This is a genomic window from Brevibacterium sp. K11IcPPYGO002, from assembly GCF_050920635.1.
Lineage (GTDB): Bacteria > Actinomycetota > Actinomycetes > Actinomycetales > Brevibacteriaceae > Brevibacterium.
Genome location: NZ_CP131929.1, coordinates 2929131 through 2984925, shown reverse-complemented (window position 1 = coordinate 2984925; position 55795 = coordinate 2929131). Strand labels below are relative to the sequence as shown.

The 55795-nt window shown below is 61.0% G+C and carries 57 protein-coding genes and 2 pseudogenes (2 of these 59 only partly in view); 23 read left to right on the top strand and 36 right to left on the bottom strand.

Annotated features, from left to right (window positions below):
• From QYM46_RS13725 to QYM46_RS13715, 3 genes and pseudogenes are all read left to right on the top strand, one after another.
• Positions 1-245, top strand: partial view of an ABC transporter ATP-binding protein gene (locus QYM46_RS13725; RefSeq protein ID WP_432789375.1) — the end only. It extends 871 nt beyond the left edge of the window; only the last 245 of its 1116 coding nucleotides appear in the window; its start codon lies beyond the left edge, outside the window; its stop codon occupies positions 243-245.
• 344 nt (positions 246-589) lie between these two features.
• Positions 590-1455: pseudogene (locus QYM46_RS13720) on the top strand (IS5 family transposase).
• 341 nt (positions 1456-1796) lie between these two features.
• Positions 1797-2762, top strand: coding sequence for a bile acid:sodium symporter family protein (locus QYM46_RS13715; RefSeq protein ID WP_432789374.1), 966 nt, complete (start codon positions 1797-1799; stop codon positions 2760-2762).
• A gap of 138 nt (positions 2763-2900) precedes the next feature.
• Here QYM46_RS13715 and QYM46_RS13710 read toward each other — a convergent pair whose 3' ends face one another.
• The gene (locus tag QYM46_RS13710) at positions 2901-3746 is read right to left on the bottom strand and encodes a helix-turn-helix transcriptional regulator (RefSeq protein WP_432789373.1); all 846 of its coding nucleotides are present in this window, start codon (positions 3744-3746) and stop codon (positions 2901-2903) included.
• Between the two features lie 153 nt (positions 3747-3899).
• Between QYM46_RS13710 and ilvD the strand changes: the two genes are divergently transcribed.
• On the top strand, positions 3900-5636 hold the full coding sequence (gene ilvD, locus QYM46_RS13705) for a dihydroxy-acid dehydratase (protein WP_432789372.1): 1737 nt from the start codon (positions 3900-3902) through the stop codon (positions 5634-5636).
• Between the two features lie 342 nt (positions 5637-5978).
• Here the strand turns inward: ilvD and QYM46_RS13700 are convergent, their stop codons facing one another.
• The 5 genes from QYM46_RS13700 to QYM46_RS13680 form a co-directional block, all read right to left on the bottom strand.
• Positions 5979-6209 (bottom strand): VRR-NUC domain-containing protein, encoded by a 231-nt coding sequence (locus QYM46_RS13700; RefSeq protein WP_432791741.1) that lies wholly within the window; start codon positions 6207-6209, stop codon positions 5979-5981.
• A gap of 112 nt (positions 6210-6321) precedes the next feature.
• The gene (locus QYM46_RS13695; RefSeq protein ID WP_432789371.1) at positions 6322-6915 is read right to left on the bottom strand and encodes a hypothetical protein; all 594 of its coding nucleotides are present in this window, start codon (positions 6913-6915) and stop codon (positions 6322-6324) included.
• Complete coding sequence (locus QYM46_RS13690; protein WP_432789370.1) at positions 6915-7058, bottom strand: hypothetical protein; 144 nt, start codon at positions 7056-7058, stop codon at positions 6915-6917. The genes QYM46_RS13695 and QYM46_RS13690 overlap by 1 nt, the downstream gene beginning before the upstream one ends.
• Entirely contained in the window at positions 7058-7603 is a 546-nt protein-coding gene (locus QYM46_RS13685) for a hypothetical protein (RefSeq protein WP_432789369.1), read from the bottom strand. Before QYM46_RS13685 ends, QYM46_RS13690 begins: the two co-directional genes overlap by 1 nt.
• 28 nt (positions 7604-7631) lie before the next feature.
• A complete protein-coding gene (locus QYM46_RS13680) occupies positions 7632-8462 on the bottom strand; it encodes a hypothetical protein (protein WP_432789368.1) in 831 nt (276 codons plus the stop codon).
• 316 nt (positions 8463-8778) lie between these two features.
• On the opposite strand from QYM46_RS13680, the gene QYM46_RS13675 reads away from it, so the two are divergent.
• From QYM46_RS13675 to QYM46_RS13665, 3 genes are all read left to right on the top strand, one after another.
• Complete coding sequence (locus tag QYM46_RS13675; RefSeq protein WP_432789367.1) at positions 8779-9105, top strand: hypothetical protein; 327 nt, start codon at positions 8779-8781, stop codon at positions 9103-9105.
• 133 nt (positions 9106-9238) lie between these two features.
• Complete coding sequence (locus tag QYM46_RS13670) at positions 9239-9538, top strand: hypothetical protein (RefSeq protein WP_432789366.1); 300 nt, start codon at positions 9239-9241, stop codon at positions 9536-9538.
• Positions 9522-10589 (top strand): TraM recognition domain-containing protein, encoded by a 1068-nt coding sequence (locus QYM46_RS13665; protein ID WP_432789365.1) that lies wholly within the window; start codon positions 9522-9524, stop codon positions 10587-10589. The genes QYM46_RS13670 and QYM46_RS13665 overlap by 17 nt, the downstream gene beginning before the upstream one ends.
• Before the next feature lie 71 nt (positions 10590-10660).
• Here the strand turns inward: QYM46_RS13665 and QYM46_RS13660 are convergent, their stop codons facing one another.
• The 8 genes from QYM46_RS13660 to QYM46_RS13625 form a co-directional block, all read right to left on the bottom strand.
• Complete coding sequence (locus QYM46_RS13660; RefSeq protein ID WP_432789364.1) at positions 10661-11200, bottom strand: hypothetical protein; 540 nt, start codon at positions 11198-11200, stop codon at positions 10661-10663.
• A gap of 29 nt (positions 11201-11229) precedes the next feature.
• Entirely contained in the window at positions 11230-11514 is a 285-nt protein-coding gene (locus QYM46_RS13655) for a hypothetical protein (protein ID WP_432789363.1), read from the bottom strand.
• A complete protein-coding gene (locus QYM46_RS13650) occupies positions 11514-13613 on the bottom strand; it encodes a hypothetical protein (protein WP_432789362.1) in 2100 nt (699 codons plus the stop codon). Before QYM46_RS13650 ends, QYM46_RS13655 begins: the two co-directional genes overlap by 1 nt.
• Positions 13610-14170, bottom strand: a complete 561-nt coding sequence (locus QYM46_RS13645) for a hypothetical protein (protein ID WP_432789361.1) — start codon at positions 14168-14170, stop codon at positions 13610-13612. Before QYM46_RS13645 ends, QYM46_RS13650 begins: the two co-directional genes overlap by 4 nt.
• 547 nt (positions 14171-14717) lie before the next feature.
• A complete protein-coding gene (locus tag QYM46_RS13640; RefSeq protein WP_432789360.1) occupies positions 14718-15179 on the bottom strand; it encodes a hypothetical protein in 462 nt (153 codons plus the stop codon).
• Between the two features lie 121 nt (positions 15180-15300).
• The gene (locus QYM46_RS13635; protein ID WP_432789359.1) at positions 15301-15645 is read right to left on the bottom strand and encodes a hypothetical protein; all 345 of its coding nucleotides are present in this window, start codon (positions 15643-15645) and stop codon (positions 15301-15303) included.
• 250 nt (positions 15646-15895) lie between these two features.
• Complete coding sequence (locus QYM46_RS13630; RefSeq protein ID WP_432789358.1) at positions 15896-16141, bottom strand: hypothetical protein; 246 nt, start codon at positions 16139-16141, stop codon at positions 15896-15898.
• Positions 16141-18366 (bottom strand): DNA primase family protein, encoded by a 2226-nt coding sequence (locus QYM46_RS13625; RefSeq protein WP_432789357.1) that lies wholly within the window; start codon positions 18364-18366, stop codon positions 16141-16143. The genes QYM46_RS13630 and QYM46_RS13625 overlap by 1 nt, the downstream gene beginning before the upstream one ends.
• A 137-nt stretch (positions 18367-18503) precedes the next feature.
• Here QYM46_RS13625 and QYM46_RS13620 point away from each other — a divergent pair, with 137 nt between their 5' ends.
• From QYM46_RS13620 to QYM46_RS13605, 4 genes are read left to right on the top strand one after another with little or no spacing between them, the layout of a single operon-like run.
• Positions 18504-18938 carry a MerR family transcriptional regulator gene (locus QYM46_RS13620; RefSeq protein ID WP_432789356.1) on the top strand — a complete coding sequence of 145 codons (435 nt, stop codon included), beginning with the start codon at positions 18504-18506 and terminating at the stop codon, positions 18936-18938.
• A 33-nt stretch (positions 18939-18971) separates the two neighbouring features.
• Positions 18972-19334: a Cd(II)/Pb(II)-sensing metalloregulatory transcriptional regulator CmtR gene (cmtR, locus tag QYM46_RS13615; protein WP_432789355.1), complete on the top strand. Its 363-nt coding sequence runs from the start codon at positions 18972-18974 to the stop codon at positions 19332-19334.
• A complete protein-coding gene (locus QYM46_RS13610; RefSeq protein WP_432789354.1) occupies positions 19331-21433 on the top strand; it encodes a heavy metal translocating P-type ATPase in 2103 nt (700 codons plus the stop codon). The genes cmtR and QYM46_RS13610 overlap by 4 nt, the downstream gene beginning before the upstream one ends.
• On the top strand, positions 21430-21744 hold the full coding sequence (locus QYM46_RS13605; RefSeq protein ID WP_432789353.1) for a hypothetical protein: 315 nt from the start codon (positions 21430-21432) through the stop codon (positions 21742-21744). Before QYM46_RS13610 ends, QYM46_RS13605 begins: the two co-directional genes overlap by 4 nt.
• A 191-nt stretch (positions 21745-21935) precedes the next feature.
• On the opposite strand, the gene QYM46_RS13600 is transcribed toward QYM46_RS13605, so the two are convergent.
• On the bottom strand, positions 21936-22625 hold the full coding sequence (locus tag QYM46_RS13600; protein WP_432789352.1) for a TetR/AcrR family transcriptional regulator: 690 nt from the start codon (positions 22623-22625) through the stop codon (positions 21936-21938).
• Positions 22626-22689: 64 nt separating this feature from the next.
• On the opposite strand from QYM46_RS13600, the gene QYM46_RS13595 reads away from it, so the two are divergent.
• The 3 genes from QYM46_RS13595 (at position 22690) to QYM46_RS13585 (ending at position 25027) form a co-directional block, all read left to right on the top strand.
• Entirely contained in the window at positions 22690-23445 is a 756-nt protein-coding gene (locus QYM46_RS13595; RefSeq protein ID WP_432789351.1) for an SDR family oxidoreductase, read from the top strand.
• 13 nt (positions 23446-23458) lie between these two features.
• Positions 23459-23788, top strand: a complete 330-nt coding sequence (locus tag QYM46_RS13590) for a nuclear transport factor 2 family protein (RefSeq protein WP_432789350.1) — start codon at positions 23459-23461, stop codon at positions 23786-23788.
• Between the two features lie 96 nt (positions 23789-23884).
• Positions 23885-25027 (top strand): low temperature requirement protein A, encoded by a 1143-nt coding sequence (locus QYM46_RS13585; RefSeq protein WP_432789349.1) that lies wholly within the window; start codon positions 23885-23887, stop codon positions 25025-25027.
• A 146-nt stretch (positions 25028-25173) separates the two neighbouring features.
• Here the strand turns inward: QYM46_RS13585 and QYM46_RS13580 are convergent, their stop codons facing one another.
• The 4 genes from QYM46_RS13580 to QYM46_RS13565 are packed head-to-tail and all read right to left on the bottom strand — an operon-like array spanning position 25174 to position 29594.
• Positions 25174-26319: an NAD(P)/FAD-dependent oxidoreductase gene (locus QYM46_RS13580; RefSeq protein WP_432789348.1), complete on the bottom strand. Its 1146-nt coding sequence runs from the start codon at positions 26317-26319 to the stop codon at positions 25174-25176.
• Positions 26316-27749 (bottom strand): sodium:solute symporter family protein, encoded by a 1434-nt coding sequence (locus tag QYM46_RS13575; RefSeq protein WP_432789347.1) that lies wholly within the window; start codon positions 27747-27749, stop codon positions 26316-26318. The genes QYM46_RS13580 and QYM46_RS13575 overlap by 4 nt, the downstream gene beginning before the upstream one ends.
• Positions 27746-28840: an N-methyl-L-tryptophan oxidase gene (gene solA, locus QYM46_RS13570; protein ID WP_432789346.1), complete on the bottom strand. Its 1095-nt coding sequence runs from the start codon at positions 28838-28840 to the stop codon at positions 27746-27748. The genes QYM46_RS13575 and solA overlap by 4 nt, the downstream gene beginning before the upstream one ends.
• 43 nt (positions 28841-28883) lie before the next feature.
• Complete coding sequence (locus tag QYM46_RS13565) at positions 28884-29594, bottom strand: GntR family transcriptional regulator (protein ID WP_432789345.1); 711 nt, start codon at positions 29592-29594, stop codon at positions 28884-28886.
• A gap of 405 nt (positions 29595-29999) precedes the next feature.
• Here QYM46_RS13565 and argH point away from each other — a divergent pair, with 405 nt between their 5' ends.
• The 3 genes from argH (at position 30000) to QYM46_RS13550 (ending at position 33790) form a co-directional block, all read left to right on the top strand.
• Complete coding sequence (gene argH, locus QYM46_RS13560) at positions 30000-31517, top strand: argininosuccinate lyase (protein ID WP_432789344.1); 1518 nt, start codon at positions 30000-30002, stop codon at positions 31515-31517.
• Positions 31495-32223, top strand: a complete 729-nt coding sequence (locus QYM46_RS13555) for a GntR family transcriptional regulator (protein ID WP_432789343.1) — start codon at positions 31495-31497, stop codon at positions 32221-32223. The genes argH and QYM46_RS13555 overlap by 23 nt, the downstream gene beginning before the upstream one ends.
• 130 nt (positions 32224-32353) lie before the next feature.
• Positions 32354-33790 (top strand): sodium:solute symporter family protein, encoded by a 1437-nt coding sequence (locus tag QYM46_RS13550; RefSeq protein WP_432789342.1) that lies wholly within the window; start codon positions 32354-32356, stop codon positions 33788-33790.
• 638 nt (positions 33791-34428) lie between these two features.
• Here the strand turns inward: QYM46_RS13550 and QYM46_RS13545 are convergent.
• Positions 34429-35817, bottom strand: coding sequence for an APC family permease (locus tag QYM46_RS13545; RefSeq protein ID WP_432789341.1), 1389 nt, complete (start codon positions 35815-35817; stop codon positions 34429-34431).
• Positions 35818-35871: 54 nt separating this feature from the next.
• A complete protein-coding gene (locus QYM46_RS13540; protein WP_432789340.1) occupies positions 35872-37554 on the bottom strand; it encodes an amidohydrolase in 1683 nt (560 codons plus the stop codon).
• A 195-nt stretch (positions 37555-37749) separates the two neighbouring features.
• Between QYM46_RS13540 and QYM46_RS13535 the strand changes: the two genes are divergently transcribed.
• Complete coding sequence (locus QYM46_RS13535) at positions 37750-38265, top strand: TetR/AcrR family transcriptional regulator (RefSeq protein ID WP_432789339.1); 516 nt, start codon at positions 37750-37752, stop codon at positions 38263-38265.
• A 93-nt stretch (positions 38266-38358) separates the two neighbouring features.
• Here QYM46_RS13535 and QYM46_RS13530 read toward each other — a convergent pair whose 3' ends face one another.
• The 6 genes from QYM46_RS13530 to dctP are packed head-to-tail and all read right to left on the bottom strand — an operon-like array spanning position 38359 to position 43569.
• The gene (locus tag QYM46_RS13530) at positions 38359-39081 is read right to left on the bottom strand and encodes an IclR family transcriptional regulator (protein ID WP_432789338.1); all 723 of its coding nucleotides are present in this window, start codon (positions 39079-39081) and stop codon (positions 38359-38361) included.
• Positions 39082-39128: 47 nt separating this feature from the next.
• Entirely contained in the window at positions 39129-39503 is a 375-nt protein-coding gene (locus QYM46_RS13525; protein ID WP_432789337.1) for a cupin domain-containing protein, read from the bottom strand.
• Positions 39500-40687 (bottom strand): CaiB/BaiF CoA transferase family protein, encoded by a 1188-nt coding sequence (locus tag QYM46_RS13520; RefSeq protein ID WP_432789336.1) that lies wholly within the window; start codon positions 40685-40687, stop codon positions 39500-39502. Before QYM46_RS13520 ends, QYM46_RS13525 begins: the two co-directional genes overlap by 4 nt.
• Entirely contained in the window at positions 40684-41976 is a 1293-nt protein-coding gene (locus tag QYM46_RS13515; protein ID WP_432789335.1) for a TRAP transporter large permease, read from the bottom strand. The genes QYM46_RS13520 and QYM46_RS13515 overlap by 4 nt, the downstream gene beginning before the upstream one ends.
• Positions 41976-42509, bottom strand: a complete 534-nt coding sequence (locus tag QYM46_RS13510; RefSeq protein WP_432789334.1) for a TRAP transporter small permease — start codon at positions 42507-42509, stop codon at positions 41976-41978. Before QYM46_RS13510 ends, QYM46_RS13515 begins: the two co-directional genes overlap by 1 nt.
• Positions 42484-43569, bottom strand: coding sequence for a TRAP transporter substrate-binding protein DctP (dctP, locus tag QYM46_RS13505; RefSeq protein ID WP_432789333.1), 1086 nt, complete (start codon positions 43567-43569; stop codon positions 42484-42486). The genes QYM46_RS13510 and dctP overlap by 26 nt, the downstream gene beginning before the upstream one ends.
• Positions 43570-43812: 243 nt before the next feature.
• Between dctP and QYM46_RS13500 the strand changes: the two genes are divergently transcribed.
• The 4 genes from QYM46_RS13500 (at position 43813) to QYM46_RS13485 (ending at position 47494) form a co-directional block, all read left to right on the top strand.
• Positions 43813-44526 carry a FadR/GntR family transcriptional regulator gene (locus QYM46_RS13500; RefSeq protein ID WP_432789332.1) on the top strand — a complete coding sequence of 238 codons (714 nt, stop codon included), beginning with the start codon at positions 43813-43815 and terminating at the stop codon, positions 44524-44526.
• 28 nt (positions 44527-44554) lie between these two features.
• Positions 44555-44932 (top strand): cupin domain-containing protein, encoded by a 378-nt coding sequence (locus tag QYM46_RS13495; RefSeq protein ID WP_432789331.1) that lies wholly within the window; start codon positions 44555-44557, stop codon positions 44930-44932.
• Positions 44933-45159: 227 nt separating this feature from the next.
• A complete protein-coding gene (locus tag QYM46_RS13490; RefSeq protein WP_432789330.1) occupies positions 45160-46572 on the top strand; it encodes an MFS transporter in 1413 nt (470 codons plus the stop codon).
• A gap of 25 nt (positions 46573-46597) precedes the next feature.
• Positions 46598-47494 carry a polysaccharide deacetylase family protein gene (locus QYM46_RS13485; RefSeq protein WP_432789329.1) on the top strand — a complete coding sequence of 299 codons (897 nt, stop codon included), beginning with the start codon at positions 46598-46600 and terminating at the stop codon, positions 47492-47494.
• A 393-nt stretch (positions 47495-47887) separates the two neighbouring features.
• Here QYM46_RS13485 and QYM46_RS13480 read toward each other — a convergent pair whose 3' ends face one another.
• The 3 genes from QYM46_RS13480 to QYM46_RS13470 are packed head-to-tail and all read right to left on the bottom strand — an operon-like array spanning position 47888 to position 51394.
• The gene (locus QYM46_RS13480; RefSeq protein WP_432789328.1) at positions 47888-48712 is read right to left on the bottom strand and encodes an enoyl-CoA hydratase/isomerase family protein; all 825 of its coding nucleotides are present in this window, start codon (positions 48710-48712) and stop codon (positions 47888-47890) included.
• Positions 48709-49944 (bottom strand): CaiB/BaiF CoA transferase family protein, encoded by a 1236-nt coding sequence (locus tag QYM46_RS13475; protein ID WP_432789327.1) that lies wholly within the window; start codon positions 49942-49944, stop codon positions 48709-48711. Before QYM46_RS13475 ends, QYM46_RS13480 begins: the two co-directional genes overlap by 4 nt.
• Before the next feature lie 46 nt (positions 49945-49990).
• Positions 49991-51394: an SLC13 family permease gene (locus tag QYM46_RS13470; RefSeq protein WP_432789326.1), complete on the bottom strand. Its 1404-nt coding sequence runs from the start codon at positions 51392-51394 to the stop codon at positions 49991-49993.
• Positions 51395-51496: 102 nt separating this feature from the next.
• On the opposite strand from QYM46_RS13470, the gene QYM46_RS13465 reads away from it, so the two are divergent.
• Positions 51497-52255 (top strand): IclR family transcriptional regulator, encoded by a 759-nt coding sequence (locus QYM46_RS13465; RefSeq protein WP_432789325.1) that lies wholly within the window; start codon positions 51497-51499, stop codon positions 52253-52255.
• Positions 52256-52531: 276 nt separating this feature from the next.
• On the opposite strand, the pseudogene QYM46_RS13460 reads toward QYM46_RS13465, so the two are convergent.
• The 6 genes and pseudogenes from QYM46_RS13460 to QYM46_RS13435 all read right to left on the bottom strand — a co-directional run.
• Positions 52532-53260: pseudogene (locus QYM46_RS13460) on the bottom strand (CpaF family protein); the annotation flags it as partial.
• Between the two features lie 249 nt (positions 53261-53509).
• On the bottom strand, positions 53510-53845 hold the full coding sequence (locus tag QYM46_RS13455; RefSeq protein ID WP_432789324.1) for a hypothetical protein: 336 nt from the start codon (positions 53843-53845) through the stop codon (positions 53510-53512).
• Entirely contained in the window at positions 53842-54153 is a 312-nt protein-coding gene (locus QYM46_RS13450; protein ID WP_432789323.1) for a hypothetical protein, read from the bottom strand. Before QYM46_RS13450 ends, QYM46_RS13455 begins: the two co-directional genes overlap by 4 nt.
• A complete protein-coding gene (locus tag QYM46_RS13445; RefSeq protein ID WP_432789322.1) occupies positions 54153-54989 on the bottom strand; it encodes a phage major capsid protein in 837 nt (278 codons plus the stop codon). The genes QYM46_RS13450 and QYM46_RS13445 overlap by 1 nt, the downstream gene beginning before the upstream one ends.
• Before the next feature lie 120 nt (positions 54990-55109).
• On the bottom strand, positions 55110-55268 hold the full coding sequence (locus QYM46_RS13440; RefSeq protein WP_432789321.1) for a hypothetical protein: 159 nt from the start codon (positions 55266-55268) through the stop codon (positions 55110-55112).
• A 459-nt stretch (positions 55269-55727) separates the two neighbouring features.
• Positions 55728-55795: the 3' portion of a hypothetical protein gene (locus QYM46_RS13435; protein WP_432789320.1), read on the bottom strand. Its footprint extends 376 nt past the window's final position; the window shows 68 of its 444 coding nt (coding positions 377-444); its start codon lies off the right edge, out of view — the gene reads right to left on this strand; it ends in the stop codon at positions 55728-55730.

Genomic DNA, 55795 nt, shown 5'->3' with positions numbered 1-55795 from the left:
CACCAGGCATCAGTGTAAAGACTCGACTTATCGAGGAACTCGGAGCGGACGGCTATCTCCACGGCACTGTCGATTTGCCGGAGGGCGAACACGCTTTAATCGTGCGAGTCGACGGACGCAAACACCCCGTCGCCGAAGACTCCATCGTCGTACTTCCGCGACGTGAAACAACGCACCTTTTCGATGCAACAACTGGGGCCCGAATCGGCACGCCAGACGAGGTAGATCCAAGATCCGATACATGACAGCGACGTCGCTGAGCCGGATATATTGCTTAAAAAGAGTCGCGGCGAAGGCTTGACCTTTGCTGAAGCTCTTGAGGTGCTGACAGTCGATGAGGGCTACATCGATGAAACAGATGACAGGGACGAGGAGTTTCGACAGATGTTGCAGCTTGCGAAAGAACACGTTCGCCAATCTCGACGTGATTGACGTGGTAACCTCGCTGCTTGGAATCCCGTGCTATATGTGTCGTATGTCCGAGAGTTCCGAGACTTATTCCAGATTCCTCATAGCGCGTGTCCTGTAAGTGTTCGTGTCGGCGGCGTGGCTGCTATTCATCGGTCTTGATTTCTGCTCATCTGGGCACATGGTTGGACGCGGAGAACTCACCGACAAAGCATGGGAGGCCATCTCCCCACTGCTACCGGCCAATGGCAAGGGCCGCAGGTGGCGCGATCACCGACAGGTGATCAATGGGATCCTGGGGGAACTGCGCACCGGAGCACCGTGGCGAGATGTGCCCGACAGGTACGGACCGCGGAAGACCTGCCACGAACGGTTCAGGACCTGGACCATGGACGGCACCTGGGCAACGATCCTCGACGAAGCCGTCGTCAAGGACGACGCCACCGGCGACCTCGAGTGGGTGGTCTCGGTGGACTCGACCTCCGTTCGGGCGCACCAGCATGCAGCTGGTGCCCGCAAAAAGGGGGCTGCACTGATCCGGTCGAGGACCTTGCAGTGGCCGGAGAATGCCTCGGCCGATCCCGCGCAGGACTGACCTCGAAGATCCACCTGGCAGTCGATGGAGCGGGCATACCGCTGAGCATCATCCTCACCGAGGGCCGAGTCGGAGTCAAACCTCAGCTGCTGCCGCTGCTGGAGCAGATCAGTGTTCGCCGCCCCGGCCCCGGCCGGCCACGCCCCATCCCGGAAGCAGTGCTGGCCGATAAAGCGTATTCGCACCCGTCAACCAGGGCCGCAATGCGGGCGAAGAAGGTGCGGTTCACCTGTCCGGAGAGATCTGATCAGATCGGCCGTCGCCAGGCGAAAGGACCCGCCGGATTACGCTCGCCTGCTTTTGATAGGGAAGAATGCGAACGCCGGAACTTTGTTGAGCGGTGCTTCAACGGGTTCAAATAGTTTCGTGACTTGGCGACTCGTTATGCCAAACATGCCGCCTACTACACCAGTGAGATCATCATCGCCAGCTTCGTCCTCCGCCTCAGATGACACTTACAGTACACGTCCTTAGCCGGACTGCGCCCGGTCGGCCGCGTCGAGAAGACTAATTTTCGAGACGAGGAAATCTACTCAGCCCGAAAGGTCAATTCAGTGCCGTTTCTGGCGAACTGCGGACCAGAAAGTGACATCGGCGTGGACGGCGAGTTCGAGCCTACTCTTGTGCAGGCTCGCCGTATCAAGCGGACGACTTCGCTTCTGACCTCGCAGAGCAAGCTACTGTGACCTCCACAAGGTGGTAGTGCAAGTACCAGAACTACCACGCTCTTCCCAGTCTGGGGCTCCTGATCGAGACTGGGATAACTTTAAACCAACGAGGAAGGTCAGTTTCAATGGAGAAGTTGAGTCGTTTCACTGGGGCATGGTTTCCACTGATTGTTTTGATAGCGGCAGCTATCGCGCTATTGACGCCCGACACCTTCTCGTATTGGGGCCCGGCTGTGCCGTGGATGTTGGCCATGATCATGCTCGGCATGGGCATGACACTCACGCTCGCTGATTTCAAAAACATTGGTCGCCGCCCGCTCGCCCTAATGTTTGGTGTTGTCGCGCAATACACGATCATGCCGCTTATCGGATACCTGCTGGCGGTCCTGTTGTCACTTCCTCCCGAGCTTGCAGTGGGAATGGTGCTCGTAGGAGCGGCCCCAGGCGGAACTGCCTCAAATGTGATGGTCTACCTTGCCAGAGGCGATACAGCGCTTTCTGTCGCAATGACAACTGTGTCTACGTTGCTTGCGCCGCTTCTGACTCCTCTCCTGGTTCTATGGCTGGGCGGGACATTTCTACCAGTGTCGGGTGGCGATCTATTTATATCGATACTTCAGATAGTTCTTGTGCCAATTACTGTGGGCATCCTACTTCGAGTATTTTTTCCCAGGATGGTGAATGCGATTGTTCCAATTTTGCCGTTCGTATCAGTACTGGGGATCACTGCAGTTGTCGTTACAGTGGTAGGAGGATCGGCAGACACCTTGCTAGCTGTTGGATTGTTGCTAGTCGTAGCTGTGGTTTTGCACAATCTGGCCGGGCTCACGTGTGGATACATCATTGCGAAGCTGTGTAGGCAGCCGGTATCCGGCTGTCGAGCGATCAGCATTGAGGTTGGAATGCAGAACTCTGGTCTAGCAGCCGCACTAGCGACTGCGCACTTTTCCCCAGCTGCGGCTCTGCCAGCGGCAATATTCTCGGTGTGGCACAACATCTCCGGGTCTCTGGTCGCGGGCTTCTGGTCCCGACGCGAGCCAGCGGACCACGTTGCTAACAAGGGCGAGCTTACGCGGAACGTGGGACGATGACCTTTTATAGTCCTCACGTCCCCATACAAGGCCGAATTCATCTAGTATCTTCGTACGTCCGAGATCTATGACGTCAGGGACGGATATGAACATGCGCCCGTTACATGCAAATGCATGTAACGGGCGCATGCGACTAGATCAGATGGTGGCCGTTTGTAGCCGAGCAGCGCTCTCGCTATCGCCCGGAGTGTAGACAACAATTAGTATGTGAGGGTGTTCGGGAGCGGACAACCGGTGCTGATGGAGATACAAGTTTCCGCAAGTTGGATGGTTGAAGCGGCGGGGACGGGCACTGAAGAGCTCAAGATCTTTACTTTTCCACCCCGAACGGAAATCGCTGCTGTTCTCGAATAGATCGTCGACCATATACGCGACTTCTGGTTGTCCGAAGTGTGGTGCAGCTTCCGCACGAAATTGAGCTAGGAATCGGTGGCTATCGGTGTCCCAGTCGGGCATCAGACGGCGAACAGAGTCTTCCGTGAAGATCATCGAGATGAGGTTTCGTTCTTCTGCTGGTACCTGCGCTACTCGTGGGAATAGTGACTCATAGGCGCTGTTCCATCCGGCGAAAAACCAGTCGGTGTAGATTGCGTAGGCAGGGTTTGGATTGATGGAATCCATCAACTGCTGAACTGATTCGGGCAGCGTTTCCAGGTTTCTGTCGCGGCTTGGTTGAGGAGCGCCAGAATAACCGGCTAAATGAAGGACGTAACTACGTTCTTGTTCATTCAATTGCAATGCGGTGGAAATGGAAAGAAGTACCGCCCTCGATGGCTGGATTGTTCGTGCTTGCTCCAGCCAGGTGTACCACGTCATGCTCACCGAGGCGTGATACGACACTTCCTCGCGGGATAATCCGACTGTGCGACCACGAGGACCAAGTGGCAAGTCCAGTATGTCACGAGGAAGCCCCTTTCGTTTTTGTTTGAGAAAGGCTGCTAATGCAGATCGGCGTTTCGCAGATTCGTCTGCGTTCTCGTTCATAGCGATTGATCCCCTCGGGTGGTGCCGCAAGTACTAGTAGCGCTACAGCGTTGTAGGCATAAGCCATGTATAGCAAAGTTTGTACCCAGCCTTTGAAACGATAGCGCGGGCCCAATGCCAAGAGAATACACGAAGCAATACACGAGGAGCTCCATGTCATCTAATACTCGCACCAACTCAGAAACGAAGCGGTCGACTTTGAAGCCCCGTTCACGTGATGTCACTGATGGAATTGAGAAGGCAGCCGCGAGGGGATTGCTTCGTGGGGTTGGGCTTAACGAAGCCGATTTTGACAAACCTCAAATTGGTATTGGTTCGAGTTGGAATGAAATCACACCGTGTAACCTCTCGTTGCAGAGGCTTGCCGCCGCCGCCAAAGAGGGCGTCCGCGAATCTAGCGGAGTCGCGCTTGAGTTTGGCACGATCTCTGTTTCGGACGGAATTTCCATGGGTCATAACGGAATGCACTATTCGCTGGTCTCGCGCGAGGTCATCGCTGATTCTGTTGAAACCGTGGTCGAAGCCGAGAGGCTCGATGGGACAGTGCTCTTCGCCGGGTGTGACAAATCACTTCCGGGAATGATGATGGCAGCCGCGCGTCTGGGCCTGGCATCAGTCTTCGTCTATGCCGGCACATCTCTACCTGGTCTGGCTAGAATGTTGGATGGCACGAATCGTGAGGTCACGATCATTGATGCCTTCGAGGCGATCGGTGCTTGCCAGGCAGGAAAGATCGAGCGGGGAGACGTCGATGCGATCGAACGATCCTATTGCCCGGGTGAAGGAGCCTGCGCTGGCATGTATACCGCGAACACGATGGCCAGCATGGGGGAGGCGTTAGGTCTTTCTTTGCCAGGTAGCGCTTCGCCGCCGGCAGTGGACAAGCGCAGAACCGTTGTGGCACGAGACTCCGGCACAGCTGTCATGGAGATGATTCGGAGCGGTATGACCGTGCGAGACGTGCTTACCCGTGAGGCATTTGAGAACGCGATAGCTGTTTTGATGTCGTTAGGCGGGTCGACTAACGCTGTGCTTCACCTTCTGGCCATAGCAAATGAAGCTAACGTGTCTCTGACTTTGAACGATTTTGGGGCAATTTCTGATCGCACGCCGCTGCTATCAGACGTAAAACCCTTCGGTCGCCACGTCATGCGTGACGTCGACCGCGTTGGCGGTATCCCTGTGGTCATGCGGGCGCTTCTCGATGCCGATCTGCTCCATGGGGATTGCCTAACAGTGACTGGACGCACGGTCGCCGAGAACCTCGAAGACATTGACCCTCCTTCACCCGATGGCAAAGTCCTATACAGTACCGGGCAGCCGTACCGTGCAACTGGCGGACTTACAATTCTGCGCGGGACCTTGGCACCGGATGGAGCAGTCGCAAAGGCTGCGGGTTTCTCCTATGAGAAATTCGATGGGACTGCGCGAGTCTTCGAGGGTGAACGCGAATGTCTCGATGCCATTGCCACTGGCGAGATTACAGCCAATACAGCAGTCATCGTTCGAGGTGAGGGGCCGAAAGGCGGACCAGGCATGAGAGAGATGCTTGCAGTCACGGGGGCGATAAAGGGAGCGGGACTAGGCGCGACCACGTTACTGATCACTGATGGTCGCTTTTCGGGAGGAACAACGGGAAATTGTGTGGCTCACGTGGCTCCAGAAGCGGCGTCCGGTGGTCCGATTGATCTTGTACGTGATGGGGACACAATTAAACTCAACTTGAACGAGCGCCGCCTTGACCTGGAAGTCGACAAGAGCGAATTGCTTGTACGTTCCGCCAATCGCGTAGCTCATAAGAGCTCAAGTCGGGGAGTATTGGCCAAATACTCAGCCCTTGTCGGAACAGCTTCTAAAGGTGCGGTATGTCATCCGTCGAATCACGTGTGAGTGACAGAGTTATCAACTATTTCGAATTTGGACAAATTCCAAGAACACATCTTATGTAGCCCAGCCTGTGGGAAAGACCCCACCTGGAAGGTCCTACGGTCACGGGAGCCCCCAGACGAGTCCGGCAGCAAGGTGGTGCCACACGAGAGTCGGAGGACTTAGCGAACATGTCTCACGCCTACATATCGACCATACTCGAAGGTTAGGCACCCTTTCTGTCCAGCGATGTCTCAACCTTCTCCTCTCTTGTGTCGAATGCCCTCGATCCCGACCTCATTGGACGAGTGCGCGGGCTTCGGGTTCGCTGTCCTGCAGGGCAGACCCCGATGGACATGCACTGAACTACCTCGTGGCAAGGTGCTCGACTAACTCGTCGACGCCTGCGACGGAGTCGACGACGTAGACCTCGGCACCGGCTCTGCGCATCTTCTCGATGACCACCTCCTGCAGCCGACGGAGCTTCCCGCCGGGCCGCTTCGTCTCGGCGAACACGGTGCCCATCGGCGTGACGATGACGCGGTCGGGCACACCGGATCGCCCGGGGCTGGTGAACTTCATGCAGAGGAAGCCCATTTGCCGGCATCTGGCCAGCAGATGGGATTCGACCTCGCGCTCAAGCATCGGGAGCCGGCGTCCGGTTGGCTTCGTGGACCTGAGACAGCATGGTGATCATTGCAATGGGGTCTCAGAAGACGAAGTCGGCGGCGGTCTCGCCGGCGTCGACGCACATCCGCGAGAAGTTCCCCGCCTCGATCTCCGTGCGCGAGGTGGCGACGTCGGAGAAGTTCGTCAGCATGTCGTCGGTGATCTCGAGTCGGACTGACTCGGCCGCGACGTTCTCAAGCGGCGATTTGCCGATCCACGTCGCTTCGAAAGCGGTCCCCTCGCTGCCGGCGGCCTGCTCGAGGTTCGCGACGCCCTCGGATTCAGCCTGGCCGGCGCAGTTGATGAGGCTGTAGGTGATCTCTTCCGCGTCCTCATCGAGAACCCAACGCTCGAGCGTGGGGGAGAAGTTCTGGATTGCGCGGAGGTATTGGGTCTGCCCGTCCTCGACGCCGAGGTCGGACGTCTCGGCCTTTGACTCGTCCTGACTGCCGTCCTCGGTGCTCTCGTCGCCCTCCTCCTCGCCCGGGGGCTCCGGCTCGGTCGACGGTGCCGAGGTCGCCGGGGGCTGCGGGTCCTGAGCACCGGCCGGGACGTTCTCGACGACGCATCCGGTCAAGGCGAGTGTGGCCAGCGCCAGGCTCGCAACGGCGGTGGAGATCTGTGTGGTCTTCATCAGACGCTGTCCTTCTTGTTCGTGTTCTTTCGGATGAGCTGGCCGACTTTGCGGCGCACGGCTCGTTGGAGGGTCTTCGCCACCTTCGGCGGCACGGCGAGCAGTGCCGTCGCGAAGCCGAGCATGAGCATGAGGATCTCCATCAGGCTGCCTCCTGTCCCTTGTCGGTCGTTGTTTTGATCTGGACGCCGGACTTCGTCTTCATCGCGTGGAAGATGTTCGAGAAGAGCCGAGGGGCGACGATGATCGAGGCCACGATGGCGGCCGAAGCTCCGGCTACCCAAATGTTCGCGAAGATCCCGAGGCCGACGCTCAGTCCCCAGCGCACGATGAGGAAGCCGATCGTGTAGGCCAGGGCCATCGCGGCGAGCCGCCAGATCGGCGACCTAGCCTGCCATTCGTGGAATTCGCGCAGGAAGGTCTTCAGGTGGCCGGACGTCTCGGCGAAGCTGCCGTCGGTCCTCTCCGGCAGAACGATGAGGCCGACCTTCATCATCATGCTCACCAGCTGGAAGCCGAACATGGTGAGCCCAGTCGCGGCCAGGTCGAGCATCCCGGCATTGGACAGGGCCCAGGCGAGCATCCCCACGCCGCCGATCGCCAGAACGGTGCCGATCACGGTGAAGATGTGGGCGTTCGCGTCCATGGTCGTGTTGTTGTGGATGTGGATCTCGCGCTCGTCAGTCATTGGTCTTGTCCTTTCAGAACGTCTTGGTCTAGTAGTTCTCGTCGTCGAACACCGGCTCGTCGTCGAACTCGGCGACGGCGGGCGGTTTGGGGATCGCTGGCACCATCGGCGCAGCAGGTGTCTTCGGAGCCGCAGGCTCACCATCCGGTTCCTCGGCGGTGATCTCGTCGGTACCCACGCTCTTCGGTGCCGTGGGCACGGCCGGTGCGACGGGCGTTCGAGGAGTCGCCGGGACCTCCGGCGTCTTCGCACCCGTCTTGATCACGACGCCTGGCCAGCCGTGGCGGCGGATCTGCCAGGCCGCGAGCAGCAGCCCGAGGACGACCTGTGCCCACAGGTAAATGAGCCCGACCGTCGTCCAGTGAACGTCGAGAGTGAGCGAGGGCCAGTAGGTAATCTCGGCGACCGTGATGAGGTTCAGAGTGACGAACCGCGCGACGACGGCGAAGAGCGCGCCCGCGCCGAACACGGCTGCCGCCGCAAGGTACCACTGCCTCCGCTCGGGCACCCGTCGCTGCTTCAGTCGCCGCCCGGTGTCAACGGAGTAAGCTGCGTGCGAGATCACCAGCGCCGGTCCGATCCAAACGACCAGCGTCGGGAGGATGAAGAAGACGAGGAACAGGGCGCGCAGGCCGCGCTCCTTGCTGTCCTCGCCGGCGGCGATGAACCGCGAGGCGATGGGCTTGATCCTGCCCTCGTGGTGGGAAGACTCGGCGGCACCAGCAGCCGTCCGCTCCTTCTTCGCAGCGATCCTCTTGAGCTCATTCGCCATCCGGCGATCGGACAGATGCCACGACGCCTCGTGGGCCAGCAGCCAGTCGGCCCGAACCTTCTCGTAGCGCTCGACGGTCTTCGTCACGGCTGTTCACCGCCGTCGGTGGCCAGGCACGGCCCGAGCTGCTCGGCCGTCTCGGCGGGCAGGCAGTTCTCCATGTACCGGAGCACCGCGTCCGAGTCAGCCCGGTGGCGAAGCTGCCGCCGACGATGATGCCGAGGCCGAAGATCGAACCGACGATGACGAGGAACGCGATCGCTTTGAAAATGAATCCGAAGTTCATGCGGCTGTCCTCCTGCGGTGTGAGCCCGTGTTCTTCTTACGATCCTATGGTACCGTAGGATTGCGGTTCTAGGGAGCCGTACCGCGGAAGTTCTCGGGTGAGAGGAGGGTCGATACGATGGACGAGGATCATAGGAACGCTCGTGTACGAGGAGAAAACGTCGTGGTAGCAGGCAAAGAACTTTCGGTCTCGCAGTCGGTTCCGATGCGCCCGGAGGACCGTCAGCGGCTACGCGTGCTCGCCGCCGAGAACGGTGTAGGATCCGGCCTGCTCGGCCGTGCGTTGATCAAGGCCGGGATCGACATGCTTGATGACCCGCGGGTCCAGGCACGGCTCACCGAGGAGATCGAGGCCGAACAGGCTCGCCAGTCGGCGGCCGGCCAGGCGGCGATGAAGGCCCGCTGGCACGGTGCCGAATCGTCGCAGGAAACCGAGACGCGATGAGCGAGGCACCACCCGAAGGCGGCAGCGCCGCCGATCCCCAGTAGGGGCGTCAGGCGTCACGACACGACGATTCAACGCGGCCCCGGGACCCCGGACTTACCGTGCGGATTGGAGAACAACAAGGAGCAGTCTCATGCTGCGCAGCAAGAACAAGACGACGGGTGCGGCCTCGGAGCCCACCTTCGCTGAGATCAACGAGAAGCAGACGCCGTATGCCGGCTCGATCGACGGAGTGCCCGTCGAGACCGCGCCCCACGTGCTGGTGAGTGGTCCCACCGGCCGCGGCAAGACCACCAGGATCTTGTCGATGGGGGGCGGTCCAGTGGGTCGGTCCCAGGGTCATCGTCAGCTCGAAGACCGACCTCCTGAAGTGGATCGTGAAGAAAGGCATCGCTGGGCGTGGCCCGCTGTTAGTCATGGACCTCGCCGGTGAGCTCGACCCGAGCTTCAAATGGCTTCAGGGCGTCGACTACCAGATGGTCACCTCCGACCCGACGTCGCTCATCGCGAACGACGACGACGCGCTGGCCATGGCATCGCTGCTGATGAAGGTCGGCTCGCTCGGCGCGTCCGACGGCGGCGACTCCGGCAGCGGCGACGACGCCTTCTGGCAGACCCAGGCTGCTCAGCCGCTCGCTGCGCTGCTCCTGGCGGGCAAGGCCTCCGGCAAGGGCATCGCGTGGACCGTCCGGGCGGCGTCGAAGACGGTGAAGGACGACGAGAACGACGACTCGCCGTCGTGGGCGATCGCCTACGAGCTCGTCGAGAAGTCGAGCTTCCACGCGGAGAGCCTGAATGCGGTCGTTGACATGGAGGCGAAGCTCCGGGACTCGGTCATCGCGACGATGAAGGCCGGTCTCGCGCCTTGGCTGCTGACGAACGTCCGCGGTCAGCGCGGCTCGGTGCCGTTCGCCCCCTCCATGCTCGAGGGACCGAACGAGCCGACTCTGGCGATCATCGCTCCCGCGGACGGGGTCGCCGCTGGCGCTGCCGTCGGCGCGATCGAGACCGTGATCCGGCACTGGCGGCGCGGCGTCGAGCGCGGCCTCATGCGCCTGCTCCTCAGCGTGGACGAGGCGGTGAACACTGCGCCGCTGCCGAAGCTACCGACGTACATCACCGAGGCCCGCGGGCTCGGCGTCGCCTGCGTGATCGCTGTCCAGAGCACCAACCAGATGGAGCTGCGCTGGGGCTCTGTGGGAGCGAAGGTCCTGCGAGAGGTGTTCCCGGCCTTCCTCATCCTCGACGGCGCTCCTGAGTTCGAGGCGCTGGAGCTCGCCGAGAAGTGGTCCGGCGAGCACGACGTCTGGCGGGAGACGATCAACGCCGACCAGACGAGGACCATGACGGCAGAGAAGGCCCCGCGGCGCACGGTCTCGGAGATGCTCCCGGAGAGCCTCGAGGAGGGCCGGCTGCTGCTGTACGGCAAGGAGGGGAGGCTGGTTCAGCTCCCGGGGATCTGGAACCTCCCGGATGCTGCCTGATACCGGGGCTGAGAAGAGGCCGTGGACCCGATGGTCCACGGCCTCTTGTCATGCGCTCGACACTCTGTGCTTCAGCGGCTCATGCCACGGTCCCGGTCGCGCTCCTGCGCGGCCCGGGCTCGAGCGCTGAAGCGGTCCGAAGCGCTCTTCTCGCGCTCCGGCTCCTCCCGCTGCTCGGTCTCCTGCTGAACCTCTTTCGCCTGCTCCTGCTCCTCGACGCGGTCGCGATCGTCGTGCGCGCGCTCGGCTTCCTGGGACTGCGCCGCATCGTGCTGACGCTCGACCTCGGCCTGACGCTCCTGCTCAATCTGCTGCTGTCGCACCTGCTCCTGACGCTGCGCCTCCTGCTCGGCGAGGGCCTGCTCCTGCAGCTGACGAGTGGTCTCGGCCTGCTGCTGCCCGACGTCCTCGCCCTGGGCCGCCCGCTCGCGCATGTCCCGCTGGCGCTCGCGCTGCGCCCGGAGGTTCCGCTCGGCCCGCTGGTACTCCGGGGAGTCGAGCTCCTGCTCGCCGAAGCGCTGGGCCACGGCCTCCTTGTTCTGCTGCGCGAGCATCTGCTGGATCTGCGCCGACTTCTCGCGGTCGATCTGACCCTGGGTCGTCTGTGCCATCGTCTTGTCCTCTCACTCGTTCTCTCGTGTCATGCGCTGTGCCGACGCAGTTGCGTCGCCCGTGCCCGCAGCTCGCGGGCTTCGTTCCTGTACTGCTCGGCGATCAGTAGGGTCTCGATGTAGGCGGAGCTGCCGCCGCCGTGGTACACGGCAGCACGTGCTTCGCGCTCCTCGGCGTGATGCTCACGCAGCGCCGCAAGCTTCTCGAGTCCCTCGACTTCGATCGCCGTCATCGGGTCCATTGCCAGTGCCTCCTCTCGTCTCTCGTCGGGTGTGCGTTCCTGCCGCCGCTGGCGGCGTCGGGTGATTGTCATCAGCGGCTCATCGAACCGCGGTCACGCTCCTGCGCAGCCTTCGCCCGCGCGCTGAAACGGTCCGAGGCGCTGGGCTCCTCGTCGCGGTCGAGTCCGGAGCCGTAGTTCTCCATCGCCTCTCGACTCTTTCGGTCCTTCTCCTGGTGCCGCTCGGCGGCCTGCGCGGCGTCCTCGTACCGGCCGTCCCTCACAAGCTCGTGGATCTCTTTCCTCCGTGCGTTCGTTTTCTCGACGCCGCTGTCGGAGGCGAGGATCCGGTTGTGCAGCTCCTGCGCTTGCGCGCCGTCCTCGCGGAGTTGGTCGTACTGCTTGCGCAGGTTCTGTCCTCTCTCGGCGTATTTCTGCCCACTCTGGCGCTCGGCGGCGCTGGCAGCCCTCGCCTGTACGCGCCACGTGAGCTGACGGTGTGTCTCCGGGTCGAGGTGCTCACCGTACTGACCCATGAAGTGAGGTCCGATGCCGAACTCGGTGAGGCGCGCTTCGTACTCGGCATCGGGCAGTGCGCCGCGGTAGTCCTCCTCGAGCTGAGCCATGCCGTCGAGACGGCGCTGGACCGTTTCCGAGCCGCCCTTCGCCTTCACGCCGCGCAGGCCGGAGCGAAACGTGGGCGGCTCCGGTTTCTCCGGTTGTGCCGGTTCAGGCACACCGGCGACCGGTTGTTCCGGGACCCCTGTGGCCGGTTGCTGCTCGTCTTGTGCCCGGCCCTGGCGGATACTGTCGAAAACTGCCTGCGCATCGGCGTCGAGGCGGGCTTGCATGGCCGCATCGTCGCGGGCGATCCGAGCCCGCAGTTCCTCGGTGACCTGCTCGCCGTCGTAGCTGCGTTCCTGGGTCTGTAGCGCCCGCTGTTGTTCCTCGTCCTGACGCACCCGCTCGTCCTGTGCGAGAGCCGCGATAGCAGACTTCAGCTGCTCGAGTTCCACCTGCTCCTCGGCGCTGAGCGACGTCGACGTCAGCGGGAGCTGGGCCGGTTCCCCGACTCGCTGCTGACCCGCCGGCACCTCGACCTCCACCCCCCGAGTCTTGAGGGCGAGCTGTGCGTCGATGGCGTCGTGGGCGTACTCGGGACCGAGCGTCGCGCCCTTCACGCCCTGCTTCGCGCCGTCGACCTTGTACCGCAGGTCGTAGCCTTTCCCGCGCTTGCCGCGGCGCAGGCCCGTCTCGTCGACAGCGATGCCGCGGTTCATCATCTCGGCGGCGAACGAGTCGCGGTCTGTGACGCCCGGCACTTGGAGCGCTTCATAGGCCTCGCGGCGGATGCGATCCTGGTTGTTCTCCTTCGGGGCCACTCCCTCGCGTTCGGCCCGGGCGCGCTCCCAGTAGGAGCGTTGCCCGTCGCGGCGCTGTGCCGCCGCGTACTCCGGCGTCCCGACCCGCGAGAGTGACTGCTCGAAGCCGTACTCGGGATGGGCGTCGAGGTACTGCTCGAAGCGGGCGCGGACGCTGTGCACGTCGCGCATGTCTCCGCCCATCTTCTGCCCGGCCCTGTACTCGACGCCGTCGAGCTCGAAGGCGCGGTAGACCGTCGCGTTCGACGCGACGTGGACGTGGAAGAGCCCGCTCTCGCCGTTGCGCTCTCCCCATATCGACTCCTGCAGCCCCGGGTAGTGCTCATCGCGCTCGGCCTTGACGGTGAGGAAAGCGCGTTCGACGTCCTCCGGGTTCTCGGGGTTCACCAGGTCCGCGCCGAACGCATAGATGCTGTGCGTCGCCTCGGACTCCTTCTCCGGCAGCGCGTCCTCCGGCTCGATGCGCAGGTGGGTGGGAGTCTCGCCCGGACCGGCCAGCCGCTTCCGGTGGCGCTTGCCGTCCCAGTGCTTGATGTGCGTCCCGCGCTGGCCGCTCGCGTGAATGCCGGTGTCGGGATCGACGGTCTCGTACCTTGCCCTCGGCGACCGCGTTGCTCCCTGGGTGCCGTGCTCGACGCGCACGGCCTTCCACTCGGCGATCTGCGTCTCGGCGTCCATCGCGCAGTGCCGCGTCGCCATGAACAGCGGCGGTTCCTTGTCCTCCTTCGAGTCGCGGTAGCGCTGCAGGCTCGCCGCGGTCCGGCCGCTCAGGACCTTGACCGCGACACCGCCCCGCTTCGGTCCGCTCATGCCGCATCGGCCTCACGGATAGGTTCCGAGGAGGTGAGCAGCGCGCGTACCTCGGCGGCCAGAGCGTCGTCGTTGCGCTCGGCCTCGGCCAGCTCTCCGAGCCGGCGCTCGATGCCCTGCAGAGCGAGCACAAGCTCGTCCACCCGCGTGCTCATGACGTCGGTGAGATCGCCGCGCTCTATCGCCATCCGCATGACGTTCGCGAGCTTCGCGACCTGGTTCGAGTGGACACCGACGGCCCGGCGCTGGTGCGCGCGCCCGTCGATCGCGTCGGTGAGTTCCTGGAGGGCGTCCATGAGCGGTGCGGCGAGGGATTCGAAGACTGCAGCCTTCGCGTCCGCTTCGGCTGCGCGCTGCTGCGCAGCAGTAATGGCTGCGGCCCGGAAGTTGTCGTATACCGCGGCGATCGCGCCGCCGCGCGAGAGTCCGAGATGCGCCCGGTCAGCGTCGACGTTCTCGAGGCGCTCCGGCGTCATCGGAACGAACACGCCCTTGGCGTTCGGAGACAGCGCGCGTCCGGCGCTGGCGCGCCTCGTCGGGGACTTAGCGGCGTTCACGATGCGGGCCTCCTCGGACTCGAAATACCTCTTCGAATCCGGGCCCTTGCATCCCAGCCGCGCAGACCATTACGTCCTTAAACGCTCTGACAGGTCGTAAAGCCTGTCCGGCGGACCAGCACCATAGGGGTGTAGCCCGATCGTCGTTATGCATCTCCATTGTTCCACCCGTACCCTCATACGGCAAGGGGGTACGGGGATCGGGCAAGCATCCTGACCATATATGTTCCCTCGCTTCGCTCGGCCGCGCTGCGCACGACTGGTCAGGTGCTTGACTCCGACCTCGCTGGCGCTCGGTCTGAGTGTCGAAAGGGGGCTGCCGCCCCCTTGCTCGCTCCGCTCGCCACCCCCGCCGATGCGCATCCCTCGCGCTGCGCGCTCGGGCCGATGAGACGTCGACGACCGCTGGGACGGGACCGGCGCAGACGTGCGGCGTCGAGGTCGCGGCGGCAGCGCTGACCGACGCTCTTCCGAGCATGCGAGAGCCCCGACCACGCGGTGGTGATCGGGGCTGTCGCTCGATGCCGGCGTCGTCGTCCCGGTGGCCTCACGCGGCCGACTGGTACGGCGTCGGCGACGGCTCATGGCGATCGGCGGCGGGGTCACCGCCCTCAGCGTCATCGAAGGGAGCGGAAGCGGAGGCAGGGCTCTTCCGGGGCTTCGGCGCTCGGGCCTCGACGCCGCTCTGGTCCTCCCGCTTGAGCCGGTTCAGCAGCGCCGGGTCGGCCGCGCCGACGATCTCGGCGACCATGTCCAGCAGGCGCTGGGTACGGACGGCCTCGTCGCGGTCGCGGACGGTGCGCGTGACCTTCGCCTCGGGCTGCACGTCGAGCAGGTCGTAGAGCTCGAGCACAGCACGGGTGTGGTTCTCGCCGGCGTGCTTCTTGGCCTGCGCGATGCGCGCCTTCTCCTTCTTCTCCTCGTCCGCCTTGACCTTCTGGGCCGCCTCGAGCTGGCGCTGCAGCTGCTCGATCTCGGCGTCGATCTTCCTGGTGGACATCGTGATCACTTCCCTCTCATCGTCGTCATGCTCGCGGGCTGCGCCCGCTCGGTCCTGACCCTTGTCGTCCGCGGCCTGGCGGCCGCTCGGCTGGTCGGGGGAGGGGAGCGGGCTCCGCGTTGGTGGTCCGTCATCGGCCCTGCCCTCCTGCCAGAGCGAGTGCGTCGAGCACGGTGTCGAGCGCATCCGGGTCGAGGCCGGCGATCGCGTCGCCGAGGTCGACCGGATGCTCGCTGCTGGCGAGGCTCATCGCGATCGCCAGCACGCGCCTCTCTCCGCCGCTGAGGTGGCCCTGCTCCGCTTCGGCAACGGCTGGGTCAAACCAGAGACGGCCAGCCTCGTCCGGGCGCACCCACGGGCCCGTGAGCAGCCTGCCATCGAGAGCCGTGGCGATCAGCTCGACCGCGGCTTCGAGGGCGAGGTCGCCACGCGCCCATGCCCGGAGTGCCCCGAGACGGTCACCATCGACGCTCACGGCGTAACCTCCTCGGTCCCGTTGATGCCCGGCGCGAGCACCAGCAGAGCATCGGTAGAGCACCGAGAGGGCATCGCGATGCTCCTGCAATGCCGTGCACCGAGACGAGCACTTCGGTGCCCGGAGCGGGCACTTTTCGAGGCCATGCGATGCTCCGATGGAGACGTCATGATGACCTCGCTGATGCGTGCCCGATCGGTGACCGAGACGGTCACGCGGAGGCCACCTCGGTGTCGGATGTGTGCCCTGATCATGGCGTCTCATTGCCCTCGGGGTCGCGGAGCATCTCCACACCCTGGGGGTGCATGAGCGCGGCCCTGATGCCGAGTGCCGTCGACAGATCGCCGAAGAACGCCCGGACGTCGGGATCAGCGGTGGGATCGCCCTCGACGACCCTTGTGAGCTCGCGCTCGAACTCCGCCTGCGAGAGGGGCTTCCTCTTGGTGGTCGGCACCGTGCGCCGGACCGTGTGGTTCCTCCCACGCTTCTTGGACATCAGATAGCCTCCTTCATGTCGTCAGCAGGCATGACCGCCTGCAGCTCCGCGTTCTCCACCAGGAGGCGCGCCAGCTTGATCTCTGCCGGGCGGGCACCACTGGCCTCGAGGGCCTCGAGCTCGGTCCGGAGCCGGGGGAGGTTGTGGATAGCCTGTTCCCGGCGCTCCTCGTTCGCCAGCTCGCGGCGCTTCGCGTCGGTGGTGGTCGAAGCGGCGTCGGTCGCATCCCCGGTCTTGTCCAGTTCCGCGAGATCGTCGGACCTCGTGCGGAAGCGAATGCCGACCAGGTACTGACCCTGGGCCGGCAACCGCTTCACGGACGAAAGCCCGGGACGGTCATCAAGCGGCCGCGAAACCTCGCGCGGATCCCTGCGAACCCGCCCGGTGAAGTGCGCATTCGCGTCCTTCAGCCAGCCGCAGTCGGCGAAGCGCGAACGCATCTTGGGCATCGCCCACGCGTTGTGTCCGCGGCCGCGTAGCCACTCACCGAACTCGGCATGCAAGTCGTTGATCCAGACGGCCGAATCAGGGTCGAGGACCAACCTTTCCTCGCAGTACGCGAGCACCTGGTCGTTCAGCTTGCGCCACGCAAGGGTGTCGGCCCTGACCTGCTCAGGAGGCTCCGGCATCGTCCGGTTGTTGGCGTACCAGCGCTTCGCGCCCTCGACAAGCCAGACGAGGACCGCCTGCTGCTGCTCGGTGCCATGCTTCACGGCATCCCGCAGGCGCGGGTCGCCGTGCCGGTCGGTCGGCCTGGTCAGCGGCTCGTGCGACTTCTTGTAAGTGAACGGGAAGCGGATCTCCTGGAGCCTGCGCCAAGTCCCGTGGTCGGTCTCCTCGACCAAGACCTCGTAGTTCGTCGAGATCGCCAGACCCCAGGTCGCCTTGAAGGTGATGTTGTCCTTGTGGACGTAGCGCGCAGTGACCTCGTCCGAACCGTTGATCTTCTTCAGTCGCTGGGTATTGAGGTGTCGCGCCTCCGGAAGCTCCTCGATGTAGGCGAGGCGGGAACCGCGCAGCGACATCATCTCGGTCGAGTGGTCACGGGTGTCCCCGAGCAGCACCTTGTCGCTGAGCAGCACGGCGTAGTCGCCGAACGCATTGCGCACCGCCGCGATCATCGTCGTCTTCGCGTTCTCTCCCCGGCCGCGAAGGATCGCCATCACGTCGTCGTCCGGCGGGTAGCCGGTGAGCGCCTGGCCGAAGCGGATCTGCATGTAGTCGGCGACCTCGGACGGAAGCGAGGTGAGCGCCTGATCCCAGTCGGGATGGGTGGCACCGGGGACGTACTCGATGCCGCAGCACTTGGTCACCAGGCGGGCCGGGTCGTGCGGAAGCAGCTCGCCTGTCACGAGGTCGATGACCCCGTTGGGCGCGACAGCGATGTCCGGATCCTGGTCGAACTCGGCGAGGTCTTCGACCATCTGCCCCTTGGCCAGGGACAGCGCCGCCTTCAGTTGCTTCGCCTCGAGCCGATTCACAGCGTCCTTCGTGTCGTCGGACGCCGTGTCGTCGAGCTCTGCGACGACCTCCCGCTTCCCGAACTGCCGCAGAGATTCCAAGGCCTCGGCGTCGTCAGCGTGCTCCCAGACGTGGCCGTCCCACGCCCTGAATCCGGAGCCGGCGGTCCAGCACCACTCGTTCGACACCGAATCGACCCAGCGCTCGGCCACCCCGGAGTCCGTCCACCGCGTCACCCTCGGTGCAGTGGCCCTCGGCGCAGGGGTGTCTGCCTTGGGCGCAGGTGCCTGCTTCCCAGACTCGGGATCCGGATCCGGCTTCCGCGGAGCAGGCTTCTTCGCGGCGCGGTCGATGATGAGATTCAGGCGCTTCCTCTGCTCGGCGATTTCGAGCCCCTCGAGCTGCTTGTCGAGCCGAGCGTTGAGCCAGGCGTACCGGACCTCGGCGGCCCCTGCGTTCGTGCAGAACTGCCCGAACGACATCGCCTCGTCGTACACCTTGCGGGACCGCGGCGCATTCGGGCCGGGGAAGATGACGACCTTCTTTCCGAAGACGACGTTGAGACCATCCGGCGCGGTCGAGCTCGACAGCGAGTTCGGGTGGACCTCATAGATGATCGTGCCCGCGGGGCTGCAGCGGACGGCGGCGTCCACCTGCAGCTTCGTCACGAGGATGAGCGCGGTGGCCGCATCGGCGGGCCCGTGCATGTGCGAGATCGGCTCGGCAGCATGGTTCTGATTCCCGTTATCGGGTACACTGGACATAGGAGTCCCTTCACTTCGGCCTGGCCTTTGAGTTGGTTGCTCGCCAGGCGGATGACGATCTGATGGAAGAGCCCCGGTGCAACGTTAGACCTTGAACCCGGGTTGAAGGTCAAGACGGCGAGCCGTAGGGTCGGAGCATGAAGATCTCCGAGGTCGCCGAGCGCACCGGGGTGCCGGCGAGCACGCTGCGCTACTACGAGCGCCTCGGCGTCCTCACGGCCTCCCGCAGCGCGAACGGCTACCGCGACTTCGGCGATGAGCACCTCGAGCGGCTGGACTTCATCGCCTCGGCCAAGCGACTCGGCCTCGAGCTTCCCGAGATTCGCCGGCTCCTCGACCTCGCCGACGACGGGACCTGTACCGGAGTGAAGCAGACGCTGCAGCCGCTGCTGGCCGAGCAGATCGCCGCAGTCGAGGAGCAGCTGGAGGCGTTGTCGCGGCTGCAGGGCCAGCTGAAGCAGGCGCGGACCCACGTCGACGGCTGTCCCGACAGCGACGAGCCGTGTCGGTCGGAGTGCGCGTTTAGGGCATTCGCGAAGACGACCCCCACGAACCGTGGTGCACAGGGGTAGCTAGTAGGTCAGCCCCTGCTGTATGGTCAGCACATGCTGACTATTGCTTCGCGTGTCGATGTCATGAACCGGCTCGGCCGTGCCATGGCGGATCCGACCCGCTCACGCATCCTGCTCGCCCTCCTCGATGAGCCGGGCTACCCGGCGCAGCTCGCGCGGGACCTCGAGCTGACGCGCACCAACGTCTCCAACCACCTGTCCTGCCTGCGCGGCTGTGGGATCGTCGTCGCCGAGCCGGAGGGTCGTCAGACGCGCTACGAGATTGCCGACCTCCACATCTCGGCGGCGCTCACGGCCTTGGTCGACGTGACCCTCGCCGTCGACGAGAGCATTCCGTGCATGGACCCGCAGTGCACGGTCCCAGGCTGCTGTGACACCGAAGGAGCCGCGCGATGAGCGACGAGTGCTGCGGCGTCGATGAGCCGCATCGCGGGGACGGGGCGACGAAGACGGCGTCGACCCGACTGATCTCGATCAGCAGCGGCCCGACCGTCACAGGCGATGCCTGCTGCGGCCCCGTCGACCCGGCCCTCGACGCATCCACGCTTGAATCGGGTGACGCGTGCTGCGGACCGTTCGAGCCCCGCCGCGACGAGCACGAGGACGTGCCCCCGTGGTGGCGCGACCTCGCTCTCGCCCTGCCTGCCGCCTCCGGCCTGCTGTGGGCGACCGGGCTGATCTTCGAGTGGACCGGGCTCGAGGTCACGGCGCTGGTTGCCTTCGCCCTGGGACTCGTGGCCGGGGCGTGGACGTTCGTGCCCGGCACGCTCAAGCGCCTGTTCACCGCCAAGGGACGAGGGCGTCTGGGCGTCGGCCTGCTCATGACCATCGCCGCCGTCGGGGCGGTGCTGCTCGGCCACGTAGGCGAGGCCGCAGCACTGGCGTTCCTGTTCTCCCTCGCCGAAACGCTCGAGGACCGGGCGATGGACCGCGCTAAGGAAGGGCTGCGAGCACTGCTCGCGCTGGTACCTGAGACTGCGCGGGTCTCGCGGCGGGGCGGTGCCGTCGACGTCCCGGTGGCGGAACTCCGCGAGCTCGACCTGCTCGTGGTTGGCGCGGGTGGGCGGGTCGCGACCGACGGCGTCGTCGCCGAGGGGCGATCAAGCATCGACGCCTCCGCCGTCACCGGGGAGTCGATCCCTGTCGAGGTTGGCCCGGGAGACCCGGTGCCAGCCGGCGCGGTCAACGGGGCCGGCTCGCTGCTCGTCGAGGCCACGGCCGACGGTTGCGACAACTCGCTGACCCAGATCGTCGCGCTCGTCGAGCAGGCCCATGCCCGCAAGGGCGAGCGGGCTCGCCTGGCCGACCGAATCGCCCGTCCCCTCGTGCCGGCCGTCCTCGTCGTCGCTGTTCTGGTCGCCTTGTTCGGCTTCCTCGTCGGCGACCCGTCGACGTGGATCGAGCGTGCCCTCGTCGTGCTCGTGGCCGCCTCGCCGTGCGCGATGGCGATCGCCGTGCCGGTCACGGTCATCAGCGCGATCGGCTCGGCCTCGAAGTTCGGCGTCGTGGTCAAGTCCGGCGCGGCGTTCGAGCAGTTCGGCACGATCCGCACGGTCGCTTTCGACAAGACCGGCACGCTCACGCAGGGCAGTCCGCAGGTGACGGAGGTCCGGACCGCGCCCGGGCTCGATCGCGGACAGGTGCTCGCCTGGGCCGCGGCTCTCGAGGCGACCAGCACCCATCCCCTGGCGGCCGCGATCACCGCCGCCGTGCCGAAAGCGGCGGAGGCGGGCGACGTGAGCGAGGACGCCGGGCACGGCGTCGCCGGCCGAGTCGGCGACCGCCTGATCCGGGTCGGCAGCCCGCGCTGGCTCGACCCATCGGATCTGTGTGCTGACGCCGACGAGTTCGCCGAGGCCGGCATGACCGTCGTCGTGGTCGAAGCTGACGGCGAAGTGGCGGGTCTGATCGGAGTGCGTGACGAGCTGCGTCCCGAGGTCGCCGAGACCGTGCGGATGCTCCATGCCCAGGGCATCGACACGGTCATGCTCACAGGTGATGACGCCCCCACTGCCCGCGCCTTGGCCGTGGAGGCCGGCATCGACGACGTGCGCGCCGGGCAGCTCCCTGCCGACAAGGCCGCAGCGATCACCGAGCTGACGGCCTCGGGGCCGACCGCGATGGTCGGCGACGGCATCAACGACGCCCCCGCCCTGGCCACGGCCAGCGTGGGCATCGCGATGGGCGCGACGGGCTCCGCTGCAGCCGTGGAGTCCGCCGACATCGCCTTCACCGGCCACGACCTGCGCCTGATCCCCGCCGCCTTCGCCCACGCCCGCCGTGGGCGAATGCTCATGACGGCCAACATCGCCCTGGCCCTGGCGATCATCGTTGTGCTGTTCCCACTCGCTCTGTTCGGCGTGCTTGGGCTAGCCGGCGTCGTCCTTGTCCACGAGGCCGCCGAGGTCGTCGTCATCCTCAACGGCGTCCGCGCCGCGCGTCGTCCGGGTGCTCTGCGGACGGGTCGTGCCGCGAGGGAACGAGTCCCGGCATGATGCTCACTGGTCCGCTGAACGGCCTGCCCATTGCGTGCACGCTCACCGTCGGAGCAGGCAGGGACCAGATCGAACGCTGGCGCGCCTTCGACGACGAGCACGCCCTCGGAGTCGAGCGCACGGAGACCAGGGTCGTCATGCACTACGCGCGGACCGACGTCTCGATCCGGCTGCTGCGCGAGCTCGTCGCGGTCGAGAGCTCCTGCTGCTCGTTCGTCGACTGGGTGATTGACGTCGACCAGCCCGACCTGCTCCTGGTCGTCACCGGCACGCCGGAGCAGCTCGCTGCTCTCAGCGTCGGAAACGGGTGATATTTGGAGTGCTAACGCGGTCCGCGTCGACGGTGGGCCGATGTTCAGCAGACTGCCCTACATGTGGGCATGTGGTCGAGTGGAGATTTTCGCTCTAGCGCTCCGCGACCGTTCCCCTTCGAGCGCTCATCTGAGCTGAGCCGGGCCGCGCGGGTGGTATCGCCGCCCATCGTGCAAGGATGCGTGATGGGTTAGGTCTCGGAGCTCTGTTCGGCGAGTTCGGTGAGCCATTCAATGAGCAACTGAGTCTGCGACTTCCCCAGGATCTGAGGGCGGGACGCTGCGAGTTCGATTGCATCCGCCAGGGGATTGTCCGACAATGCACCGGTGCCGGTGATCGCGGCGATCGCTCCTTCGCGCACTCCTGCGGAGAGTGCAGGGTCGGGCTGCGCCAGGATGATCTGCCGCAAGGTAACGCCGATGTTGGTGACGAGGATGTGCGCCGCGGCCTGCTCCGACGGCACGGCCAGCCTGCCCTGCTCGGCGGCGCGAGACGTCAGCGCACGCAGGATCTCGCTCGGGCGCGCTTGGGCCGGGGGCGTGTGCCCCGGCCGCACCGTGCCGTACATGAGGGTGTAGAAGCCCGGGTGCGCTAGGCCGAAGGCGACGTGCGCGTCCCAGCCGGCGCGGATGTCCTGGATGGGATCCCCGGAGGGGTCCATCGATTCTTTCTGCCCCAGATAGAGGTCAAAGCCGTGCTCGATGACCGCGTCGATGAGCCCCTGCTTGGAACCAAAGAAGTGGTACAGGGTCGGCATCTTCACACCGACCGCATTGCACACTGCTCGGAGGGAGAAGTCCTGGCCAGGGGCAGCGGCGATGAGGTCGGCTGCAGCGGCGATCAGCCGCTCCCGTGTATCCCTCGACGTGCTCTCTGTCATGCTGTTATAGTAACCAATGTAGCACTGATATATATGCACATAGCATCGAAACACAGGAGACGTGATGACCGAACACACACTCGCAGGCAAGAACGTTCTCATCGCCGCCGGCGCGAAGAACCTCGGCGGACTGATCGCCCGTCAGGCGGCCGAGGCCGGAGCCAACGTTGTGATCCACTACAACTCTGCATCGACGCTGCTTGATGCCGAGCAGACCCTCGCCGCGGTCGAGGCAGCGGGTGGTAAGGGGGCGATCTTCCAGGGCGACCTCACCGTCCCCGCGAACATCACCCGCTTGTTCGCCGATGCAGAGGCGGCGATCGGGAAGATCGATGTCGCTGTGAACACGGTCGGCAAGGTGCTGCGCAAGCCGATTGTTGAGACAACCGAGGCGGAGTATGACTCGATGTTCGACATCAACTCCAAGGCTGCCTACTTCTTCATTCAGGAGGCCGGGAAGAATCTCGCCGACGGGGGAAAGGTCATCACGATCGTGACCTCGCTGCTCGCGGCGTTCACCGATGGGTACTCCACCTACGCCGGTGGCAAGTCGCCCGTGGAGCACTTCACGCGCGCGGCGGCGAAGGAGTTCTCCGAGCGCGGCATCTCCGTTACGGCGGTGGCTCCCGGCCCGATGGACACCCCATTCTTCTACGGCCAGGAGACCCCCGAGCGCGTCGAGTTCCACAAGTCCCAGGCTATGGGCAACCAGCTCACGCAGATCGAGGACATCGCTCCGATCGTTCGCTTCCTCGCCACGGACGGCTGGTGGATCACCGGTCAGACCATCCTCGCCAACGGCGGCTACACCACTCGCTGAACGGAGCACGCACATGACGAACCACACGATTCCCGAGCCCGTCGCCTCGTTCCTCGAGCGCGTCAACGCCCACGACGAGCAGGCGTTCCTCGACGCCTTCACAGATACTGGGGCAGTGGACGACTGGGGTCGCACCTTCACCGGTCGCGAGCAGATCAAAGCCTGGAGCGACAAGGAGTTCATCGGCTCCCGCGGCACGCTCACCGTCGAAGAGGTCGCGGTCGCCGGCAGCACGGTTACTGTCATCGGCGACTGGCGCTCCAACCACGCCAACGGCCGGTCAAAGTTCGTCTTCGACGTCGACGGTGACAAGCTCGTCAAAATGACCATCCGCGAAGGCTGACCGACTCCGGGGCTCGAGCGGGCGTCCGCACAGTCGGAAGCCCGCTCCTCTCCGTCGTCCTCAGCGTCTTACCCATACCTGCGCGAGGCTTCCCGCATGACCACAGTCCCCCTGGCACGGACCGGCCACCACCGCTCCGAAGTAGGCCCGGTCGAGCTCTTCTTCGACCTGGTCTATGTCTTCGCCATCATCCAGCTCTCCCACCTGCTCATCGACCACCTGTCTTGGACCGGCGCGGCTCAAACCGCGATCGTCTTCGCCGCAGTGTGGTGGGGATGGAACTACACCGCCTGGGCGATGAACTGGCTCGACCCGGGCAAAACGCCCGTTCAACTCCTCTCGGGAGTGCTCATGCTCGCCGCGCTCGGGATGGCCATCACCATCCCGAGCGCATTCGGTGACGGAGTATGGCTGTTCATCGGGTGCTACCTGTTCATGGGGATTCTGCGACCGGTGTTCATGATGGTCGCCTACCGTGGGCAGCGGCTCTCCGCGAACTACCGCATGCTTCTGCTATGGACGCTGATGGCGGGAGCCTTCTGGATCGCGGGAGCAGCGCTCTCCGAGGAATGGCGACTGCTGTTGTGGCTGATCGCGGTGCTCGTGGACTACGCAGCGCCACTGGCTCACTATCGAATTCCCGGTGTCGGAGCCGCTCCGATGCACACCTGGGACACCGATGCCAATCACCTCGCCGAGCGAAACCGTCTCGTGTTCATCATCGCTCTGGGAGAGTCGGTGCTGCTGATGGGCGGAGCCGTCGTCGAACAGGGCCAGCTCACTGGTGCGCTCGCGTTGAGCCTCCTGGTGGGCTTCGCCTCACTCTTCGTTCTGTGGTGGAACTACTTCGCCCTCGCCGGGCCCGATACCTCCGGCGGGGACTCATCCACGGGAGCACTCCGGTCGGCGTACGCATACGCGCATGCCTTCATGGTCCTCGGCGCGATCCTCGTCGCCGTATCCATCGAGCTCCGGCTCACGCACGATCACCTCACACCGGCGAGCATTCTGATCACAACGGCGGGGCCGCTGGTCTACCTGGTCGGCAACATTCTGTTCTTGCGGTCTCGGTTCGGCAGTCTGGCCCGATCACGCTTCATCGCCATGGGTGCGCTCATCCTGATCACCATCGGGGCACTGCTGCTTGGGGGTCGACTACCGGTTCTCGTGCTCAGCGTCGCGGTCCTCGCAGTCACCGCGACACTGGCGGCACGCACCGCCCGGCGCAGGTTGGCGTAGGGGCACTGACTGCTGACTTCTAGGCGCGTGCGCTTGTGATAGCCCTATGTGTGGGCACGTGGTCGAGTTCCGGTACAACGACTGACTTCGATTGGAGGAACGTGCCCGGGCGCTGATGCAACGCTCGGGCAGGGGTATCCCCGATCCTACTGTCGGCCGATAAATCTTGCGGGAGTGTCGCTTACTACCCCGTCAGCGAATCGGCTTGGTCGGAACGCTTTGAGCAGAGGTGAGCTGTCTCCTCGAACTTCATCAGCGACGAGCCTTCCCAGCAGGGGAGCCATTGTCATTCCGCTGTGGGTGACGAGCGAGTAAGCGCGGCGGTGGTCGTCGAGGTATCCGACAATGCTCAACCCATCTTCGGGAAAGCTCCTACCGCTGAAAATGACCCGGTCCACGGGGATGCGCGTGCCGAAGAGCGATTGAAGCTCGGCCTCCATGACGGCCCCGACCTCGTCGAGCAGCTCCGGGCCCTCTCCTTCTTCGGTTCGAGCTTCCACTGAAGGAATTTGGACGAACATGCTGCCGTCACGGCGGGGCCGCACGTTGATCTTGTCGGAAATGATGATCCGGTTGAGGTTCACTTCTGTGGGGCCAGTGACACCGAGCAGACTGTGTGTCCGTGGTCCGGGCTGAGACAGATCTGCCACTGGAAGCAGGAGACCCGATCGATCTGCGATTGCTCCGGAGTCAGCGCCTGCGGCGATGATCACTTGGTCGAAGTTCCGAGTGCTTCCGTCGGCGAATTCCACGGTCGCCCCGTCTGCGTTGGTCTCGACGCGGACAACTTCTGCAACTTCTGGTGCGACGCTGGCCTCTTCGAGGAAGCCCTCGACGAGGTCGCCGAACGCTTCGTTGTCCAGGTGGGCTTCGAGAGGAAAGAACAAGCCTGAGTCCGTCGGCCAGTTGACGGTGGGTTCGAGCTCGCGAAGGCGGTCGGAGCCGATTCGTTCGACCGGGTAGTCAAGCTCAGCCGATTCAGTGAATCGCTCGTCGTATCCGGTTGCTTTGTCTGGTGAGCTGTCGAACATGATGCACCCGTGCTGGTGGAACCAGGTTCCGTGACTGGCGAATCGTTTCTGGAACTCCTCGTGAGCTGCGATTCCGGCACGGTTGAGTCGGTGGTAATCGGCGGGCAGCTTGTGGTTGGCGTTGATCCAGGCGAATGACCGACTGCTTGCTTGTGCGTAGGGTCCGGTCTTGTCGACGATCGTGACGTCATAGCCGTCTTCGACGAGGTTGAATGCGGTGGTGAGTCCGAGGACTCCTGCACCGACGACGAGTATCTTCATGAAAGGGCTCCTTCTTCAGAGAGGGCACGGGCTTGCGGTTTCTTCACGGCAAGCATGATCAGGTAGGCGATGAGGCTTGCGATGATGCCGAAGACTGCGTAGGGAATGGTGGTTCCTGCGATGTGGGCAACCGCGCATACGACGAGGCCGGCCGCCATAGAGACGTATCCGATTGAAACGTCGAGGATCCATTTGTTGGTCAGGACCATGCCGAGAAGGAACGGTACCGCCAGCATCGAAGCCGAGTATGCGTACGTTGCGACGAGCCAGTTGAGCGCGGTCGGAAAGACGATGGCAAGGACTGCAGCGACTGCGGAGACCGCGACGGTGCACCAGCGAGACATCGCAACGAGGTCGGAAGATGTGTCCTTGTTCTTGACGAATGCTGGCCTCAGGTCATTGACCAAGTTGACCACGACCGAGTGCAGTGCCGACCCGGTGGTCGAAACGATCGTGGCCATGAGGAACGCACCGTAGGCCGCAATGAGCCACACCGGCAGCTGGGCGAGGAACCATCCTGCCGCCTGTTCGCGGCCGTCGATGCCGAATTGGTCAGTCATGCTGCGAACTGAAGCCCCGATGATGAGCGCATAGACACCGGAGATTCCGATGAGGATGCAGCTGAGGTAGATGCCCTGTCGGGCCTGTTTGACGTTGCTGGCAGCGAAGATGCGCTGATAGTAGAGCTGGTTGGTCAGCGTTCCTGGAAGGATGGAGAACAGCCACAGCAGGATCGTCAATCCGCCGGCAGCAGTGAGTCCGGTGGGCATCGTGGTCAATTCGGCCGGGAGGTTCTTCACGATCGTCGACGGTCCGCCGGCGTTGATGATCGCGTATGCGCCGACAACCACTGATGCGATGACCATGAAAACGCCGAAGAAGAAGTCCGACCACGCGACTGACGTCAGCCCGCCGGGGAGGACGAAGGCGATGGAGACAACTGCCATGATGATGATCAACGGTGTGATCCCGATGCCCGTGACCGCGTTGAAGAGGTTGGCGAAGGCGATGAACTGTGTGGCCAACCAGCCGAATGGGACAACGATGACGGCCAGCGCGACCATGGAGAGCATGAGTCGGTGCTCGCCGTAGAGTTTCGTGAAGACTTCGGGGATGGTCGAGAACGTTCGGCGGCGCAGCCATCCTGCGAAGATCGCAATGATGAGGAGACCGACGATGACGAAGATCTCGTACCAGAACACTGATAGGCCCCATGCGTAGGCGATGCCTACGTGGGCGACGAGTACGCCGCCACCGACTGCGGTGGCGTATTGGGTGAAGGCGATGACGTAGAGCGGGAGGTTACGGCCGCCGACGACCCAGGAGTCATTGGACTTGGCGCGTTTTCCGACATAGAACGAGATGAGCGCCCCGATGCCGATGACGATGGCAGCAGTGACTGAGATGAGTACTGTGGTGCCGATGTTCATGACGGGCTCCGATCAAAGCGCTGAGAGTCCATGATGGCGATCGCATCTGATGAGGTGCCCGTTTCGACGAAGTCGCTGACGATGGAGCCCATCATCGGTGAGAATTTGAATCCTTGACCGGACATGCCCACGGCCAAAACGATGCGTGAGTCGGTACTTGACGGGCCGACGATCGGAGCACCGTCGATGGTGAATCCTTCGGTCCATGTGGACACGCGGTAAGGAATGGGGTCGACCCCGGGCATGAGGCGCGCAACGGCGTGCTCAGTCGACTGGACGACCTCGTTCTCGATGAAACGGGGGAGGTCATCGACTGAGTCCAGAGTCTTCCACGCGAGGTGGTGCGGCAGAATCTTGATACCGAGCCCGTCGAGAGCAGGGAAGCAGGAGAATCCACCTTCTGGATGCCGACGAATGGAGATCGGCATGTGTTCTGGCGTGTGCAAGGGGACGTCTTTGGCTGGGAACCACATGGCGACCAAGCGCAATGCCTCGACGGTGCTGGAGTCGAACTCGGTCAGTTCGTTCACCCATGGGCCGGTGGAGACGACGATCTTGTCGAACGCGTAAGCTCCATCGGCGGTGTCGACCATGACTGAGTGGCTCAGTGATCGGATGTTGAGCACTCGAGTATAGGCCTTGAAGTTGGCCCCGAGTCGCTCGGCTTCCTTGCGTGCAGCCAATACAGCGGCTTCTGGTCGGAACACTCCGGCGACCGGATCGAAGACGCCGACTTCATCGCCGTCGAGCCCGAACTGTGGGTACCTCTTCGCCATCTCTGCTTGCGAGAGCACTTCGTGGTCGAGGTCCGCGGCCTGAGCACAGTCGATGACGGCTGCGACGTCTTCAATGTCGGGATGGCCGATCATGAGTCCTCCGCACATGGTGAGCACGGAGGTGTTCTGGTTCCTCTGCAGTTCTTGCCACTTGTCGAAGGAATTCCTCAGGATGGGCACGTATTCAGGGCCCTCTTTGTAGATGGTTCGAAAGATTCGCGATTCGCCAGCCGATGCGCCCCGGTCGTTGGGAGAGTTCCACTGGTCGAACACAGTGACGTCGTATCCGCGTGTGGCCAATTGCCATGCGGTCATTGTTCCGATGATGCCGGCTCCGATGACTGCGACCTTCTCGGCGTTAGCTGTTATCAATTTGGCTGACCTCCAGAGTCATATTTCGGGGGTGGATGTAGAACTCGGCGACTTCGATGATGGAGTCATCGGCCAGATGGGTGGTGCGCTGTTGGCAGACGACTGGTTCCGAGGAAGAAATTTCGAGGTGGCTGGCGTCGAACGCTTCCAGGAGAGCTGCCCTGAGGACGGTGTTTGCGCGTCTGATCCCAAGGCCGAGAGAGTTGTAGTACGCGATTGTCGTCAGTTGTTCCAGGTTTTGCGAGAGGACTTCTGGCGCACGACTGAGATTGATGCAGCACCGTTCGAGAGCCAGTGGTTGACCATCAGAGCTGTATTTCATCCTCGTCAGCGAAGCTGTCGGCTGTCCTGTGGGGAACACGTTTCGACTGAGCGGAAATGATTCGGCCGAGGAGACTTCGACGCTGACGACTTTGTGGTCGCCGTCGACTTCAGGGCTGGTCAGCGAAGGATCCATCATCCGGAGTAGGTTGGTGCGCAGGCCGGTGGAGGCGACGATCGTTCCGGATCCGCGTTTGCGAGAGACGAGGCCGGCTTCCACCAGGGCGTTCATGGCCTTCTGCACGGGGTTGCGACTGACGCTGAAGCGCTCCATGAGTTCCTTCTCCGTGGGGAGTTTCTGCCCCACGTCGAAGAGCCCTCTGTGGATGTCTGCTTCGATGCTCTCGCGGATCTCAAGGTGCTTCGCCGTCGCCATACTGTGATGCTAGGCACATTCAAACGTAATGGCAATAGATTATAAGTAATTACTTTTGAAATCAGCTGGCCGCGTGCAGTTGGTCATGGATGTTCGTCGGCGGCGGGACTCTATGCTGTGCGATCGAGGGGCGGGGAGTGCCCAGGCACCCCACTCATGCAAATGGAACTGCGAAATGTTGCGGCGTCTTAGCAGCTTCTTGGAAGGGTCGATTCCATCGTGCTGCCTGGTCGAGCCGTGCCTGGTCTCGAGTTGTGAGGCAATGCTCGAAGTGTCTGATCGGCTGATACGCAAGTGGCGAATCGGCGATCATTTGAAAACACCCAAGTTGAGCCATTGCGGAATTCGAGCAATAGTGTAGTGTGTATCACGTTGTACGGACATTCGTATGTTAGGACTTTATCTGTGAGTAGACTCGACCGCATTCCCGACGGTGTGGTGCATCGCCTTCTAATTGATCCCGCCATGAAACGGGATCTGGCCTCGAGCTTCGAATACTTCATCGAAGTCAACAAAGTCCACATCGCCATGTTGCAACGGATTGGCGAGCTCGATGCGAGGACTGCGTCGGACTTGAACACTGCAAACGACGACATTCTCGGCGAGGGCGCGCAGGCGTTACCCTTTGACCCAAAGCACGAAGACCTCTACTTCACCATCGAAGCGGCAGTCATCGCCAAGGTGGGTCCAGAGATCGGTGGCTCAATGCACACCGGTCGAAGCCGCAACGACATCCTTGCGACTATTGCTCGAATGCGGATGCGAGAAGAGCTGATTGAAGTTCTCGAACTCGTTAACCGGCTTCGAGACACCGCGCTGTGCCTCGCTGACCGGCACGAGCGAGATGTGGTCAGCGGGTACACTCATCTCCAAGCGGCTGAGCCGATTACGCTGGCTCATTATTTTGCTGCACTGCTTGAGGCCATTCAGCGGGATCATCAAAGGATCTTTGCGACTGCAGAGAGAGCCAACCGGTGCCCCCTGGGCAGTGGGGCCATGGCGTCGACGACCTTTCCTCTCGACAGAGATTTTTCGGCAGAGGCGCTTGGGTTTGACGGGCCGATGGACAATTCGCTCGATGGGGTTGCTTCACGCGATTACGCCATCGAGGCGCTCGGCGCTTTGGCGATCCTCACGAACAATCTCAGTCGCTTCGCCGCTGACCTGCAGGTATGGGCGACCGCTGAGTTCGGCTACCTTGAGGTCGATGCCGACATCGCGGTGACGAGTAGCATCATGCCTCAGAAGAAGAACCCTGTGACACTCGAGCACATCAAGGCGAAAGCCGCGCATGTCGAGGCTGCCTGGATTTCGAGCCTCACGGCGCTCAAATCCGCTCCTTATTCTCATTCGCGCGAATCTAGTGTCGAATCACTCAGCTGGGTCTGGAAGGGCATTGCTGAGGCGAAGGCTTCGATCGAACTTTTCACCCACACCCTCGATCACATGTCTTTCGATACCGAGCTCATGCGTCGTCGTGCATCGATGAACTTCAGCTGCGTGACCGAGCTTGCCAACGGCATCGTCCGAGATCAAGATCTGTCCTTCCGAACAGCCCATCACATCATCGGGACGCTAGTGAAGGACACCCTGGCAGCGGGAAGGACCTCCGAATCCATCACGGCCGAAGACATTGCCGCTGCATCTGAAAACGTCGTCGGCTACCGCCTCCATGTCTCTGAGGACATGGTCGTCAAGGCCCTCGATCCGGACCAGAACGCGCAAGCTCGTGTGACTCGCGGTGGACCTGCGACTAAAGAGACCGGACGTCAACGACGTGTCGAAAAAGACGTACTTGCTCGCGATCGGGCTTCGGTAGCTCGACTGATCAAACAGAGGAAGGAGGGGCAAGCCATGATGAAGCACCGTAAGCTGATACCAACGGAAGGTAGACAGCGAAGTGACAGAGCAACAATTGGATGAAACGAGCGCGGAACCTCTCCATGCGCAGTTGCGGAAAATCTTCATCGAGAAGATTCGCACTGGCAGCTGGGAACCCGGAGAACGAATCACAGCAGAGTTGGAGTTGAGCGAAGAGTACAAGGTAAGTCGCTCAACGATTCGTCAAGCCGTGCTGGCGTTGGTCAACGAAGGGTATCTTTCTCGCAAACGCGGAAGGGGTACATTCGTGAACCCGGAGAAGCGAGATCTTTCAGTCTTGGACCTGAAGTTCTCGATTCCTTCCGACTCGGAGCACCAGCTCCTGAAAGTCGCTGCGGACCAGGTCAATTCGACCATGGCACGCCATCTATCGGTAACGGATGACGAGCCACTCACATTGTTGCAGCGTGTGCGCTATATCGACGGTGAGCCCGCCGCGCTAGAGTCTTCCTGGCTCGTTACCCGTCGTTTCCCCAACTTGTTGAACTCAAATATGTCACTGCCTCTGTGGGACATCCTGCAGAACGATTTTGATACACAGATCAACTATGACAGCACCGCGATCGAACCGGTGATCCTCACTGAGGACGAAGAGCATTTGCTCGTCTGCCCAACTTCGCCGACAGCAGCCCTGCTGATTACACGATTGGGCTCGACGAGTGACGGGCAACCGGTGGTCTACAGTCAAAGCCTCTTCCGTGGAGACACGAGCCGAGCGATATTCCGCTCGAATGCAGGCGGTCACTGACCGTTACTCGAACAATGAGAACCTGAAATTTGGGTAGCGGCAACAGAACTGTCGCGCACACAGTTCGCTCCACAGCGCTGATTGGTAGGCATCGATCTACAAACACACCAGCCTGTTCAAGGGAGCCCTCATGTCTGAACCCACACTCTATTTGGCGACCAACGCCTTGGTCCTCACCGCGACAGTTCTCTTTGCAATTTGGATCAGTCGGAAATCACGAAACGCCGAAGGATGGTCCGTTGGTGGGCGCAGCCTCCCGTTCATTGTGGTTCTCTTGACTCAATTCGCCACAGCCTCGGGTGGAGGAATGCTCGTCGCTCAAGTGGGCCTGGGCTATCAGTTCGGGTGGGGAGTAATCACATATGGACTCTTCTCTGCCGGCGGAGTAATGGGGCTCATCTTTTTGGCAAAATGGCTTCGCGCTCACGAGTTCGTCAGCCTGCCAGACATAATCAAGAAGCTCTACGGTAATCACAAGTTTTTGACCACGATCATCACACTGATGACCATGGTCGTCCCTTTCGGCTGGCTGTGCACCCAGCTCGTTGCTTTCGCCAATCTCTTCAGCACTTTCACCGGTATCAGTCCGACTTTCCTCGCCATCGGATTTGCGATCGTCGGACTCATCTTCATACTGCCAGGAGGAATGACCTCGGTGGCTTGGACAGATGCCCTTTTCGGAGGGCTCATGGTGGTCATGGGTGTCACGACGGTGTTTTTTGCCCTCAATAGTTCCGGCGGATGGACAGAGGTCATGGCGACGGCCACACCGGAACGTTCCAGCTGGTACGGTTTCATTGCACCTGGCCTACTCACCATCGCGCTGTGGTTCATGTCTGTGTTGCCTGGGACGATGACAAACCAGATGTACTTCCAGAGAATCTACGCCGCAAGCACGCTCAAAGCCGTAATATGGTCGCTCATCGGCACTGGCGTTCTGCTCCTAGGCACCAAGTTTTATGCAGCCATACTTGGCATGTCGGCATACTCAATGAACCCGGATCTCGCCAACCCCGAATACGCCGCCGGCACCGTCATCTCTCAAATGCCGCTGATCCTCGCCGTCCTCTATTCGACCTTTATCTGTGCGACGCTGTTGTCGACCGTGACCAGCGCTGTTCAGTCGGTTGTCGTCAACGTGACCCAAGACCTCGTGAAGTCGTACTCAAAAACAGAGGTTTCACCTGGCCGAGAACTGTCGCTTTCACGGGCATTCAGTGTGGTGATCCTTGCTCTCGCTCTTGTACTCTCACTCGCATTCCCGGGTGCTCTCGATTGGATTGTTGCCTCTTACGCATATTCTGCAGCTGGACTGTTTTGCCCCATTTTCCTCGGTTTCGTGCTTCGACGTACTAGCCTGCTCGGGCCGATTAGCGCCATTGCTGGAGTTCTAGGCGGAGTCGCCGGAGCTGCAATTGCCCAGGTTGTCGGCTCGGTGATTCCCTACGCGATGGTGGGTCTTGTAGCCTCGGCCGCAGCCATGCTGATCGTCGGAGTATTCACACCTCGTCAGATGCGCTCTGACCACGAGATTGATGCTTCTGCAAAGGTATCTGCGGAAGTCTGACTAGAGGCGGGGAGGTCGAGCCGGCGACTTTCACTGCTGGCTCGATCTCCGCCTGGGCCGGAAAGATACGGGGCAAAATTTCGATCGATACTTCCAGTGTGCCTGTTTTGCTCTACTCGGCGTTGAAAGCGGTACTTATCGAGAGCGGTCCAGATTAGATTGCAGTGGTCACGTTCGGGCAGGCATTTTGTTTCAACGTTCAAGCCCCGCCAGGAGATTTCGATTGTGAAGATCGCTTGGTCGCGGACCTGCGGACGGGCCCGCTTTGACTGAATGTTTGATCATTGAATGTAGACCGGGCTCGATGCGTTTGACCCAGTGCCAGGCGTCGAGACGATGGTCAACGGGCACAATCTGCCCAGGAGGTCAATTGAGCATTCGATTTCGCGCCGTGGCATAGAGCAGACGACGGCCCGATGCCGGGGACCTCCGATGCCCAGCACACTCGTCGATCTGGGGTCGTCCACCGTGAAAGCTCGAGCGATTCGGTGCGGGTGTCTGGTAATTGCGCTTATCGGTGTATGGAAACACGACGGTGTCGCGTGAGCTGGCCACCCGATTAATTGACGTGCAGATCTCTTTGCTGACTGCGTGGGGCGAGGCGAGTTGACTGCGCAACTGCTGACAGTCGCCCTGACTTAGTCCATTTCAGGCTCGGCCATTGCCGGAGCGGGTTTGCGAAATCCTCGTGTATTGATGAGGAGAAATGCGAATCCGAGGAGTGCCCAGACCAGCCCCACGATCTTGGCATTCGCATCAAGGCTCAGCCAGAGAGCGAGATTGATGATCAGGCCCAACCCGGGCAACACGATTCCAGCAATAGGTCCGATCCGACCAGCTGGTCGCAGGTACTTGATCGTCGCAAAGATGAGTGAGAGATTGACAGCACCGAACGCGACGTAGGCACCGAAGTTGATCAGTGAGGCCGCTGATTCAAGGTCGAGGAACATTGCAGAACAAGCCAGCACAGCGATGAATACCACATTGAACACGGGTACTCCCGTGCGGCGATTGATACGGCCGAACATGCGCCTCGGAAGTGTTCCGTCCCTGCCCATCGCGTAGAGCAATCGGGCAGCACTCATCTGCTGGGTGAGACCGCATCCCAGTACCGCGAACATATAGCCGCCGACGAACAGCGCCTGAAAAAGTGCTCCGCCGATGTATTTGGCGATTTCGGGGGAGGCACCCACGATATTTCCGACCGTGGACACGTCGGGGAAGAGGACCTGCATGGCATAGGTGATGGCGACGAAGAACGCTCCGGCGCAGATGACGATGAGGATGATCGCGCGGGGGATGTCGGTCTTGGGGCGGATCGCCTCTTCCGACATCGTCGTGACTGCGTCGAAGCCCAGGAACGACAACGCTAGCAACGAAGCTCCGCCGAGTAAGGCACCGGGCGGGACTCCGGCGGGGTTGAACGGGGTCAGGCTGAGTGCAGCTCCGTCGACGCCGAGGGTGATGTTGCGGATGGCGAAGAACAGGAATGCAAGGGCGACGACGATCTGTACGACAACGAGGATGACGTTGACCTGGGCTGCGAGTTTGACGCCGACGACGTTGAGTACGGTACAGATGACGATCGTTGACAGCACCCACACCCAGGCGGGAACTCCTGGAACCACGGCTCCCATGTAGATCGCGGCCAGCAGAGCATTGAGCATCGGTAGGAGAAGGTAGTCAAGAGTCGCAGCCCATCCGACCATGAAGCCGATATGGGGATTGAGTGTCTCCTTCGCGTAGGTGTAAGCCGAGCCGGCACCCGGGTAGTACCGTGACATTTTCGCGTAGCTCAATGCGGTGATTGTGACCGCGATGATGATCAGGATGTAGGCCAACGGCACTCGTCCATCAGTGGCCTCGGCGACGATGCCGAACGTGTCGAAAACCGCCAACGGGGCCATGTAGGCAAGGCCGAGGAATACTATGTGGCGAAGTTTGAGCCGACGTCGTAGCTTCCTCTCTCCGACGTCGGTAGTACTTTCGTTCTTTTCTGGCTGGGTTTTCGTGGGACCGGATTTCATTTGCTGTGCCTTTCAGTCGTCTTTGACGGCGGCGAGGGAGTTCTTCTTACGGTCTTAGTGCGAAGTGTGGCCGGAACAGCTTCTGTCCGGGTTCAAAGTCTTTGCAGCAACGTCGAAACGCGTGTAGTCGTCCACCGCATCGTGCACGATTTCTCCGCCGACGATAGTGAGTTCGGCACGTTGTTCGAGCAGACTAGAAGGGTCGAGTTCATAGAGGTCGGCAGACCATGCGACGATGTCCGCCTTGGCCCCTAGCTTGAGAACACCGAGATCGTTTTCGGCATGCCATGCCCAAGCACCTTCTCGGGTGTACCCGTACAAGGCTTGGTCTAGGGTGATGATCTCGTTCTGTGTCCACGTCTCTTTGCCGTCGAGGCCGGCTCGTGTCAGCGCCGAGTAGATGCCCACGAGGGGGTCCATCTCGCCGACCTGCCAGTCGCTGGACAGTGCGACATGGGCACCCGAGGACATGAGGGACCGCACCCGCCATGCTCGGTCCCAGCGGTCTTGCCCGACGTTGTCCATCCACGTGCCTTGGATGAGGTCGGGAGAGGCATGCCGTGGTTGCATTGCCGCGGTGACGCCGAGCTGCTCGAAGCGAAGTAGGTCGGCAGGGTCAAGGCATTCGACGTGGACGATTCCGTGGCGACGGTCGCTTGTGGCGTTGGTCTGCTGCGCGCTCTCGATGGCGTCGAGTGCCAGTCGGACGCCGCCGTCGCCAGTCGCGTGGGTGTGTGTCTGGAATCCTAAGCGGTCGAGCTCGGTGACGATTTTGCTCAGTTCTCCGACTGGGGCGGACGGGTGCCCGCGGTGGCCGGGGCGGTTGGCGTAGTCGTCGAGCATCCAGGCGGTGTGTGGTTCGATAACATCATCGGCGTAGAGCTTGACTGGGCCGAATCGAAGCCTGTCGCTGTGAGGCGAGTCGTCGACTGCTTCACGCAGTTCCCGGCGGAACTCGGGCGCGGAGTCGATGGGGTGGAAGAGGGCTGCGATAACCCGGGAGCTGAGTTTGCCTTCACGCAGGGCTTTGTCGAAGAGACCGATTTCGGCCACGGGAACCTGAGGCTCAACCACAGTCGTGATCCCCGAGCGGGTAGCCATTTCAAGACTGCCGAGGATCTTCTTATAACGTCGCTCAGGTGAGTACATGGGGATGTCGCGTTGAAGAGCCGATAGGCCGGCGCTGGTCATTGCCGATGTGTAGAAATCAGTGACCCAACCGGTCGGTCGGCCATCGCGATCGAACTCTGGGTTCCCCCAAGCTATGTCGTGACCGGAAGTAATCCCCAGAGCGCGCATAGCTGGAGTGTTGAGCCAGACCGAATGCTGATCATAAGTGGTCACGAATATCGGGCGCTCGGTGATTCCCTCAAGGTCTCGGGCGTTGGGACGACGGTCGTCGACAATCGAGTAGACGGCGTTTTCTGCACAGACCCAGTCGAGATCTGGACGCTCGTCCGCGAGTTGGCGGATGCGGTCTCTCACGTCGCCGAGGCTTTCTGCGCCTTCGAGGCTGACCGCGTCGGGGTCGAAGCCGAGTAGAAGGTGGTTGTGACTATCGATAATTCCTGGCGTCACCAATTTTCCGTCTAGACGCCGAGTCTCCCGCGCGGGTGGCGCATCTTCCGAACCACCCACATAGGCAATCCTGCCGTCAGCAACTCCGACGGACGCGGCCCAAGGCTGGGTGGGGTCGAACGTGCGCACGAGGGCGTTGGTGAGCAGAAGATCAAGCATCGGTATTCCTCTTTCGCGTGCGTCAGTGCACGGTGTCAGCTCGTTTTTTGACGGTGCCGTCAAAGAATAGTTACAACTTTCACACCGGAGTCACGATATTGTCAAGGTATGGCTCGACCAAAGAATCAGGCACCCCGCCGGGAAGCTCTCATCAGCGCGACGTTGGAGACTGTTGGCGAATCAGGATTGAGATCCGTGTCATTGGCGGACGTGGCACGCCGCGCAGGTCTGACAAGGGGGGCAATCCTCTATTACTACGAGGATTTGGATGCGTTGCTGATCGAGACTCACCGGGCGGGCGTGCAGCGTTTTTGCGACAGTCGAGATGATGCAATTGCTGACATCGCGGACCCGCAAGAACAGCTTGCTGCGGCGATCGATGGGGGGCTACCCAGCGGTCCTGACGACGCGCTCATGCGATTGCTCTATGAATTTGATGTCTTGGCCGGAACGTCCGTTGCACACAATGAGATGGTCGAGGGCATGTTTACTCGCCAGATGCAGATCTATCGGCAAGTGCTCACTGCTGGAGTAGACGCGGGCGTCTTCTCGCTGACCATGCCGATCGAGCAGTTGGCTATGAACCTTGTCGCTTTGGAGGACGCTTACGGGCTGCACATCGTGGCGGGCAATCATTTGATCACTGTCGAACAGGCAAAATTGGCGATGCGGGCGGCGGCTTCAGGATTGGGCGCACGTCCGAAGGACTGAGGCCGTATTTTGAAATATCGTGAAGAGCAGTTCACTGCTGGATGCTGGACCGCCCACAACAAGAATCATCGATAAGGTAGGGGCCTCCACAACCTAGGTGAAGTCCCATACGTCGAGACCACTGCTGCTGATCGCCGAACGAGCGGTATTCACCATTTCTTCGATATGGGGTCGCATTCGGACATTTGGGCCGCCGACCGTAATGGCTGCTGCCAAGGATGAGCCGATCTTGAGCCCGAGAGCGAATGCGGATACATCTGCGACGGTTTCGCCGATGTTGAGGCCGTAGCCTCTTTTCCGCACTGATCCGATCTCGGCTTCAAGTGTCTCCGCCTTGAGGTCTTCTGACGATAGGACGTGCGTTTTGAGCTCTGGAGTTTCAGACGCTGCCAGAAGAATCTTGCCGGCGCTCGTGGGCCAGAGTGGTCGGCGGGTGTGCATCTCGGGATTGTAGCCGATCCGCTGGTTGGATGGGACCGAGTGGACGTAAGTCAGCTCGTGATCGAGGAATACGGCGAGGGTGATGGTTTCACCGAGCTCGCTCCCGATCGTGCTCATCACTGGTGCAGCAAGCTCGACGAGGGAAGTCGCCTGTGACGCCAACAGCGTATGCGCGCCCAGGCCGAAGACGAAGTGTCCGGGCTCGTTTTCCTTTAAGTAGCCTTCGGCCTCGAGCCCGCGCACGAATCCGTAAACGGAGGACTTCGGAGCGTCCAGATATCCGGCGATCTCGGACAGTGTCGCGCCGTTGGGCGAACGCACGACGAACTCGAGTATGCCGACGACACGGCTGACTGTTCGGTGCTTCTCAACCATGACGCCAGCCTAGATGACGCGCTCGGCTCCATGTCGCTGTTTCATGATCATTCGATCGTGTCGTCGGTTGCAAGGGCGGGGTAGTAGACGTTGATGAGCTCCAGTGGCTCTGCTGAGAGGACCTCGACATGATGGACAACGTCGGTCGGGATCAGCACCGAGTCGCCTCCGCCCAATTCGAGGGTTTGTATACCGAGTTCGACTGAACAGCGGCCCGAGAGGATGTGGAGGAATTGGGTGCTCTTGAGATGTCGGTGGGGGAGTGCGGACCCGCCGTGCTCGATCGTTCCGCGTACGACAGATACTGCGCCGTTGGCATCGTCGCCAGGCAAGAGCCGGAGATTGGACGTCAATGTGTGGCGCGGCGGAGTGTAGGCCTCGAGTTCCTCGCCGACATAGTGCTTGATCGATTCGTTGGTCATTTGTTTCTCCTTTGTTCGATGAGGGTCATGACGGCCTCGCGATCTCCGTCGGCCGGCGAAGCCAGATTGACTGGCTGCAGTGGTGACTCTGAATAGTCGACGTTCGGCGTGGTCCGCCAATAGCTGCCTTCTGTAGGGTGATCGATCCGTTCCACAGTCCCGCGTCGTCTGAGATAGTCGTCGTCGACGAGGTCTTCGATCCTGTTCACCGCTTGGGCCGGAATGTCGTGGTCATGGCAGAGTTTGATGACTTCGCCAGTCGACCGGTGCGCGGCGAATTCGGCGATGAGCGCCTGTGTCTCTTCGACATGGGCGTTGCGGTCCCGGTTCGTCGCAAAAGGTGCAGCTCCGTCAGCGACGGTTGGATCATCAATGGCGAGGAAGTCTCTCCACTGCCGGTCGTTGTAGGGCAGCACGCACACCCATCCGTCTTTGGTGCGGTGTGGCCGCCGTGCTGGATTGATTGTTCGGTGCCAACCAGCGTCTCCCAGAGGAGGCTCAAACGTATAGTCATTGAGCTGTTCGACCATATTGAAGTCGGACATCACATCGAACATAGGAACATCGACCCACTGCCCGAGTCCGGTGATATGGCGGCGGTGGATCGCCGCAAGCCCGGAATAAACCATCGACAGGGCGCAGACTTTGTCGGCGACCACGTACGGAGCGTACTGGGGCCGGCCCAATGATTTGCGATAGACATCGCTGAGACCACTGGCTGCTTGAATGATGTCGTCGTACGCTGGCCGGTCACGTTCTGGACTATTCGAAGAGTACCCTTGCGCCGTGACGAGAACACATTGAGGGTTGATCTCAGCAACTGATTCCCAGTCGAAACCGTATTTCTGACGCTGTCGCGGAAGGTAGTTGGTGACGATAATGTCCGCGATACCGACGAGGTCGTTCAGCGTACGTTGGTCCTCGGCGTCTGAGAAATCGAGCGTGATGTTCTTCTTCCCGTCTCCGAGGCTGAGCGCGGCGGCAGACATCCCCGGATTTCGGGATTGTCCGGACCGGCGGATCACATCTCCGCTGGGAGCTTCGACGTGAACAACTTCTGCGCCGAGCTTGGCGAAGAGCCGTCCGGCCAAGGGGCCCATAATGACCGTGGCGATCTCGACGACTATCAGTCCGTCGAGCGGCCCCCTTGCCTGAGTATTCGGAACGGGCTGTGTGTGCGTCATAGACTTCCCATCATTTCTGGCAGTGTGAGGACGATTTGCGGAAAGGCGAAGAGCAGGACTCCGACGGCCAGAATTGCGAAGACGAAGGGAATGCTGCCGCGGAAGACATCCTCGACCGGCATTCTGGCTGCCTGAGCGACGACGAAGACATTGAGGCCGAGTGGGGGAGTAATCAGCCCGATTTCGGCCAGCAGGATAACGACGATTCCGAACCAGATCGGATCGAATCCCAGCTCAGTCACTACGGGCAGAGTCACGGGCACGGTCAGCGCGATGATTGCCATCTGGTCCATGAAGAAGCCGAGAATGAGGTAGCCGACGGCAATGATGGCGACGATGACGATCGGAGCAATGGGCAGTGCCGAGAGTGAATCGACCAGGTGAGGCGTGACTTGCGACTCGGTGATGAAGTGGCCGAAGACGTGGGCGGCCATGATGATCGTGAGGATCATGATCGATGAGCTCAGGGCCTCGGCGAACGATTTTGTCAGGTTCGCCCAGGTGAGCTTCTTCTTGCCTAGCATCAGCCCCAGCGCCCCTAGGCATCCGACTGCGGCGGCTTCGGTTGCGGTCGTGACACCGAGGAATACCAGGCCGACGACGAGGATGAAGAGCGCGGCGATCGGCAGGAGGCCGGCGAGACTGCGGAACTTCTCGTGCCCGGTGCTGGCTTCGCCTCTTGGCGCTGATGATGTTCTGAGCGTGATCAGAATGGTGATCGTGATGACAAGTGCCGCGGCCACGAGGAGGCCGGGGATGATTCCGGCGATGAGGGTCGGTCCGACTCCTGCTTCGGCCGTGATGGCATAGAAGATGAGAAGCACACTGGGCGGGATCATCGCCGCCAGCGTTCCTGCTGCGGCCACGACCCCGGCGCTGAGGCGTTTGTCGTAGCCCTGTCGGATGAGTTCCCCGGTTGAGGTATGAGCAAGTGTTGCCGCCGCGGCAGTGGATGACCCTGAAACTGCAGCGAAAATCGCTCCAGCTCCGACAGCTGCGTGCGCAGTTCCACCACGCATACGGCCAACGAGGACCTTTGCCGAGTCGAACAGGCTGGAGAGTGCACCGCTGTGGAGGACGAACTGAGCCATGAGGATGAAGAGCGGGATCGCTGCCAACGAATTGTTGCTGACCGCGCTTTGCGGGATGGTCATCAGGACACCGATGACATCGGCGGGTCCGCCGAGCGCGAACAGGCCGACGATGCCGCTGATCAGGATGGCGAAGGCGATCGGTATGCGTAGCAGGATGAGGGCCAGCAAGAGTGCTGTGATGGTGAGTACTAGCATCAGGCTGCACCGCCTTTGAGGAAGGTCTTGGACTCCAGGAGGATGATCACAGCGGTGAACAGGCTCCCGAGCGGGAGGAACGCCTGCCAGATCCAGCTGTAGATCGGCAGCTGGGATGACAGCGGAGGTGGAATGTCTCCGTGCTTGAGTGCCTCGAACATTGTGATCGTCCCAGCAATAGCCAACGCGGTGATTCCCACGAAGACGACGATGAGGCTGAGCCATCGAGCGGCTGACTGCACTTTGGCAGGAAGGTGCTCATACAGCATGTCCGCAGCGACGTGTGCGCTGACTGCGTAGCCCCACGGCATGCCGAGGAAGACGACGGCAGGCAGCAATACCTTCTCGATGAACGAGACGTTCCACCCCAGAGGGCTTCCAGCGAAGTATCGAAGCACGACCTCAGCAAGCATGAGCACCGTGATTAGTCCGAGCGCGATGATTGCGCACCATTTTGATGTCGATACGATCGAGGTGTGGAGGCTGCCGTAGCGCTGAGTGGAGTTGTCAGGAGTCTGATCGATTTCGCTCATTCTTGGTCACCGCCTTCTCGAACTCGGTAAGTACTTCGGTGCCGGGAAGGCCAGCCGAATCGAGGCTGGTTGCCCAGTCAGATTTCGCGCGGCTCAGCTCGAGAGTCCACTCTTCTTTGGCCTCGCCTCTGATCGGTGTGAATTGCACTCCGGCGTCATTCATCAGCGATTCGGCCTCGGACTTTTCCTTATTGAGGCCATCGCACAACGATTGCTGAGCCTGAGCGGCAGCGTCAGTGACTTTGTCTTGTTCCTGCGAGTTAAGACCATCCCAGGTGCGTTCACTGATGACATACGGGATGCCGACAGAGCCGAGGTTGAGGCCCTTAGTCGAATAGTTGGCGACCTGCTCGAGATTGTAGGAGGGCACACTGACGAATGGCATGGCGGTTCCGTCGACGGTGTTGCGTGTCATCGCCTCGTAGGTATCTGCCGCCGACATGCTCACCGCTGATGCCCCGATGGTTTCCATGGTGACGTCGAATGCTCCGCCTGAGGAACGGAGGAGCAGCCCGCGAACATCGGCGGGATCTTCGACTTTGGTGTTGCTCGTCATCACTTCGTACCCGGGGATGATCGAGACCCAAAGCGGTCGGAGTCCGCGGTCCTCGTATTCCTCTTTATAGAGAATTCCGTCCTCGTCGAGGAGGTCCATCATCGAATCAGAAGCGACGCAGGCATCTGTCGTCATCATGGGCAGGTCCCCGACGCTGGACAGCGGGAGTTTGTCCTCGAGGTATGCGGCCGATGCTGGTCCGATGTCGATGTTGTCGGTGGAAATGAGGGAAGCGAGATCCTCTGCGTTCCCCATCTGACCTGAAGGGTAGTACTCGGTGTCGAGACCGTTTTCCTTGAGCTCGTCGAGGAAGACGCTGACGCCGTACTTGCCGAATGGATGCTTGGGAGAATAAGAGTCGGCCAGGCTGAGTGCTGGGTTCCCCGGATTCTCCACGGGTGCACAGCCAGCAGTCGAAGCGACCGCCACCAGCGCAGTAGCCACCAATGGGAGCAACGAGCGTTTGAGTCTTGGGTGCGTACCGGATTTTGAGTAGTGCGACATGACCTCACTGTCTTTCGCATATAGAAACGATAGTTCGTATATCCGGTGAATAGCTTATGCGGAGTTCGACTTCGGAGTCAAAGGACGTCCTTGGAGATCGCTTGCGCTTGGGCGTAAGGCATTTCGGGGGTGGGCGGTGGTCGATTGTGTCCCATGCGTTTGGGGCCACGCGGCCGCGGGTCGCCGCCGTTGTTCGTGCGTACGCTATTGACGATCGTTCGAAAATAGGTCTAACCTCTTGATATGAAGTCATCCGACCACTCAAGCAAGGTTGAGCAGCCGAAGCGGCGATACATTCCGATCGCGCAGGATCTTCTACGAGAAATTCAGGCGGAAGACGGCCGGACGGAAAAGAAGCTGCCATCCGATCGAGACCTTGCCGAACGCTATAACGCCTCCCGGAGCACTGTTCGCGAGGCAATCTTCGCCCTCGACATGATCGGGGTCATCGATGTCCGCCACGGGGACGGCACCTACATCTCGACGAGAGTCGAGCGCCTGCAATCGTCCGAACAGTTCCAGTACGGCGCACGCCCGGAACATGTCATCGATACGCGATTAGTCATCGAACCGAGCATCGCCAGAGGACTCGCCGGCAGTCATGCCGCCCTCGACGCGGCGCGAAAGGTGCACGAAAACGCCGGAGCGCTCCTCGAAGTAGCCGAGAGCGTACCCGAGTTCACACAACTCGCGCTCCAGTTTCATCTCGAACTCGCCGCTGCTCTCGACAACCAGCTGCTGGGAGAGCTCGCCTACGAAGTTATCTCCATCGACAATCAGCCTCTCTGGGCGCTGATCAACCAGCTCTCTCTTCAAGATGCCGATCATCGACACCGGCTCTACGAGGAACATCAGCAGGTGCTCGACACGGTTGCTGCTGGAGATGTCGATCTTGCCCACGCGACCATGAAAACTCATCTGAGCAGGAACAAGTCACGTATCCTGCCTCACTCCTGATCGTATTCACAACACAAGAGGAGGTTCGATGACGAACCATAAGTACCAGCCCGTTCGGGCTTCTGCCGAACTTGATCCGAGTACAGGGCAGGTCGGCGAATCTGCGATGCTGCTCAGCGACATCAACGTTCCCGACATCAACCAATGCTTGGGCGTTGCGGCAGTGCAGCCAGGTGAGCCATCCACGGCCGAACTCGCTCACAGCACAGCAGAAGTCATGTTCGTAGCTGAAGGCCGAGGTGAACTGATCACGTCAGCGGTGACTGTGGAGTTCTCCAAAGGTGACGCGATCTACATCCCGGCAGACCTTAAACATGCGCTGCGTAACACGGGGGAGTCGGTTCTCGTATCGGTCTTCAGCTTTCCCGCCCCCAACAGACCAGCAGACAGCACCACACCACACTGAAGTCTTCTCCTCTGCGGAGAAGAGCCACACCTGGTCAGTGCGGGGGATCTGCACGAGATCGCAAGGAACGATGACCGCGCCAGTGGTCGTCAGAATTCACAGACTGCCGGGACCTCGAAAGAGAGTGCCGGTCCCGAATAGCGAACCTGCCAGTTCGCTATTCGGGGAACCCCGGTTACCGCGGGGAGGATATATCGCATTCAACTGAATCGAACGATGGAGTTCTCATGAACACGACATACCACGATATGAATCATAGTCGATTAGGCGACATAGTCGACGGAATCAAACTGACGAAAGTCCACTACCTCGCGCTGCTGCTGGTCGTGACCGGCGGACTCTTCGAGGTCATGGAACAGCTCATCCTTGCCTCACTTGGCCCGTCACTACAGGAAGCATTCGGCGCGTCGGCCCAAGACATCGCCCTGCTGTCGACCGCGACCCTCCTGGCGATCGCCGTCGGCGGAGTCACTGGAGGATACCTTGCGGACCGAGCGGGCCGCCGTGCGGTCCTCGCCGTCAGCGTCGGCATCTACTCATTCGGGTCAGTCGTCGCAGCTTTCTCGATGAACTACGAAATGCTCACCGTCGCCCGCATCATCACGGGAATCGGCGTCGGCGGTGAGATCGCCGTCGGACTGACCTACTTATCAGAGCTGACACCCACCCGCATCCGCGGACTGTTCGTCTCCTTGTTCAACACGATCTCGGCTGGGGTCGGTATGTTCATCGCGTTCGCTTACACAATTTTCGTTCTGGGACCGTTTGCCGCAATGATCTCAGCCGGAGACGAAGCGTGGCGCTGGGCGTTTGGCCTGCTTGGCATCCCCGCGGTGCTCGTTTTCTTCTTCCGCCGATATCTTCCCGAGACGCCACGGTTTCTGCTGGAGAAGCACCGGACGTCAGAACTCAACGCATCGTTGACGCGACTCGAGCAGGGCAAGATGCGTCTGAGAACTGTGGGCGAAGCGGTCGAGTACTTCAGCGCCGCGGAAGTGGATGCTGCTTCCGCTGAGGTCTCGGCAAGTGGTCGGGTCTCTGACTTGTTCATCTCCGGGCAGCGCAAGCGCACCGTCGGTCTGTCGATCGTCGCGTTCCTCGCCTGGGGCGCTCAATTCAGTATCTTGCTCGTCATGCCACTGCTCCTCGTCGAGCGCGGCTACTCGATTAGCGGCAGCCTGACCTTCACGATGGTCCAGAACATCGGCGGATTGCTCGGCGCGATCCTCGCTTCGATCGGTGCCTATTCGTTCCCGCGTAAACGTATGATCGCCATCGGTTCAGTCCTAGCGGCTGTAACGATTATCCTCTTCGCGTTCTTCGCCACGAGCCCCTTCCTCATCATGCTCCTCGGATTCCTGTTCAACTTCAGCGTCATGGTCGTCAACACGACGATCTGGACCTGGTCGCCTGAACTCTTCCCTACAAAGATCCGCGGACTGGGCACCTCAGTCGTCGTCAACATCGGCTTCATTGGCGGAGCCCTGATCCCGCTAGCTGCGTCGGCGCTGTTTGAGAACGTCAACGAGTACATGACCTTTGGCATCGTCGTCATCATCTACATCGGCATTTTCATCATCTCCCGTGCTGTCACAGAGACGCACAACCGTTCATTCGAAGAGCTCGACCCCACCGACTGACCAAACCGAACTCCAAGGAGAAGACATGACTACCCAATCCAATGGCCCGATCCGCGATCTCGTCGGCTACGGTGAAAACCCACCTCACCCCCAGTTCCCCGGCGGGGCCAATGTGGCCGTCAACCTTGTCGTCAACTACGAAGAGGGATCCGAGTACAGTCACTTCCTCGGCGACGGCGAGAACGACTCGATCGCGGAAGTCGCTTATCCATTCCCACGCGAAATCCGTGATCTGGCGACCGAATCAATGTACGAATACGGCTCTCGAGTGGGCGTATGGCGACTGCTGAGATTGTTCGAGGAATTCGGCATCAATGCCACTTTCTTCGCCTGCGCACGTGCGTTCGAGATGAACCCGGACGTCGCTACTGCCGCGCGTAAGCTTGGCCACGACCTCGTCTCCCACGGTTACCGCTGGGAAGAGCACTGGCGGATGACGCGCGAGGAAGAAGCGCAGCGCATTCATGATGCTGTCGAATCGTTCAAGACCACCTGGGGCTCGGCTCCCAATGGGTGGTACTGCCGTTACGGTCCCTCCGTGAACACGCGTGAACTCGTCACCGAGCACGGCGGCTTCCTCTACGATTCCGACGCCTACAACGATGACCTTCCGTACTTCACCGAGGTAAACGGAAAGCGCCATCTCGTCGTTCCGTACTCGCTGACATACAACGATATACAGGGGACGAAAGCACCAGGAGACTTCTTCGAGTTCGCACGCCGCGGTTTCGACGAGCTGTGGCTCGAAGGAGAGCGAGGCGCTCCGAAGATGATGTCGGTGGGGCTGCATCCGCGGCTTATTGGACAGGCAGGGCGGACGAACGCTCTAAGAGAGTTCATTGAGCACTGTCAGACCAAGGGCAAAGTCTGGTTCGCACGTCGCGACGACATTGCCAGCCTTTGGATGAGTCAATTCGGCTGAAGTCATCGGCTGTCTGCACCGACGGTCTCTAAACCGAGGCCGTCGGCGCAGGCTTTTCATTCTTGGACGACAGAATCCGGTCAGAGCGCAGGGGAGTAGGCGCTTGCTGCTTGGCTTGGGTAGTCAGGCAGCATAGGAAGCGGTCAACGCCGTGTACCTACTGTCAAAATTGTTCTCAATCGGTCGGGCTCTCTTGCCGATGTTAGGGCATCTCTCCTTTAGTGCCGGAGCCATGTCAGGATCGCCCTGATCACGACGGTCGCTCGATAGGTGATGGCAAGCTCGTCGTATCTCGTCGCTAACCCTCGCCATTGGGGACGTAGGCAAGTGCACAGTAAGCGCCTCGGAGAGATTGATTGTACGCCGACGGCGTCACAACCACTCCGAGGCGGGCTATTCGTGCACACGTACTTCAGGATGGTGGTTCCAGAAGCGTTCACCCGTCCAGCCGAATTTAGCAGGCCGCCGATCAAGGAAGGCCTGCACTCCCGTCTCCCTCTCGCCGCTTGTCTCCACCTCAGACCGCCAGACGCTGTCACGGGATTCGAAGTCTGAGCCTGCGGTCATGGCATCGACGATGTTCTTCATCGCTTGAATCGATAGCTGTGACCGAGAACTGAGCTGGTCCGCTAAAGCTACGACGTGCTCACTCAGCTCTCCTTCCCCAGCAAGTTGGGTGACCAGGCCGAAACCGAGGGCTTCGTCGGCCGTCAACATCCTGCCGGTCAGCAGCAAATCTTTGGCCACGCTAGGTCCGGCGATGTCGACAAGCCGTTTGATCGCGCTGACAGGGTAAACGATGCCCATTTTGGAAGGGGTGATGGCAAACTTGGCGTTGGACGTTGCTATTCGTATGTCGCAAGCGGCAGCTATTTCCCAGCCGCCGCCGATGCAGTAGCCATCAATGGCCGCGATAGTCGGCTTTGGGCTGGAGGCGATTGCGGTTTCGGCCTTCGTCGTAGCCGAAGCTCCCCCTGATTCCTTGGAAGTGCTGATTGTTCGCAACTCAGAGATATCGGCTCCGGCTGAGAAGTCATCACCATGTCCGCGGAGGACGATAACCATCACTGTGCTTTGATCGCCTGTCTGCGCTATTAGCTCGGGGAATTGCTCCCACATCCGTGACGTCATGGCATTGCGACGTCCCTCGTTTCGGATCCATATCGTGGCAACTGGTCCGTCGATTTCCAGGGTGAGGCACTGGTTGGTTTCAGTCATGATCGCGCATCTACTCTTCCTGTCTCTGCTTCGTCGGGAAGCCTGATGACTCCGTTGTTCGCCAAGTTGCGGATTTGGTCTACCGTGTATCCGATGCTCTCCAGAACCTCCTTGGTGCCGCTGCCCAGGGTCGGTGGTGCTGATTGCACAGGAGTCGGTTGACCATTGACAGACAGCGGGCCGCGCACCAGCGGCAGTGTGCTTCCATCCTGGCGGCGAACCGTCTGCACCATCTCGAGCGCGTTCACTTGTTCATCTTGAAAGACTTGGTCGTAGGTGTAGATCGGTCCGGCGGGGATCCCCGCTTCCCGAATCGCGTGCATCCACTGGGCTGCGGGCTTTTGGACGAGTGCCGCTTCGAGGTCCGTTTTGAGAACATCCCGGTTGGCGAATCTGTCACCGGATTCAACGTACCTCGGATCATCAGGCAGATTCGGCAGTCCGATAAGCTTGCAGAACGTGCTCCAGTGTTTGTCGCTTCCGACAGCGATAACAATCGGAACGTCTTTTGTAGCGAAGACACCATAGGGGACGATTACAGGATGGTCATTGCCATGGGGCACCGGAACCGTGTGGTTGCTCAGGGTCGACTGCCCGTGGAATACAGAGATGGCGACTGCTGATTCCAGTAGAGAAGTCGCGACGTCTAGCCCCGTACTCATCTGTGCCCTGCCTGCCAATGCAGCCGTGACTCCGAGAGCGGAGAAGATTCCGGTGACGATGTCGATGATCGGCAACCCAACTCGGTAGGTGTTATCAGGATCCGAACCAGTCACAGACATTATTCCCGACATTGCCTGGATAACTTGATCGAGACCGGCGTATTGGCTCATTGGACCGCTTTGGCCGAATCCACTGATTGACTGAACTACGAGGTCAGGGTTGTCCTTCCGCAACGCGACCGGGTCCAAGCCTGTCTTAGCGAGCACTCCGGGACGGAAATTTTCGACGATGACGTCAGACTTTCTCGCTATATCCTGGAGAATGGCTCGTCCCTCGTCGGAATAGAAGTCGATGGCGATTGATTTCTTACCGCGATTGACCGCTTCGAAGTAGAGACTGTGGTCGTCTTCGAAGGGTGGCCAGATCCTCGCCGAGTCTCCGCTCTTTACGCTTTCGATCTTGACGATATCGGCACCAAGGTCGCCGAGCAGCGTCGTACAGAATGGACCTGAGAGTGCCCGGGTGAGGTCCATGACCCTAATTCCGTGCAACGGGAGCGGTTCGCTCATGTGATTCTCCTTTGAAGCGGTGTTGGGCTGTTGACTGAAGCGAAACTCAGAGCGTGCCGGGGAGGACGAGAGCTCCGACAAGAACGACCGGGCCGACTATTGCCATCGACAGCCCCCACCGCAGAAGCAGCTTGGTCATTCGCTCCCGTTGGCTCTCCTCGACGGTCGCGACAAATGTGGCCCCCACAGTTGAGAAGGGAGAGACATCGACAATTGACGAGCAGACAGCTAGGGCGCAGATGACGGTCCAGCCTGTAACACCACCGTTGGCCACAAGCGGCAGGGCCAGTGGAACGAGCGCAGCCAGAATTCCTGTCGTCGACGCGAAGGCGGATACCACACCCCCGATAATGCAGATGACAAGTGCTGCAATAATCGGAGTACCAATGCTCGCCGCGCCGTCGCCGAGCAGATCGACAGCGCCCATATGTTCGAGCACACCGACGTAGGTGATGATTCCGCCGACAAGTAGCACGGTCGACCAGTCGATCTGGGGAATGGCTTTCTTGCCACTAGCCGGGTCGACGAAGGTGAGAATTGCACCGAAGGCGAATGCAAGGACTCCGATGTCCGGCTCTTTCCCAGCAATTGCGAGCCCGATGACTGCGACTACGAGCCCAATGATGCAGGCGATTGTGAAGACTTGTGTCCCGGTGAATATCGTTTTACCGCGCGGCGGCCCGTCAACCAGTGTGTCAACCGCTGTAGCCTCGTGATCTGGACTCGAGCTCAGTTCTGTGCCACTGCCAATGCCATACCGCTCACCAGGAAGACCGTATGAGCGTCCTCCTGCGCCGGTTCCGCCGATGCTGTCGAGAGATTCACGACTGAGCGTCTCTCGAATGAGCTTCGCTCCACCGAAGATGAAGAAGCCGCACACGAGCAACAGAAGGTTCATTCCCAACGCGACTCCGAATGGAGCGAAGGGATTGATTGCAATATCAGCTTCTCTGGCGGTGCCATAGGTGACGATGCCGAAGAGGCTGGTTGGAGCGAAGGCTCCCGCGCTGCCGCCTGTTCCCATTGCAAGCGCCATTACCATCGGGTCCATTTTGTATCTCCGGGCGAGCGGCATGGCAATCGGCACAACGACGAGCGAGGCCAGCGGCGACCCCATTGCCCCGATACCAAGCGACAAGAGGAAGAAGACCAACGGCAGGAGCGCAGGCTTATTGCCGACTCTGCTGAGTGCGTAATCCACCAGACGGTCGATCGTCCCATTGGACCGCGCGACTGAGAAGAAGTAGGTGACACCTACCAGCAAGACGAGAATGTCTATGGGAAATCCTGCCACGACGTCTTCGAGTGACATCGATGCCAACCAAATTCCGATTGCGCATGCTGCCGGAAACATGAAGATTCCGATGTGAACGCCTCGCCAGGAGCAGATGGCGAAGACGGCAATGAATACCGTTAGAGCAGTCAGTTGAAACGTCACTGTTTCATCCATTTCTATGCAGAAAGAGCGGTTCACTATGCGGACCTATGGACTACCTGGTGAACCCTTGTTCCGATATTATGAATCAAAACACTGACCGTCAAGGAAAATTGGATGACTATCAATAGTGTGCTCACAGCGTTTCGACTACTTGAGCTCATCGCGGAAGTTGAAAAGGTTGGGCTCACTGCCCTCAGCCGCACAGCAGAGTTGCCGAAAGGCAGCGTGCAGCGCTATCTCTTGACTCTGAAGGAGGCGGGGTGGATCACGGAAACCCCGGACCCGCCGGTTCAATGGCAGCTGACGTCACGCGGCTTCTCGGTGTGCAAGAATGCCGGCAGTCCGAGCGATATTCGCCAGATTGCGATGCCCCATCTCAACAATCTCCAGCTCATGACCACGGAGACGGTTCATTTGGCTGTCCCCGATTCCCGGGACGTAGTTCTCATCGAACGATTGGATACGTCCCACCCACTGCGTGCATTTTTGCCAATCGGGGATCGGAACCCGATGCACGCTTCAGCGACAGGCCTCGCGATCATGTCCAGATACAGCGATGATCGGATTGAGGACTACATTTCCCAGGGCCTTGTGCAGGTCACTGAGAAGACGATTACGGATCCTGATGTGCTCAGGGCCAAAATCGACAAAGTACGGGAACTCGGATATTCCACGAACGACCGAGGGCTCAGCGACGGCATCTGCTCCACAGGTGCCGCTATCGTCGATGCAGAAGGCAAACCGATTGCATCGGTCTCGGTCTCGGGTCCTTCAAGTCGATTGAGCCCGGACAGGCTGAACGAGTACGGGCCCAAGGCTGCGGCGGCCGCTCGTGCAATCTCCAGCGAGGTCTGTAGACTCGGGCCCATCTGAGATTGAATCCGTCATCTCACTCTTCTCTTGAGGAGATCTCGAATGCCCACGCCAAGCAGTGGAGAGGGTTGGATACTTGATTTGACAGGCTGCCGTGCGGCAGCCGTCCTCAGCCCCATCAAGGCTTGGTTGCTCCAATAGCGGATATATGTCGTAGCCAATCCCACTAGGGGGCATCTCCGTCGAACGATGTGCTGGGCTTGCGGACAATAGTGTGATGCAGTACCTACAAAATCTGGGCCAGTTCGCTTTCTTTTTGCACATCCCCAATCGATTGTTCGCCCCGGCCAGCAGCGGCAGCGTGCAGATCTTCGTGATCGCCGCCCGGGCAGAGTTCGCGTGGATGGTGCCCATCCCGGGCAGCCCCGAATTCAATGCCACGAGGAGGTCGAGGCTTTCGGCCTCTCTGACCTCGCCGACGATGATGCGCGTCGGCCGCATCCGCAGCGCCTCTTTGACGAGGGCACGGAGGGTGACTTCGCCGGTGCCTTCCAATGAGGGCTGGCGACACTGCATGGGGACCCAGTCACGGCTGGGCAGATTGAGTTCGAAGACCTCTTCGCAGGAGATCGTGCGTTCACGGGCCGGAATCGAGCCGGCCAAGGCATTGAGCATCGTCGTCTTGCCCGCCTGAGTGGCCCCGGAGACAAGGATATTTGCCCCGCTGGCCACGGCCGCGTCGAGGAACTCGGCGGCCCCGGCCGTCAGCGATCCATGCGCGATCAGATTGGCGAGATTGCGCGGCCGGGCGATGAACTTGCGGATATTCACAGCTGGGTGGGTGCGAGTGATATCGGGCAGCACCACATGCAGACGGGACCCGTCGGGCAGGATGGCGTCGACGAACGGCTGCGACAGATCGACACGGCGGCCCGAGGTGCGCAGCATCCGCTCGATGAGGTCATCGAGTTCACCCGAACTGAGCTTCGTCGTCGTCAGCTGATGGATTCCGTCGACGGCGATGAACACCTCGCTCGGTGAGTTGACCCAGAACTCTCGGACGGTGTATGTCCTTGGTCGACCGGCGTTGCATACGTTGTCTGACCTGCAAAAACGTGTTGGGGCGCAATGTGGCAGATAGCGGCTTTACGAACTTTCTGCGGACTTTTTGCGGACTCGAGGGCACAAAAGAATCCCCCAGGCTGGCCGGTAAGGTGCCTGGGGGATTCTTGTACACGCAGGTGGTTCTCAGCCGAAACTAACCAATCGGCTCCACACCTTCGCCCTGAAAGGAGATGGGCGTTGACGTGAGTATCAGGGTTGCGGTTGAACCGTCTTCAGTGGGATCTCCACGTAGAAGGTTCGACGACCGCGCCGGTATTCGAGCACTTGCCCGTCCGGTTCGTACTGGAGACCATTCCAGCGGACGCGTTGCAACGCCGGGTTGATGGTCGTCGGTTCGCAGTACGCGATCAGTTCGGCCTTCGACATGAATCGGTTGTCATCGTCGAGCATTGCCGTGGATCGGTAGTCGACGCGAGATCCGACGACCTGCACGACTTCGGGGTTCGCCCAGTCATACACCCAGTCGCCGTACTTGTTCTGTTCGGCGTGCGCTTCGATGATCTCGATCTTGTCTTTGAAGATCATCCCGTCGACCTCTTCCGATAACGGTTCAGCACGAAAGTTTCGGCAAGCGTCCACCCGTTGAAGAACGACTGGAACGACATGTTCCCGAGCTTGTACTGCACCTGATCGGGGTTCGCCATCAGCCGGGCCGTTGCCGTCGTGATGACCGCAGAGATCTCGTCGTTGGGTTCTCCAGCGGTGAAGCCGTTACCACGCGTATAGGCCGACGCCATGGCCGTGATAACCGGCAGGTGCTCCCCAGCCAGGGCGACAACGGTGGAGTCGTCACCCTGGCCGATGAAGTCTGCGACGTCCTGCGCGGTGGGCATCAGCCTTCAGCAGCGGTGAGGACGATGACACCTTCAGGGCGCAGCAGACCGAGATCGTAGCGTGCGGTGACGCGGATCGCCTGCTCGTCGTACTCGGCGTACCGTTCCGACAGGAGCGTCACGGACGGGTCGGTATCACGAGCGACAGCAATCTCCGACGTGTTCGCCAGGACAGCCTTGCCAGCCGGGAGTTTGCTCGTCACAGTGACGGGCACACCGAACAGTGTGTACTTCGCGTCTGCGGTGAGGTCCGAGACGATGAGGTACTTGCCGTCTCCGTCCTTGAGCTTGCGGAGGGTGAAGAAGTCGGCACCGGAGATGAACCAACGGTTCGGGGTGACTTCAGCAGCCGACGCGAGAGCCAGGGCATCGAGCAGCGAATCGGGGTCAGAGGCGTCGAGAACGCCGGTCTGCACTCCGGGCTGGTTGATGATGCCGGTGACGGACTTGTCCGCACCAGTGCCGGTGAGGAACGCCGTGTCGAGTTTGTTGGCAACGTCGGTGACGAGGCGAGTCTTCAGCACTGCGTCGAGGCCGATGACGGACTGCCGGAGGAGTTCATTCGAGAACCGGATGAGGGTCTTCACGGACTTACGATCCGAGGGCATCAGCTTCACTTCGTCGAAGTCGACGTCGTGCTCGGGGATGAGTTCGGATTCTCCAACCCATGCCGGATCGCTCGAGCTGGTGAGCTTCGGGATGCGCAGCGGTGAAGCAGTGTCGAAGACCTGGACTCCGGAGGCGAGGACAATCGACTGTGCTTCGAGGGGCTGAATGAGGAGCGAGGATACCTGTTCCTGAAGGAGTTCAGGGTTCGCTGAAGTGGTTTCTACCATTATTTGGCACCTAACTTGAGATGAGGAGTGTTGGGTTCCCAGCGGTGCCAGACCGAAAGAGGGGTATGGCCGTCAAGACCATACCCCCCTAGGGTATCAGATTTGTGCTACAATGTCAACCTATTCGGCTCGGGTGATCGTTTCGACTCGAGCGGTCTTGATTGCGAAGCTCTGGAATCCCTCTCCGTAGAAAACGGTGTAATTGCCCTTCTCGTCAAACGATTCGGCTTCGACGGATTCTTCGCTATCGAATCCTTGGTTGATTATGAATGTTGCCACTGGTAACTCCTACTCTTTGATTTCCACTGCGTCTTCGCGAGTGATGGTGAGCACTTCCGAAGTTTTAACTTGTGCTACGACTTCGTGATCGTCTCCAGTTCCTCGTAGGAACGATATGAACAGGTCGCCAACTTTGTATTTGTCGGCTTCATATGCCCTTGTGACCGTCGTCCTGATTCCATAATTGATATAGTATCGCGCCATGCTATGCTCCTAAATTCTATTTGGCTTCACGGTTGGGTTCGATAATCATTCCCCAGCCGTTAATCTTATTCCTATTTGCGTCCCAGGAAATCGTGTTATTAGGATTCATAATACTGATTTCCTGTGCAATCGATAGGTGAGCTTTGATTTCTGCGACTTTAGCTCTCTGGTCGAATGTCGTCGCTTCGTCCTCGAGTTTCCTTAGGTCGTCTACGGCATCGTGCCATAGGCTACTCGTATCCACTTTGCGCTCCTTTACGCTCGTTGCCGGAGGAGACCGGCGAGGTCAACTGTAGTGCCACCGGCTGACACGCCCTGCCCGA

Bases quoted from the DNA above. Each gene is read 5' to 3' on its own strand.
- QYM46_RS13620 (WP_432789356.1), top strand. From the start codon at position 18,504: ATGAAGATCTCCGAGGTCGCCGAGCGCACCGGGGTGCCGGCGAGCACG.
- QYM46_RS13470 (WP_432789326.1), bottom strand. From the start codon at position 51,394: ATGGATGAAACAGTGACGTTTCAACTGACTGCTCTAACGGTATTCATT.
- cmtR (WP_432789355.1), top strand. From the start codon at position 18,972: ATGCTGACTATTGCTTCGCGTGTCGATGTCATGAACCGGCTCGGCCGT.
- QYM46_RS13450 (WP_432789323.1), bottom strand. From the start codon at position 54,153: ATGCCCACCGCGCAGGACGTCGCAGACTTCATCGGCCAGGGTGACGAC.
- QYM46_RS13690 (WP_432789370.1), bottom strand. From the start codon at position 7,058: ATGGAGATCCTCATGCTCATGCTCGGCTTCGCGACGGCACTGCTCGCC.
- QYM46_RS13580 (WP_432789348.1), bottom strand. From the start codon at position 26,319: ATGAAGATACTCGTCGTCGGTGCAGGAGTCCTCGGACTCACCACCGCA.
- solA (WP_432789346.1), bottom strand. From the start codon at position 28,840: ATGACCGCATGGCAATTGGCCACACGCGGATACGACGTCACTGTGTTC.
- QYM46_RS13530 (WP_432789338.1), bottom strand. From the start codon at position 39,081: ATGGTTGAGAAGCACCGAACAGTCAGCCGTGTCGTCGGCATACTCGAG.
- QYM46_RS13540 (WP_432789340.1), bottom strand. From the start codon at position 37,554: ATGCTTGATCTTCTGCTCACCAACGCCCTCGTGCGCACGTTCGACCCC.
- QYM46_RS13605 (WP_432789353.1), top strand. From the start codon at position 21,430: ATGATGCTCACTGGTCCGCTGAACGGCCTGCCCATTGCGTGCACGCTC.
- QYM46_RS13550 (WP_432789342.1), top strand. From the start codon at position 32,354: ATGTCTGAACCCACACTCTATTTGGCGACCAACGCCTTGGTCCTCACC.
- QYM46_RS13650 (WP_432789362.1), bottom strand. From the start codon at position 13,613: ATGAGCGGACCGAAGCGGGGCGGTGTCGCGGTCAAGGTCCTGAGCGGC.
- QYM46_RS13665 (WP_432789365.1), top strand. From the start codon at position 9,522: ATGGACCTCGCCGGTGAGCTCGACCCGAGCTTCAAATGGCTTCAGGGC.
- QYM46_RS13590 (WP_432789350.1), top strand. From the start codon at position 23,459: ATGACGAACCACACGATTCCCGAGCCCGTCGCCTCGTTCCTCGAGCGC.
- QYM46_RS13675 (WP_432789367.1), top strand. From the start codon at position 8,779: ATGGACGAGGATCATAGGAACGCTCGTGTACGAGGAGAAAACGTCGTG.
- QYM46_RS13630 (WP_432789358.1), bottom strand. From the start codon at position 16,141: ATGTCCAAGAAGCGTGGGAGGAACCACACGGTCCGGCGCACGGTGCCG.
- dctP (WP_432789333.1), bottom strand. From the start codon at position 43,569: ATGTCGCACTACTCAAAATCCGGTACGCACCCAAGACTCAAACGCTCG.
- ilvD (WP_432789372.1), top strand. From the start codon at position 3,900: ATGTCATCTAATACTCGCACCAACTCAGAAACGAAGCGGTCGACTTTG.
- QYM46_RS13610 (WP_432789354.1), top strand. From the start codon at position 19,331: ATGAGCGACGAGTGCTGCGGCGTCGATGAGCCGCATCGCGGGGACGGG.
- QYM46_RS13500 (WP_432789332.1), top strand. From the start codon at position 43,813: ATGAAGTCATCCGACCACTCAAGCAAGGTTGAGCAGCCGAAGCGGCGA.
- QYM46_RS13545 (WP_432789341.1), bottom strand. From the start codon at position 35,817: ATGAAATCCGGTCCCACGAAAACCCAGCCAGAAAAGAACGAAAGTACT.
- QYM46_RS13685 (WP_432789369.1), bottom strand. From the start codon at position 7,603: ATGACTGACGAGCGCGAGATCCACATCCACAACAACACGACCATGGAC.
- QYM46_RS13695 (WP_432789371.1), bottom strand. From the start codon at position 6,915: ATGAAGACCACACAGATCTCCACCGCCGTTGCGAGCCTGGCGCTGGCC.
- QYM46_RS13445 (WP_432789322.1), bottom strand. From the start codon at position 54,989: ATGGTAGAAACCACTTCAGCGAACCCTGAACTCCTTCAGGAACAGGTA.
- QYM46_RS13585 (WP_432789349.1), top strand. From the start codon at position 23,885: ATGACCACAGTCCCCCTGGCACGGACCGGCCACCACCGCTCCGAAGTA.
- QYM46_RS13485 (WP_432789329.1), top strand. From the start codon at position 46,598: ATGACTACCCAATCCAATGGCCCGATCCGCGATCTCGTCGGCTACGGT.
- QYM46_RS13455 (WP_432789324.1), bottom strand. From the start codon at position 53,845: ATGATCTTCAAAGACAAGATCGAGATCATCGAAGCGCACGCCGAACAG.
- QYM46_RS13495 (WP_432789331.1), top strand. From the start codon at position 44,555: ATGACGAACCATAAGTACCAGCCCGTTCGGGCTTCTGCCGAACTTGAT.
- QYM46_RS13670 (WP_432789366.1), top strand. From the start codon at position 9,239: ATGCTGCGCAGCAAGAACAAGACGACGGGTGCGGCCTCGGAGCCCACC.
- QYM46_RS13660 (WP_432789364.1), bottom strand. From the start codon at position 11,200: ATGGCACAGACGACCCAGGGTCAGATCGACCGCGAGAAGTCGGCGCAG.
- QYM46_RS13525 (WP_432789337.1), bottom strand. From the start codon at position 39,503: ATGACCAACGAATCGATCAAGCACTATGTCGGCGAGGAACTCGAGGCC.
- QYM46_RS13595 (WP_432789351.1), top strand. From the start codon at position 22,690: ATGACCGAACACACACTCGCAGGCAAGAACGTTCTCATCGCCGCCGGC.
- QYM46_RS13600 (WP_432789352.1), bottom strand. From the start codon at position 22,625: ATGACAGAGAGCACGTCGAGGGATACACGGGAGCGGCTGATCGCCGCT.
- QYM46_RS13710 (WP_432789373.1), bottom strand. From the start codon at position 3,746: ATGAACGAGAACGCAGACGAATCTGCGAAACGCCGATCTGCATTAGCA.
- QYM46_RS13715 (WP_432789374.1), top strand. From the start codon at position 1,797: ATGGAGAAGTTGAGTCGTTTCACTGGGGCATGGTTTCCACTGATTGTT.
- QYM46_RS13475 (WP_432789327.1), bottom strand. From the start codon at position 49,944: ATGAGCGAACCGCTCCCGTTGCACGGAATTAGGGTCATGGACCTCACC.
- QYM46_RS13625 (WP_432789357.1), bottom strand. From the start codon at position 18,366: ATGTCCAGTGTACCCGATAACGGGAATCAGAACCATGCTGCCGAGCCG.
- QYM46_RS13565 (WP_432789345.1), bottom strand. From the start codon at position 29,594: ATGGCGACGGCGAAGCACCTTGAGATCCGCGAGAGCATCGAAGCAGAC.
- QYM46_RS13575 (WP_432789347.1), bottom strand. From the start codon at position 27,749: ATGAACATCGGCACCACAGTACTCATCTCAGTCACTGCTGCCATCGTC.
- QYM46_RS13490 (WP_432789330.1), top strand. From the start codon at position 45,160: ATGAACACGACATACCACGATATGAATCATAGTCGATTAGGCGACATA.
- QYM46_RS13465 (WP_432789325.1), top strand. From the start codon at position 51,497: ATGACTATCAATAGTGTGCTCACAGCGTTTCGACTACTTGAGCTCATC.
- QYM46_RS13515 (WP_432789335.1), bottom strand. From the start codon at position 41,976: ATGCTAGTACTCACCATCACAGCACTCTTGCTGGCCCTCATCCTGCTA.
- QYM46_RS13480 (WP_432789328.1), bottom strand. From the start codon at position 48,712: ATGACTGAAACCAACCAGTGCCTCACCCTGGAAATCGACGGACCAGTT.
- QYM46_RS13700 (WP_432791741.1), bottom strand. From the start codon at position 6,209: ATGGGCTTCCTCTGCATGAAGTTCACCAGCCCCGGGCGATCCGGTGTG.
- QYM46_RS13520 (WP_432789336.1), bottom strand. From the start codon at position 40,687: ATGACGCACACACAGCCCGTTCCGAATACTCAGGCAAGGGGGCCGCTC.
- QYM46_RS13655 (WP_432789363.1), bottom strand. From the start codon at position 11,514: ATGACAATCACCCGACGCCGCCAGCGGCGGCAGGAACGCACACCCGAC.
- QYM46_RS13510 (WP_432789334.1), bottom strand. From the start codon at position 42,509: ATGAGCGAAATCGATCAGACTCCTGACAACTCCACTCAGCGCTACGGC.